General features: G+C 51.5%; 57 protein-coding genes (1 of these 57 running past the window's edge). 21 read left to right on the forward strand and 36 right to left on the reverse strand.

All coding sequences use genetic code 11. The annotated features are described in order from the left end of the window. From EVX52_RS12980 to fkpA, 9 genes are all read right to left on the reverse strand, one after another. On the reverse strand, window positions 1–238 hold a 238-nt coding region (locus EVX52_RS12980; protein WP_238485749.1), incomplete at its 3' end, for a GTP-binding protein. 71 nt (window positions 239–309) lie between these two features. Continuing rightward, window positions 310–2,424, reverse strand: a complete 2,115-nt coding sequence (gene fusA, locus EVX52_RS12990) for an elongation factor G (RefSeq protein ID WP_129953757.1) — start codon at window positions 2,422–2,424, stop codon at window positions 310–312. A gap of 96 nt (window positions 2,425–2,520) precedes the next feature. Further along, window positions 2,521–2,991, reverse strand: coding sequence for a 30S ribosomal protein S7 (gene rpsG / locus EVX52_RS12995; RefSeq protein ID WP_005969574.1), 471 nt, complete (start codon window positions 2,989–2,991; stop codon window positions 2,521–2,523). Window positions 2,992–3,087: 96 nt separating this feature from the next. Continuing rightward, entirely contained in the window at window positions 3,088–3,462 is a 375-nt protein-coding gene (rpsL, locus tag EVX52_RS13000; RefSeq protein WP_013573668.1) for a 30S ribosomal protein S12, read from the reverse strand. A 143-nt stretch (window positions 3,463–3,605) separates the two neighbouring features. Then, on the reverse strand, window positions 3,606–3,893 hold the full coding sequence (gene tusB, locus EVX52_RS13005; RefSeq protein WP_129953758.1) for a sulfurtransferase complex subunit TusB: 288 nt from the start codon (window positions 3,891–3,893) through the stop codon (window positions 3,606–3,608). A gap of 13 nt (window positions 3,894–3,906) precedes the next feature. Beyond that, window positions 3,907–4,266 (reverse strand): sulfurtransferase complex subunit TusC, encoded by a 360-nt coding sequence (gene tusC, locus EVX52_RS13010; RefSeq protein ID WP_129991442.1) that lies wholly within the window; start codon window positions 4,264–4,266, stop codon window positions 3,907–3,909. A 22-nt stretch (window positions 4,267–4,288) separates the two neighbouring features. Continuing rightward, complete coding sequence (tusD, locus tag EVX52_RS13015) at window positions 4,289–4,681, reverse strand: sulfurtransferase complex subunit TusD (RefSeq protein WP_129953760.1); 393 nt, start codon at window positions 4,679–4,681, stop codon at window positions 4,289–4,291. Further along, window positions 4,678–5,400, reverse strand: a complete 723-nt coding sequence (locus EVX52_RS13020) for a transcriptional regulator (RefSeq protein ID WP_165383750.1) — start codon at window positions 5,398–5,400, stop codon at window positions 4,678–4,680. Before EVX52_RS13020 ends, tusD begins: the two co-directional genes overlap by 4 nt. 265 nt (window positions 5,401–5,665) lie before the next feature. Next, the gene (fkpA, locus tag EVX52_RS13025) at window positions 5,666–6,526 is read right to left on the reverse strand and encodes an FKBP-type peptidyl-prolyl cis-trans isomerase (protein ID WP_129953762.1); all 861 of its coding nucleotides are present in this window, start codon (window positions 6,524–6,526) and stop codon (window positions 5,666–5,668) included. A gap of 293 nt (window positions 6,527–6,819) precedes the next feature. Between fkpA and EVX52_RS13030 the strand changes: the two genes are divergently transcribed. Then, window positions 6,820–7,038: a protein SlyX gene (locus EVX52_RS13030; protein ID WP_129954166.1), complete on the forward strand. Its 219-nt coding sequence runs from the start codon at window positions 6,820–6,822 to the stop codon at window positions 7,036–7,038. A 70-nt stretch (window positions 7,039–7,108) separates the two neighbouring features. Here the strand turns inward: EVX52_RS13030 and slyD are convergent, their stop codons facing one another. From slyD to kefG, 4 genes are all read right to left on the reverse strand, one after another. Continuing rightward, a complete protein-coding gene (gene slyD, locus EVX52_RS13035; RefSeq protein WP_129991443.1) occupies window positions 7,109–7,708 on the reverse strand; it encodes a peptidylprolyl isomerase in 600 nt (199 codons plus the stop codon). Window positions 7,709–7,906: 198 nt separating this feature from the next. After that, entirely contained in the window at window positions 7,907–8,110 is a 204-nt protein-coding gene (locus tag EVX52_RS13040; RefSeq protein WP_129953764.1) for a YheV family putative zinc ribbon protein, read from the reverse strand. Between the two features lie 75 nt (window positions 8,111–8,185). Further along, on the reverse strand, window positions 8,186–9,994 hold the full coding sequence (gene kefB / locus EVX52_RS13045) for a glutathione-regulated potassium-efflux system protein KefB (protein ID WP_129991444.1): 1,809 nt from the start codon (window positions 9,992–9,994) through the stop codon (window positions 8,186–8,188). After that, window positions 9,994–10,548, reverse strand: coding sequence for a glutathione-regulated potassium-efflux system ancillary protein KefG (gene kefG, locus EVX52_RS13050; protein ID WP_129953766.1), 555 nt, complete (start codon window positions 10,546–10,548; stop codon window positions 9,994–9,996). The genes kefB and kefG overlap by 1 nt, the downstream gene beginning before the upstream one ends. A gap of 129 nt (window positions 10,549–10,677) precedes the next feature. Between kefG and EVX52_RS13055 the strand changes: the two genes are divergently transcribed. After that, a complete protein-coding gene (locus EVX52_RS13055; protein WP_129953767.1) occupies window positions 10,678–12,597 on the forward strand; it encodes an ABC transporter ATP-binding protein in 1,920 nt (639 codons plus the stop codon). Between the two features lie 54 nt (window positions 12,598–12,651). Here EVX52_RS13055 and EVX52_RS13060 read toward each other — a convergent pair whose 3' ends face one another. Next, the gene (locus tag EVX52_RS13060) at window positions 12,652–13,254 is read right to left on the reverse strand and encodes a LysE family translocator (RefSeq protein WP_129953768.1); all 603 of its coding nucleotides are present in this window, start codon (window positions 13,252–13,254) and stop codon (window positions 12,652–12,654) included. A 100-nt stretch (window positions 13,255–13,354) separates the two neighbouring features. Between EVX52_RS13060 and EVX52_RS13065 the strand changes: the two genes are divergently transcribed. From EVX52_RS13065 to EVX52_RS13075, 3 genes are all read left to right on the forward strand, one after another. After that, a complete protein-coding gene (locus EVX52_RS13065) occupies window positions 13,355–14,350 on the forward strand; it encodes a hydrolase (RefSeq protein ID WP_129991445.1) in 996 nt (331 codons plus the stop codon). Then, window positions 14,347–14,592, forward strand: coding sequence for a YheU family protein (locus tag EVX52_RS13070; protein WP_129953770.1), 246 nt, complete (start codon window positions 14,347–14,349; stop codon window positions 14,590–14,592). The genes EVX52_RS13065 and EVX52_RS13070 overlap by 4 nt, the downstream gene beginning before the upstream one ends. A gap of 151 nt (window positions 14,593–14,743) precedes the next feature. Continuing rightward, a complete protein-coding gene (locus tag EVX52_RS13075) occupies window positions 14,744–15,613 on the forward strand; it encodes a phosphoribulokinase (protein ID WP_129953771.1) in 870 nt (289 codons plus the stop codon). Window positions 15,614–15,616: 3 nt separating this feature from the next. Here EVX52_RS13075 and EVX52_RS13080 read toward each other — a convergent pair whose 3' ends face one another. Then, window positions 15,617–16,024, reverse strand: a complete 408-nt coding sequence (locus EVX52_RS13080) for an OsmC family protein (RefSeq protein WP_013573635.1) — start codon at window positions 16,022–16,024, stop codon at window positions 15,617–15,619. Window positions 16,025–16,386: 362 nt separating this feature from the next. Between EVX52_RS13080 and crp the strand changes: the two genes are divergently transcribed. Then, on the forward strand, window positions 16,387–17,019 hold the full coding sequence (gene crp / locus EVX52_RS13085) for a cAMP-activated global transcriptional regulator CRP (RefSeq protein ID WP_013573634.1): 633 nt from the start codon (window positions 16,387–16,389) through the stop codon (window positions 17,017–17,019). A 61-nt stretch (window positions 17,020–17,080) separates the two neighbouring features. Further along, entirely contained in the window at window positions 17,081–19,156 is a 2,076-nt protein-coding gene (locus EVX52_RS13090) for a YccS/YhfK family putative transporter (protein ID WP_129991446.1), read from the forward strand. Window positions 19,157–19,394: 238 nt separating this feature from the next. On the opposite strand, the gene EVX52_RS13095 is transcribed toward EVX52_RS13090, so the two are convergent. The 7 genes from EVX52_RS13095 to EVX52_RS13125 all read right to left on the reverse strand — a co-directional run bounded on the left by EVX52_RS13095 (window position 19,395) and on the right by EVX52_RS13125 (window position 25,753). Further along, window positions 19,395–20,612, reverse strand: a complete 1,218-nt coding sequence (locus tag EVX52_RS13095; protein ID WP_129953773.1) for an aspartate aminotransferase family protein — start codon at window positions 20,610–20,612, stop codon at window positions 19,395–19,397. 122 nt (window positions 20,613–20,734) lie between these two features. Further along, window positions 20,735–21,310: an aminodeoxychorismate synthase component II gene (locus EVX52_RS13100; protein WP_129953774.1), complete on the reverse strand. Its 576-nt coding sequence runs from the start codon at window positions 21,308–21,310 to the stop codon at window positions 20,735–20,737. Window positions 21,311–21,386: 76 nt separating this feature from the next. Further along, the gene (locus EVX52_RS13105) at window positions 21,387–21,989 is read right to left on the reverse strand and encodes a putative adenosine monophosphate-protein transferase Fic (protein WP_129991447.1); all 603 of its coding nucleotides are present in this window, start codon (window positions 21,987–21,989) and stop codon (window positions 21,387–21,389) included. Then, the gene (locus EVX52_RS13110; protein ID WP_235173559.1) at window positions 21,979–22,152 is read right to left on the reverse strand and encodes a YhfG family protein; all 174 of its coding nucleotides are present in this window, start codon (window positions 22,150–22,152) and stop codon (window positions 21,979–21,981) included. Before EVX52_RS13110 ends, EVX52_RS13105 begins: the two co-directional genes overlap by 11 nt. Window positions 22,153–22,247: 95 nt before the next feature. After that, window positions 22,248–23,453 carry an aldose 1-epimerase family protein gene (locus tag EVX52_RS13115; protein ID WP_129953776.1) on the reverse strand — a complete coding sequence of 402 codons (1,206 nt, stop codon included), beginning with the start codon at window positions 23,451–23,453 and terminating at the stop codon, window positions 22,248–22,250. A 304-nt stretch (window positions 23,454–23,757) separates the two neighbouring features. Beyond that, window positions 23,758–24,324 (reverse strand): peptidylprolyl isomerase A, encoded by a 567-nt coding sequence (ppiA, locus tag EVX52_RS13120; protein WP_129953777.1) that lies wholly within the window; start codon window positions 24,322–24,324, stop codon window positions 23,758–23,760. Window positions 24,325–24,469: 145 nt separating this feature from the next. Next, window positions 24,470–25,753: a cytosine deaminase gene (locus tag EVX52_RS13125; protein ID WP_129991448.1), complete on the reverse strand. Its 1,284-nt coding sequence runs from the start codon at window positions 25,751–25,753 to the stop codon at window positions 24,470–24,472. Between the two features lie 222 nt (window positions 25,754–25,975). On the opposite strand from EVX52_RS13125, the gene nirB reads away from it, so the two are divergent. From nirB to cysG, 3 genes are all read left to right on the forward strand, one after another. Beyond that, window positions 25,976–28,528: a nitrite reductase large subunit NirB gene (gene nirB, locus EVX52_RS13130; protein WP_129991449.1), complete on the forward strand. Its 2,553-nt coding sequence runs from the start codon at window positions 25,976–25,978 to the stop codon at window positions 28,526–28,528. Further along, complete coding sequence (gene nirD / locus EVX52_RS13135) at window positions 28,525–28,875, forward strand: nitrite reductase small subunit NirD (protein ID WP_129953780.1); 351 nt, start codon at window positions 28,525–28,527, stop codon at window positions 28,873–28,875. The genes nirB and nirD overlap by 4 nt, the downstream gene beginning before the upstream one ends. A 75-nt stretch (window positions 28,876–28,950) precedes the next feature. Beyond that, window positions 28,951–30,345 carry a siroheme synthase CysG gene (cysG, locus tag EVX52_RS13140; protein WP_129953781.1) on the forward strand — a complete coding sequence of 465 codons (1,395 nt, stop codon included), beginning with the start codon at window positions 28,951–28,953 and terminating at the stop codon, window positions 30,343–30,345. A gap of 78 nt (window positions 30,346–30,423) precedes the next feature. Here cysG and trpS read toward each other — a convergent pair whose 3' ends face one another. The 11 genes from trpS to pilM all read right to left on the reverse strand — a co-directional run bounded on the left by trpS (window position 30,424) and on the right by pilM (window position 40,465). Continuing rightward, on the reverse strand, window positions 30,424–31,440 hold the full coding sequence (gene trpS / locus EVX52_RS13145) for a tryptophan--tRNA ligase (RefSeq protein WP_129953782.1): 1,017 nt from the start codon (window positions 31,438–31,440) through the stop codon (window positions 30,424–30,426). A gap of 1 nt (window position 31,441) precedes the next feature. Then, window positions 31,442–32,140 carry a phosphoglycolate phosphatase gene (locus EVX52_RS13150; RefSeq protein WP_129953783.1) on the reverse strand — a complete coding sequence of 233 codons (699 nt, stop codon included), beginning with the start codon at window positions 32,138–32,140 and terminating at the stop codon, window positions 31,442–31,444. Then, a complete protein-coding gene (gene rpe / locus EVX52_RS13155) occupies window positions 32,133–32,810 on the reverse strand; it encodes a ribulose-phosphate 3-epimerase (protein WP_129953784.1) in 678 nt (225 codons plus the stop codon). The genes EVX52_RS13150 and rpe overlap by 8 nt, the downstream gene beginning before the upstream one ends. Before the next feature lie 50 nt (window positions 32,811–32,860). Next, the gene (gene dam, locus EVX52_RS13160; RefSeq protein WP_129953785.1) at window positions 32,861–33,676 is read right to left on the reverse strand and encodes an adenine-specific DNA-methyltransferase; all 816 of its coding nucleotides are present in this window, start codon (window positions 33,674–33,676) and stop codon (window positions 32,861–32,863) included. 80 nt (window positions 33,677–33,756) lie between these two features. Then, complete coding sequence (locus tag EVX52_RS13165) at window positions 33,757–34,806, reverse strand: SPOR domain-containing protein (RefSeq protein WP_129991450.1); 1,050 nt, start codon at window positions 34,804–34,806, stop codon at window positions 33,757–33,759. A 127-nt stretch (window positions 34,807–34,933) separates the two neighbouring features. Continuing rightward, the gene (gene aroB, locus EVX52_RS13170; RefSeq protein ID WP_129953787.1) at window positions 34,934–36,016 is read right to left on the reverse strand and encodes a 3-dehydroquinate synthase; all 1,083 of its coding nucleotides are present in this window, start codon (window positions 36,014–36,016) and stop codon (window positions 34,934–34,936) included. Window positions 36,017–36,073: 57 nt separating this feature from the next. After that, window positions 36,074–36,595: a shikimate kinase AroK gene (aroK, locus tag EVX52_RS13175; RefSeq protein WP_014333540.1), complete on the reverse strand. Its 522-nt coding sequence runs from the start codon at window positions 36,593–36,595 to the stop codon at window positions 36,074–36,076. A 348-nt stretch (window positions 36,596–36,943) separates the two neighbouring features. After that, window positions 36,944–38,206 (reverse strand): DNA uptake porin HofQ, encoded by a 1,263-nt coding sequence (gene hofQ / locus EVX52_RS13180; RefSeq protein ID WP_129991451.1) that lies wholly within the window; start codon window positions 38,204–38,206, stop codon window positions 36,944–36,946. Next, window positions 38,206–39,066 carry a DNA utilization family protein gene (locus EVX52_RS13185; protein WP_129991452.1) on the reverse strand — a complete coding sequence of 287 codons (861 nt, stop codon included), beginning with the start codon at window positions 39,064–39,066 and terminating at the stop codon, window positions 38,206–38,208. Before EVX52_RS13185 ends, hofQ begins: the two co-directional genes overlap by 1 nt. Continuing rightward, a complete protein-coding gene (locus tag EVX52_RS13190) occupies window positions 39,063–39,626 on the reverse strand; it encodes a PilN domain-containing protein (RefSeq protein ID WP_129953790.1) in 564 nt (187 codons plus the stop codon). Before EVX52_RS13190 ends, EVX52_RS13185 begins: the two co-directional genes overlap by 4 nt. Beyond that, on the reverse strand, window positions 39,626–40,465 hold the full coding sequence (gene pilM / locus EVX52_RS13195) for a pilus assembly protein PilM (protein ID WP_129953791.1): 840 nt from the start codon (window positions 40,463–40,465) through the stop codon (window positions 39,626–39,628). Before pilM ends, EVX52_RS13190 begins: the two co-directional genes overlap by 1 nt. Window positions 40,466–40,586: 121 nt before the next feature. On the opposite strand from pilM, the gene mrcA reads away from it, so the two are divergent. Further along, window positions 40,587–43,142: a peptidoglycan glycosyltransferase/peptidoglycan DD-transpeptidase MrcA gene (gene mrcA, locus EVX52_RS13200; protein WP_129953792.1), complete on the forward strand. Its 2,556-nt coding sequence runs from the start codon at window positions 40,587–40,589 to the stop codon at window positions 43,140–43,142. A gap of 73 nt (window positions 43,143–43,215) precedes the next feature. Here mrcA and nudE read toward each other — a convergent pair whose 3' ends face one another. Beyond that, window positions 43,216–43,773: an ADP compounds hydrolase NudE gene (gene nudE / locus EVX52_RS13205; RefSeq protein ID WP_129953793.1), complete on the reverse strand. Its 558-nt coding sequence runs from the start codon at window positions 43,771–43,773 to the stop codon at window positions 43,216–43,218. 442 nt (window positions 43,774–44,215) lie between these two features. Between nudE and EVX52_RS13210 the strand changes: the two genes are divergently transcribed. From EVX52_RS13210 to EVX52_RS13240, 7 genes are all read left to right on the forward strand, one after another. Beyond that, window positions 44,216–46,363 (forward strand): intracellular growth attenuator family protein, encoded by a 2,148-nt coding sequence (locus tag EVX52_RS13210; protein ID WP_205952660.1) that lies wholly within the window; start codon window positions 44,216–44,218, stop codon window positions 46,361–46,363. Window positions 46,364–46,477: 114 nt separating this feature from the next. Beyond that, window positions 46,478–47,167 (forward strand): GMP/IMP nucleotidase, encoded by a 690-nt coding sequence (yrfG, locus tag EVX52_RS13215; RefSeq protein WP_129991453.1) that lies wholly within the window; start codon window positions 46,478–46,480, stop codon window positions 47,165–47,167. A gap of 24 nt (window positions 47,168–47,191) precedes the next feature. Next, window positions 47,192–47,596 (forward strand): ribosome-associated heat shock protein Hsp15, encoded by a 405-nt coding sequence (gene hslR / locus EVX52_RS13220; RefSeq protein WP_129953795.1) that lies wholly within the window; start codon window positions 47,192–47,194, stop codon window positions 47,594–47,596. 58 nt (window positions 47,597–47,654) lie between these two features. Continuing rightward, complete coding sequence (gene hslO, locus EVX52_RS13225) at window positions 47,655–48,539, forward strand: Hsp33 family molecular chaperone HslO (RefSeq protein WP_129953796.1); 885 nt, start codon at window positions 47,655–47,657, stop codon at window positions 48,537–48,539. Window positions 48,540–48,766: 227 nt separating this feature from the next. Then, on the forward strand, window positions 48,767–50,389 hold the full coding sequence (pckA, locus tag EVX52_RS13230; RefSeq protein WP_129991454.1) for a phosphoenolpyruvate carboxykinase (ATP): 1,623 nt from the start codon (window positions 48,767–48,769) through the stop codon (window positions 50,387–50,389). Between the two features lie 101 nt (window positions 50,390–50,490). Then, complete coding sequence (locus EVX52_RS13235) at window positions 50,491–50,703, forward strand: plasmid stabilization protein (protein WP_129953798.1); 213 nt, start codon at window positions 50,491–50,493, stop codon at window positions 50,701–50,703. Continuing rightward, window positions 50,700–51,179: a type II toxin-antitoxin system VapC family toxin gene (locus EVX52_RS13240; RefSeq protein ID WP_129953799.1), complete on the forward strand. Its 480-nt coding sequence runs from the start codon at window positions 50,700–50,702 to the stop codon at window positions 51,177–51,179. Before EVX52_RS13235 ends, EVX52_RS13240 begins: the two co-directional genes overlap by 4 nt. Before the next feature lie 260 nt (window positions 51,180–51,439). Here the strand turns inward: EVX52_RS13240 and envZ are convergent, their stop codons facing one another. Both envZ and ompR read right to left on the reverse strand, forming a co-directional pair. After that, window positions 51,440–52,801, reverse strand: a complete 1,362-nt coding sequence (gene envZ, locus EVX52_RS13245) for a two-component system sensor histidine kinase EnvZ (RefSeq protein WP_129991455.1) — start codon at window positions 52,799–52,801, stop codon at window positions 51,440–51,442. Then, window positions 52,798–53,517: a two-component system response regulator OmpR gene (gene ompR / locus EVX52_RS13250; protein ID WP_009635740.1), complete on the reverse strand. Its 720-nt coding sequence runs from the start codon at window positions 53,515–53,517 to the stop codon at window positions 52,798–52,800. The genes envZ and ompR overlap by 4 nt, the downstream gene beginning before the upstream one ends. A gap of 589 nt (window positions 53,518–54,106) precedes the next feature. Between ompR and EVX52_RS13255 the strand changes: the two genes are divergently transcribed. The 3 genes from EVX52_RS13255 to EVX52_RS13265 all read left to right on the forward strand — a co-directional run. Continuing rightward, window positions 54,107–54,664 carry a fimbrial protein gene (locus EVX52_RS13255; RefSeq protein WP_129991456.1) on the forward strand — a complete coding sequence of 186 codons (558 nt, stop codon included), beginning with the start codon at window positions 54,107–54,109 and terminating at the stop codon, window positions 54,662–54,664. Window positions 54,665–54,753: 89 nt separating this feature from the next. Then, window positions 54,754–55,440: a molecular chaperone gene (locus tag EVX52_RS13260; protein WP_129991457.1), complete on the forward strand. Its 687-nt coding sequence runs from the start codon at window positions 54,754–54,756 to the stop codon at window positions 55,438–55,440. A 149-nt stretch (window positions 55,441–55,589) separates the two neighbouring features. After that, a protein-coding gene (locus EVX52_RS13265; protein WP_129991568.1) for a fimbria/pilus outer membrane usher protein crosses the window boundary here: on the forward strand, window positions 55,590–57,671 show its 5' portion. Its footprint extends 378 nt past the window's final position; the window shows 2,082 of its 2,460 coding nt (coding positions 1–2,082); it begins with the start codon at window positions 55,590–55,592; the stop codon falls past the right edge of the window.

The raw sequence follows: 57,671 nt of genomic DNA on the forward strand, positions 1-57,671 counted from the left end.
CGTGCGCGTAGTGACGAGTCGGGGTGTCATATTCAACGTGTGAAGTGTTGATGGTGATACCACGAGCTTTTTCTTCTGGTGCGTTATCGATCTGGTCGAATGCACGTGCAGAACCGCCGTAGGTTTTAGCCAGAACGGTAGTGATTGCTGCAGTCAGGGTAGTTTTACCGTGGTCAACGTGGCCGATAGTACCAACGTTAACGTGCGGTTTGTTACGTTCAAATTTTTCTTTAGACACGGCTATATTCCTTACTCTTGTGCTCTCCCTTCAAAGAGAGAGCACGGGATCATTGTGTTTAAACCAGTGGCTTATTTGCCACGAGCTTCAATAACGGCCTGGGCCACGTTATTCGGCGCATCATCATACTTCAGGAATTCCATGGAGTAAGATGCACGGCCTTTGGTCAGTGAACGCAACTGAGTCGCATAACCGAACATTTCGGAAAGCGGAACTTCAGCATGAATCACAACGCCAGTAGCGTTAGATTCTTGGCCTTTCAGCATACCGCGACGACGGCTAAGGTCACCGATAACGTCACCAGTGTTCTCTTCCGGAGTTTCTACTTCAACCTTCATGATAGGCTCAAGCAGAACTGGTTTCGCTTTCTTAAAGCCATCTTTAAAGGCGATAGAAGCGGCCAGTTTAAACGCCAGCTCAGAGGAGTCAACGTCATGGTAAGAACCGAAGTGCAGACGCACGCCCAGATCTACTACCGGATAACCGGCCAGCGGACCTGATTTCAGCTGTTCCTGGATGCCTTTGTCAATCGCACCGATGAATTCACCAGGAATTACACCGCCTTTGATTTCGTTGACAAACTCATATCCTTTCGGATTCGTGCCAGGTTCTAATGGATACATGTCGATCACAACGTGACCATACTGACCGCGACCACCAGACTGCTTAGCGTGTTTACCTTCAACATCAGTAACTTTAGCGCGAATCGCTTCACGATAAGCAACCTGCGGCTTACCGACGTTAGCTTCAACGTTAAACTCACGACGCATACGGTCAACCAGGATGTCCAGGTGAAGCTCACCCATACCTGCGATGATTGTCTGACCAGACTCTTCATCAGTCCAAACGCGGAATGATGGGTCTTCTTTCGCCAGACGGCCCAGAGCCAGACCCATTTTTTCCTGGTCAGCTTTGGTTTTTGGTTCTACCGCAACGGAGATTACCGGCTCAGGGAATTCCATACGCTCCAGAATGATCACATTATCTGGATCACACAGAGTGTCACCGGTAGTCACGTCTTTCAGACCGATCGCTGCAGCGATATCGCCTGCACGAACTTCTTTAATTTCTTCACGCTTGTTCGCGTGCATCTGAACGATACGACCCAAACGTTCACGCTGTGATTTCACTGGGTTAAATACAGTGTCACCTGAGTTGACAAGACCGGAATAAACACGGAAGAACGTCAGGTTACCCACGAATGGGTCAGTAGCGATTTTGAACGCCAGAGCAGAGAACGGCTCAGCATCGTCAGAATGGCGAACTGCCGGAGTGTCTTTACCGTCATCCAACAAACCGTTGATAGCTTCAACGTCGGTCGGTGCAGGCAGATACTCAACAACAGCATCCAGCATTGCCTGTACGCCTTTGTTTTTAAACGCAGAACCACAGGTAACCAAGATAACTTCATTGTTCAGAACGCGCTTACGCAGAGAAGCTTTGATCTCTTCTTCAGTCAGCTCTTCGCCACCAAAGAATTTCTCCATCAGCTCATCAGAGCCTTCAGCAGCGGACTCAACCAGTTTCTGACGCCATTCTTCAGCCAGTTCTTGCATATCAGCTGGGATCTCTTCGTATTCGAAGGTCACGCCCTGATCGGCTTCGTTCCAGTTGATTGCTTTCATCTTCACCAGGTCAACAACACCGGTGAATTTCTCTTCCGCGCCGATCGCCAGTTGCAGAGGCACCGGAGTTGCGCCCAGACGTTTTTCAATCTGATCAACAACTTTCAGGAAGTTAGCACCCATACGGTCCATTTTGTTAACGAACGCGATACGTGGAACTTTATATTTGTTTGCCTGACGCCATACGGTCTCAGACTGTGGCTGAACACCACCAACAGCACAGTAAACCATTACCGCACCATCAAGAACACGCATAGAACGTTCAACTTCGATGGTGAAGTCAACGTGCCCTGGGGTGTCAATGATGTTGATGTGGTGTGGTTCGAACTGCTTAGCCATACCTGACCAGAAACAGGTAGTCGCAGCGGACGTGATGGTAATACCACGTTCCTGCTCCTGCTCCATCCAGTCCATGGTGGCTGCGCCATCATGAACTTCACCGATTTTGTGGTTTACACCGGTGTAGAACAGAACACGTTCGGTAGTGGTTGTCTTACCGGCGTCGATGTGAGCACTGATACCAATGTTACGGTAGCGCTCAATGGGTGTTTTACGAGCCATTTGATTCCTCTATAACTAGGACGTTCAAGTTCAGTTAACCCAAGCGGGTTGGCTTCTTGAAGCGCCCGCTTGGTTAGCATAACTACTGCGAAGTGATTACCAGCGGTAGTGGGCGAACGCCTTGTTGGCTTCAGCCATACGGTGAACGTCTTCACGTTTCTTAACTGCAGTACCTTTGTTCTCTGCAGCATCAGAAAGTTCGTTCGCCAGGCGGAGAGCCATGGATTTATCACCGCGTTTACGAGCAGCTTCAACGATCCAACGCATTGCCAGAGCATTACGACGAACCGGACGGACTTCAACTGGAACCTGATAAGTTGAACCACCTACGCGGCGGGACTTAACTTCGACAGTCGGACGAACGTTGTCCAGAGCGACTTCGAAAGCTTCCAGGTGGCCTTTACCGCTACGTTGAGCCAGGGTCTCAAGAGCAGTGTAGACGATTGCTTCTGCAGTAGATTTTTTACCATCTACCATCAGAATGTTGACGAATTTTGCCAGCAGTTCGGATCCGAACTTAGGATCTGGCAGGATTTTACGTTGACCAATGACGCGACGACGTGGCATGGAAATACTCCGTTGTTAATTCAGGATTGTCCAAAACTCTAAGAGTTTATTTTGACAGTAAAGTGAAAATGTTTGGCCTTACTTAACGGAGAACCATTAAGACTTCGGCTTTTTAACGCCGTATTTAGAACGAGATTGCTTACGATCCTTAACGCCTGAACAGTCCAGTGCGCCACGGACGGTGTGATAACGCACACCTGGCAAGTCTTTTACACGACCGCCACGGATCAGGATCACGGAGTGTTCCTGCAGGTTATGACCTTCACCGCCGATGTAGGAGGTAACTTCAAAACCGTTAGTCAAACGCACACGGCAGACTTTACGCAGTGCGGAGTTTGGTTTTTTAGGAGTGGTAGTATATACACGAGTACATACGCCACGTTTCTGCGGGCAAGCTTCCAGCGCTGGAACGTTGCTTTTAGCAACCTTCGTAGAGCGTGGTTTGCGTACCAGCTGATTAATTGTTGCCATTAAAAAGCTCCTGGATTTTGGTTCATAAACTACTTTGTAAACGCGTGATAAATCGCCCCATAAAAAGCATTAGCTAATATGGGGACGCAGAATTTTAGGGCTGACCTAAGAGGGTGTCAAGAAATATACAGCACATCGATGTTTCACCATGCTGTTTGCTGGGCATGTTTCTCAGTCAGCGCGACGAAACCAGTATAGTCGATCAACGTGATTTTGTGTGAAATTTGACCAACCAAACCGCGAGCCGCCAAATCTTCGCTTAAAACATAAATAGACTGCACATGATGACTCATCAGGTTGCATGCCTCACTGCCATCAAGTGCGGCCAGTACACCGTCCTGCATCAGCAAAAGCGCATCGTCTTGGGTGATCATATTAATAAGCAATGCAAAATCACAATGTTGCGGGGAATTGGCAAGCGTAAAAAGCATAGGATTTCCTGATTTAAAACGTCATGACCACATCATAATCAGCCAACCGCTGACGAATTTCAGCAACGGGTAACGTCTCAACATTCAGAACCCATTCATGACAAGCAGACAGGCCCCGCGTCTTTAAAGACTCTTCACAAACAAAACACTGATCAACATCGTAAAGAGATAACACGCCGAACGTGGCAATATAATTACGCGCTAAAATTTTTTCCGGTTGCTGCACTGGCATTAACTGGAAAACACCGTCAGACATGAAAAACACACCGATGCTTTCAGTCAGCGCGGAGGTCGCCAGCAAAGCATCCAGCCCTTCCCGCCCTGCGGACGTTCCGTGTGGGCCCTGCGTGAATACAAACGCTATCTTCTTCATTCTTGCTCCCTGTATTCACACATCAGAACTGTACCAGACGATCACAGGTCAGCGAAGCTTCAGCCAGACTGCCCAACCCGGTCAGGGTAAAACCTGGTTGTAAGTTAGTCTGCCCATGCCCCTGATTATGGGCTTCCGTTTCATCTATCACACCGCGACGCAACGCGGCGGCCACGCACACATTCAGCGCCACCTGATAATCTGCGGCCATACGCTGCCAGGCCCGGACCAGATCGAATTCATCGGAGGCCGGCGCGGAAAGCAAATTACCATTAAGCACACCTTCGCGATAAAAAAATACGCTGTCGAGGTGATGGCCGCTGGAGATCAGCGCCAGTGCAAACTGGTACGCGGCGCTGGCTTGCTGAGTGCCGTATGCAGGGCCGGTGACCAGCAGGCAGTAACGCAGTTTCAACGTTCGTTCCCCACCAGCTCACCGCTTTTAAACTGGCGGATATACAGGTAGACCGTATGCTTGGAAATGTTGAGGCGATCAGCAACCTGATTGATGGCATCTTTGATATCAAAAATACCTTTTTCATAAAGATTCAGTACAACCTGACGGTTTTTCGCATTGTTCGACACATTACGATCAGCATTGACTTCTTCAATCGTAAATTCCAGCGTTTGGGCAACCAGATCATCCACGGATGAAGCGAAGTTAACGGACGAGGCAACTTCCTGCGTCTCCGGTGGCATAAACGTCTGAATAATTTGCGAGAAAGGTACGTCAAGATTCATGTTGATGCACAGCAGGCCAATCACACGCTGCTCACGGTTGCGTATGGCAATGGTGACAGATTTCATCAGCACGCCACTTTTCGCACGGGTGAAATAGGCTTTGGACACATTACTGTCAGCACCGGTCATATCATGCAGCATGCGCAGTGCCAGATCAGTAATCGGCGAGCCGATTTTACGACCAGTATGCTCACCATTAGCAATCCGAACCGCTGAACATTTCAGGTCTTCCAGAGAATGCAGAACAATTTCGCAATGCTCACCAATCAGCATTGCCAGCCCATCCACCACAGCCTCGTAGGAAGACAAAATCTCGTGATCAACCTGGCTGAAAGGACGTTGGTCCAGCAAATCCAGTTCGCCGGTTTCGCCAGTTATAAGCGAATTAGACATTGAAGCTACCACCCTCTATATCGCGCCTTCCAACGGGAGTCAGGACGCATTATTCATCAATTCAGGGGCGTTACTGTATCAAAAATACAGAATAAACGGCCTGACGATTATATGGATCTGTGACGTTATGCCGGGGAGACAAAAGCGTCAAGTTATCATCATAGAGTAACCGCAATAAAAAGAAGGGCTGGTTCAAATAAAAGTCACATGCCAAAAAAAAACCGCCGCATTAAGCGACGGTTTTTATGCAGTAACTCAGCACGACTTAGTTTGCTTTTGGTGCAGCTTCTGCTTCAGCAGGTTTTTCTGCAGCTTTTGGATCAGCTTTAGGCGCGGCTTTCACATCCAGCAGTTCAACGTCGAACACCAACGTGGAGTTAGCCGGGATCCCCGGAACGCCAGTTTTGCCGTAAGCCAGTGCCGGTGGGATGACCAGCTTGATTTTGCCGCCTTTCTTGATGTGCTTCAGGCCTTCGGTCCAGCCAGGGATAACACCGTCAAGACGGAAGGACAACGGCTCACCACGAGTGTAAGAGTTATCGAACTCAGTTCCGTCCGTCAGCGTACCTTTGTAGTTAACAACAACGGTATCGCTGTCTTTAGGTGCTGCGCCGGTACCTGGTTTTTCAACCTGATACAGCAGACCTGATTCAGTCTTCTTCACGCCTTTTTCTTTGGCGAAATCAGCACGGAATTTGTCGCCTTTGTCAGCGTTAGCTTTGGCATCCTGCTCCATCTTAGCCTGCGCGGATGCTTTCACACGACCTTCGAAGGTTTGCAGAGTCTGCTCAATTTCCTGATCAGACAGTTTGCTTTTATTTGCAAACGCATCCTGAACGCCAGAGATCAACTGGTCTTTATCCAGTTTGATGCCCAGCTTTTCTTGCTCTTTCAGGGAGTTGTCCATGTAGCGACCCAGAGATGCACCCAGAGCATAGGCAGCCTGCTCGTCATCACTTTTGAATTTGGCCGTGTCTGTTGCTGCCGGAGCAGTTGCAGCAGGGGCGGCGGCTGGCGCAGTTGCAGCAGCGGCCGGTGCTGTGGCTTCAGCAGCCATAACCTGAGTGGCATTCAGGGCGATCGCCATGGTGGTTGCCAGCAGAGTTACTTTAAACAGTGATTTCATCCATTTCTCCAAGACCAGAAGTGTATGACCTCTGGTAATAATTACGAAAGTTCGGCGGTTACTATAACTGTCCGTCTCACGACAAAACAATCTCTATACACGTCATTAGCGTCTTATTCCGACCTTTTTTGCATCAATAAGTTTCGTCACAGGATCGGCATATACGGATAAAGCGTCAGGGAGGTCAGGTAATCCTGTGGCTTTACGGGTAGAATCGCCGGTCTACAATACAGGATGAGGTTCCGGTCAATGCTCAACATGATCAACGTGGGCCACACAGTGAGGTAATGATGATGAACTCAAACACCGTTGAACAACGTCTGGAGATGCTGGAAAACAAGCTGGCTTTCCAGGAGATTACCATTGAAGAGCTGAACATGATTGTCACACAACATCAGCTGGAAATGAGCAGACTGCAAGATCACCTGCGTCTGCTGACCGACAAACTCCGTGCCAGCCAGCCATCAATGATTGCCGATCAGTCGGAAGAAACCCCTCCGCCGCATTATTGATGCTGATTTCAACGTAGCAAAAAGGCGCCCGGGGGCGCCTTTTTCTTTAACTGCTAAACGTGCAACGCGATTAATGACAACCGCAACCGCCGTTTCCGCCGCAACCACCTTTCTTACCGTGATCATGACCGTGGTCGTGATCATGGTCGTGGCCGTGACCACCGCAGCAACCTTCACCATGTTCATGATCATGATCGTGGCCGTGTTCGCCGTGAACGTGGCCGTGAGCCAGTTCTTCTTCGGTTGCTTCACGGATAGCGACAACTTCAACGTGGAAGTTCAGATCCTGACCGGCCAGCATGTGGTTTCCGTCAACCACAACGTGGTCACCGTCAACTTCAGTGATTTCAACAGGCACCGGGCCCTGGTCGGTGTCAGCCAGGAAACGCATACCGACTTCCAGCTCATCAACACCCATGAACACGTCTTTAGGCACGCGCTGAACCAGGTTTTCGTCGTAGTTGCCGTAAGCATCGTTCGCACCAACATGCACGTCAAAAACATCACCAATGGCATGGCCGTCCAGCGCTGTTTCCAGACCGGAGATCAGGGAACCATGGCCGTGCAGGTAATCCAACGGTGCGCTCACCGGAGATTCATCAACCAACACACCGTCTTCTGTACGAACCTGATATGCCACGCTGATGACCAGGTCTTTTGCTACTTTCATGATAACTCCTACCGTTGGAAACTCAATTTGTTGTCTGCGGGCGTTTCGTAACGCACGCAACTTCGCTTAAGGCTAATTCAGTGACGGCCACTTTTCGATGAGATCATCCTGAAAAGCGCGACCGGATAAATTTGGCGAAGAGTGTAGCGGAAATCCGCGTCTCTGTACTAACAGCATAAAAAAACACGAGCCATAACGCTACTTCGGATCGAAAATACCAATCACCTGCTCTTCCGGCCGGAGTTTCTTGCTGACCTGCGCATCCGTCTGACGCTGATGGTGTCCGCACTTCACACACTCCACCACTTCCACCTGATCTTCCTGCCATAAAGCCAGCGTATCCATCGCCTTACATTTCGGACACACCGCGCCAGCGATGAACCGTTTACGGGTTATAGCCATATTACTTCTCCAAAAATTGCCGACATTGCGTCCGGTCAGTTTTCGATCAACAACCGAATTTTTTTCGCTACCGGACTATTCATCATCGTCCCAGCCATCAAGCTGGCGGCGTTCGTTATGCATTTCGCTCTGGAAGATATCTTCCAGTTCGCGCCGGGCTTCTTTCACACGGGAAATTTGTGCCACATCGCCACGGTTTTGCGGCACCAGTTCGCGCAACATACGCATATCGAGACGGCGAAAATGCTGTTGTGCACGGTACGCACTGTGCGGATGCATGCCCAGCGTCACGAGCGCTTTCTTACCTAACTCCAGCGCACTGGAAAACGTCTCGCGGGAAAAATTCACGACGCCCGCCTGCAAAAGCTCATGCGCTTCAACACGTCCGCGGGCACGCGCCAGAATATTCAGATGCGGAAAATGTTGCTGGCATAAATGCACGATCGCCATCGTATCCTCCGGTTCATTGGAGGTAATAACGATTGATTTTGCTTTTTCCGCACCGGATGCCCTGAGGAGTTCCAGTTCGGTCGCATCGCCGTAATACACTTTGTAGCCGTAAGTGCGCATCAGCCCGACGGCGCTGATATCGCGCTCCAGCACCGTAATGCGCATTTTGTTGGCCATCAGCAAACGCCCGATCACCTGTCCGAAACGCCCGAAGCCAACAATAATCACCTGCGGCTCATCATCCTGCACAAAGTGTTTTTCATCGCTCTCTTCGCCGTCGTTATAACGCTTCACCAGAATCCGGTCGACCCACTGCATCAGCAGCGGCGTGGTCATCATGGATAACGTCACCACCACCAGCAACAACGAAAGTTGCGAGGAAGAAATGACTTTTTGCGCACCCGCCGCTGAGAACAGCACGAAAGCAAATTCCCCGCCCTGACTGAGAACGGCAGAGAATTGCAGCCGGACCGAAGTACGTAAACCAAAAATACGGGACAGCCCGTACAACACGCCGGTTTTAACAGCCACCAGAATAATCACACCCGCCAGCACCAGCAAAATGTGGGTGTAAAGCACGCCCAGATTCAATGCCATACCGACAGAAATAAAGAACAGCCCGAGCAGTAAACCCTTAAACGGCTCGATGGCGATTTCCAGTTCGTGCTGATATTCGCTTTCCGCCAGCAAAATCCCGGCGATAAATGTCCCGAGCGCCATCGAAAAGCCCAGCGTATCCATAAACAATGCCGAACCGAGCACTACCAGCAACGCGGCGGCGGTAAACACTTCCCGCACGCCGGAGGCCACAATCAGCCGGAAAATAGGTCGCAGCAGATAGCGTCCGCCGATCAGCATCCCACCAAACGCCAGGACTTTCAGGCCAATCATTTCCCAGTTATTGCTGCCTTCGGAGCTGCCAGCCAGAATCGGAATCAGGGCCAGTGCCGGGATCACCGCAATATCCTGGAACAGCAGCACGGCGAAACCGAGCTGGCCGCCTTCATTACGCGTCATGCCTTTATCACGCATCAGTTGCAATGCCATCGCCGTCGATGACATCGCCAGCCCGATACCGCCAATCACCGCCGCCTGCCAGGAAAACTTCGTGAGATACAACAGGCCGCCGAGCACCAGCGCGGTCAGGATCACCTGCCCGGCACCAACGCCAAAAATTTGCCGCCGCAGCGCCCACAATTTCCCGGGGTTCAGTTCCAGCCCGATGATAAACATCAGGAAAACCACACCCAGTTCAGAGAAGTGCAGGATTTCATCCACGTCACGGATAAAACCTAAGCCCCACGGACCGATGGCAATGCCAGCCAGCAAATAGCCGAGCACCGCGCCGATACCTAAACGTTGCGCCAGCGGCACCGCGACCACCGCAGCGGATAAAAACAGCAGGATTGCCGTAGGTATATTTGAAACATCCATCAGACGATCCCTCCGTGCGGTAACGGGGATCGCAGCCATTCACCGTAGGCTTCAGCGTGGCTTTGCAACACATCAGGTTTCTGACGTCGTGCCCAGTAAATAATGATTGGCGTCATCCAGTGCATATGACACATCGCCGAAGTCAGTTCAAACGGGCGCATAATGTCAGACATCGGATAGCGGTTATAACCGCCTGCACGGTATGCGCCTTCCGGCTCACCGGTGGTGACGACCGAACGCCAGTATTTGCCGTTAAGTGCATTCCCGCCAGCACCGCTGGCAAACCCCCGCGCCAGCACGCGATCCATCCATTCTTTCAATAATGCCGGGCAGCTATAAGTATAAAGAGGGTGCTGGAAGACGATCACTTTGTGTTCGCGCAGCAACTGTTGTTCACGGTGGATATCAATAAAAAAATCAGGATAGTGAGCGTATAAATCATGCACGGTGACATGTTCAAGCTGCTGTGCCTGCTGTAACAAAACGCGGTTGGCGACTGAATCGGGTGATTCCGGGTGGGCGTAAAGCAGCAAAACCTTTGGTGGCTGCGACATCAATACCTCCAAAGCGTCGTCAGGGTGCGGTTTTTCCGTTACCATGCTTCGCAAAGACAAAATGGGACGCGATACGTCTTGTTTAAATCATTATCATGACAATTTAACATACTCTCAACACGGCGCTTTATGATTGTTTTCTCCTCCTTACAAATCCGACGCGGCACTAACGTGCTGCTGGACAACGCGTCTGCGACCATCAATCCCGGCCAGAAAGTCGGGCTGGTGGGCAAAAATGGCTGCGGTAAATCCACCCTGATTTCACTGCTTAAAGGTGAAATGAGCGCCGACGCAGGCAACCTGACTTTTCCGTCCAACTGGGCACTGGCCTGGGTCAATCAGGAAACACCGGCTCTGGACGAGCCTGCAATAGAGTATGTTATCGACGGTGACCGCGAATTCCGTCAGCTGGAAGCACAATTACAGCACGCCAACGACCGCGATGACGGCCACGCCATCGCCACGCTGCACGGTAAACTTGATGCAATTAACGCCTGGACCATTCCGGCGCGTGCGGCGAGCCTGCTCAGCGGGTTGGGATTTACGCAGAATCAGTTACAGCAGCCGGTCAAATCCTTCTCCGGCGGCTGGCGCATGCGTCTCAACCTTGCGCAGGCGCTGATTTGTCGTTCCGATTTACTGCTGCTTGACGAACCGACCAACCACCTGGATTTAGACGCGGTGATCTGGCTTGAAAAGTGGCTGAAAAGCTACACCGGCACGCTGGTGCTGATTTCTCATGACCGTGATTTTCTGGATCCTATTGTCGATAAAATACTGCATATCGAACAGCAGACGCTGAACGAATACACCGGTAACTACTCGTCTTTCGAACGCCAGCGTGCGACCAAACTGTCGCAACAGCAGGCTTTGTTTGAAAGTCAGCAGGAAAAAGTGGCGCATCTGCAAAGTTATATCGATCGTTTCCGGGCGCAGGCGACCAAAGCCAAACAGGCGCAGAGCCGTATTAAAATGCTGGAGCGCATGGAGCTGATAGCCCCGGCGCACGTAGACAATCCTTTTCATTTTAGCTTCCGCTCACCGGAAAGCTTGCCCGATCCGCTGCTGCGGATGGAAAAGGTCAGCGCCGGTTATGGCGACACCACGATTCTGGAGTCGATCAAACTGAATCTGGTGCCGGGTTCACGTATCGGTTTACTCGGCCGTAACGGTGCAGGTAAATCGACGCTTATCAAACTGCTGGCCGGAACCATGCCGCCGCTTCACGGGGACATTGGGCTGGCAAAAGGCGTCAAACTCGGTTATTTCGCTCAGCATCAGCTGGAGTTCCTGCGCGCAGAAGATTCGCCGCTGCAACATCTGGTGCGTCTGGCGAATAAAGAAACCGAACAGCAATTGCGCGATTATCTCGGCGGATTTGGTTTCCACGGCGATAAAGTGACGGATCCTACCGGGCGGTTCTCCGGCGGTGAAAAAGCGCGCCTGGTGCTGGCGCTGATTGTCTGGCAGCGCCCTAACCTGCTGCTGCTTGATGAACCGACCAACCACCTGGATCTCGACATGCGTCAGGCACTGACCGAAGCGCTGATCGACTTTGAGGGTGCGATGGTTGTCGTGTCGCATGACCGCCACTTATTGCGTTCCACTACTGACGATTTGTATCTGGTACACGGCGGCAAAGTGGAACAGTTCGACGGCGATCTGGAAGATTATCAGCAATGGCTGGTGGACATTCAGCGTCAGGAAAGCCAGCAGGATGCACCGGCTAAAGACGGCGGCGTTAACAGTGCGCAATCGCGTAAAGATCAGAAACGTCGCGAAGCCGATTTCCGCAACCAGACTCAGCCACTGCGCAAGCAAATCACCAGGCTGGAAGCACAGATGGAGAAACTGGGTACCGAACTGGCAGCAATTGAAGCCCGTCTGGCCGACTCCGCCATTTATGACATCAGCCGTAAGGCCGATCTCACGGAGTGTCTGCAACAGCAGACCAAAGTGAAAGGTGCGCTGGAAGAGACTGAAATGACCTGGCTCGATGCCCAGGAACAACTGGAAGAAATGTCTAAAACTTTTGATATCGACAGCTGATCGTATGCTCACAAACGGGAAAGGAGCCGTGATGGCTCCTTTTTGGTCTGTAAATTAATGCCAGATTAACAGCACACAGGCGGCGGTCAGAATACCCATCGCAATGTTAAAAGTGTACCACGCACGCTTGCTGCGCAGCAGGCGACCAATCACCGTGCCGAAGCCAAGCCAGATGATGCCCGATACCAGGTTCACCAGGAACATCCCAAGGCTGATACCGGCAATCGAAGGATTATAGGCGGCGCCCGCCAGACTGAAGCTCGCGACCGCACCCAGTCCCATCAGCCAGGCTTTCGGATTAAGAAATTGCAGCAACCAGCCCTGATACAAACGGATCGGTTTTGGCGGCGGCGCACCGGTTTCCAGTTTTTCATAGGCAGACGTTGCAATCTTCCACGCCAGCCACAGCAGATACAGGCTACCGGCGATTTTGAGAAACAGGTGTAACGCAGGATAAATCGTGATGAGACCGCCGACACCAAAGGCCACCAGCAGCAAAATACTTTGCATACCAAGCATAATGCCGACCATCAGCCAAAGTGAACGGAAGAACCCAAAGTTAGCGCCAGACGTGGTGAGTAACATATTGTTCGGGCCGGGGGTAATGGCGGCGACCCATAAAAATCCAAGCATCGATAAAAATAAACCAGGTTCCATTTAATTTGGGTTCTCCGACCCGAAAGATGTGCGATAGCATTGAAGCTAACAGCGTGATATTGATCGCACAAGAGCCTCTTAAGAGAAATTTATTCATCTTATGGTTGAAACCTTTCGCCCCTTACGCGGGGCCAGTAATCCGCACATCCAGACGCTACTCCCGCGACTGATAAGACGGCATGCAACACTTAAACCTCACTGGCAAAGGCTGGATACGCCGGACGGCGATTTTCTGGATTTAGCCTGGAGTGAAGATCCGGCACAGGCGCGACATAAACCTCGCATGATCCTGTTTCACGGCCTGGAAGGCAGCTTTTACAGCCCGTATGCGCACGGCTTATTGCAGGCGTGGAAAGACAAAGGCTGGCTTGGTGTGGTCATGCATTTCCGCGGATGCGGCGGTGAACCTAATAAGCTGCTGCGTATTTATCATTCCGGTGAAACCGAAGATGCCCGCTTTTTCATTCACTGGCTCAATGAGACCTATGGCGAAGTCCCGACCGGCGCGGTAGGTGTGTCACTCGGCGGCAATATGTTGACGTGTTATCTCGGGCAGGAAGGCGAAAATTGTACGTTGAGCGCCGCCGTGGTGGTCTCCGCACCGCTGATGCTGGAACCTTGCGCTTACCGGCTGGAACGCGGTTCATCACGGATTTATCAGCACTATCTGCTCGGTCAGCTCAAAGGCAATGCCTCGCGTAAGCTGGCAAAATACCCTGGGACATTGCCCGTCACGCTGGCGCAACTGAAAGCCATGCGTCGTCTTCGTGAATTTGACGATGCTATTACCTCAAAAGCGCACGGATTTACCGACGCGCTGGATTATTACCGCCGGTGCAGCGGTCTGCCGTTACTGGCACAGGTCAGAACCCCCCTGCTGATTATCCACGCCAAAGACGATCCGTTTATGACACCCGACGTCATCCCGAAAGCAGAAGATTTACCGGATTGCGTGGAATATCAGTTAACGGAACATGGCGGACATGTCGGCTTTGTGTCCGGCAGCTTACGTAACCCCCAAATGTGGCTGGAACAACGCATTCCGGCCTGGATCGCCCCCTATTTAGAAAATAAGACTAAGGAAAAAACAGAGTGATTATTCCCTGGCAGGAACTGGATCCTGAACTGCTCACCAGCGTGGTGGAATCCTTCGTATTGCGCGAAGGCACCGATTACGGCGAGCAGGAAAGATCGCTGGAACAAAAAGTCGATGACGTGAAACGTCAGCTGAAAAGCGGTGATATTGTGCTGGTATGGTCAGAGTTGCATGAAACGCTGAATATTATGCCACGCGGTCAGTTCCGCGCCGGGCAGGAAGAAGTGCCGCAGGACGGGTAGAGCCGCTCGAAAGCAGGTTGTGACAACCTGTCACTTCGCGAATAAATATGGTAACAATAGGCTTAATTATGCGCAGCACGGCACTACATTTTCAACCACAGAAAAGACCGCGTCACGCCAGCCTGTATCCCCTTTCTGGAGAAAAGCATTTATGTCAGCCAAACATCCTGTTATTGCCGTTACCGGTTCGAGCGGTGCAGGCACCACGACCACCAGCGTGGCGTTTCGTAAAATATTTCAACAGCTTGGCTTACGCGCTGCGGAGCTGGAAGGCGACAGTTTTCACCATTTCACCCGTCCTGAAATGGATGCGGCGATCCGTAAGGCACGCGATCTCGGGCGCCACATCAGTTATTTCGGGCCGGAAGCCAATGACTTTGGTTTGCTGGAAAAAAGCTTTATCGAATATGGCAAAACCGGCACCGGCCGTTCACGTAAGTATTTGCATACTTATGACGAAGCGGTTCCCTATAATCAGGTGCCGGGCACGTTTACGCCATGGCAGGCGTTGCCGGAACCAACGGATATCTTATTCTATGAAGGCCTGCACGGCGGTGTAGTGACAGACAAAATTGATGTCGCCGCCCAGGTCGATTTGCTGGTCGGCGTTGTGCCTATCGTTAACCTGGAGTGGATCCAGAAACTGGTGCGCGATACCGGGGAGCGTGGCCATTCACGTGAAGCAGTGATGGATTCCGTCGTGCGTTCGATGGATGATTATATCAGCTACATTACGCCGCAGTTTTCCCGCACCCACATCAACTTCCAGCGTGTGCCGACTATCGACACCTCAAACCCGTTCGCAGCAAAAGCCATTCCGTCACTGGATGAAAGCTTTGTGGTGATCCATTTCCAGGGACTGGACGACATCGATTTCCCCTATCTGCTGGCAATGTTGCAGGGGTCATTTATCTCGCACATCAAAACGCTGGTGGTACCAGGTGGGAAAATGGGGCTGGCAATGGAGCTGATCATGGCGCCACTGGTGCAGCGCCTGATGGAAGGTAAGAAAATCGAGTAAACTTTATTCCGCTGCAATCACTTCAAAGCTGTGGGTGATGGTGGCCGCTTTACCCAACATCAGAGACACTGAACAGTATTTTTCGGCAGAAAGGCTGACCGCACGTTCAACAATCTTATCGGTCAGATCCTTACCGGTGACGATAAAATGCAGATTGATATGCGTGAACAGACGCGGCGCTTCTTCGCGGCGTTGTGAAGTCAGCTTCACTTCACAATCACGCACGTCATTACGGCCTTTCTGTAAAATAGATACCACGTCAATTGCACTGCAGCCGCCTGCGGACATCAGTAACATTTCCATCGGGCTTGGGGCTTTATCGCCCGCGTTACCATCCATTGAAATCTGATGACCCGACGCTGACTCACCTAAAAAGGTCAGCCCTTCAACCCATTTGACACGTGCGTGCATGAACTATTCTCCCGGTGAATAAACTTTTAGAAATCTGCTCTCAGAGTACCCTTTAGACCAAAATCTGGCAACGTAACCCGATCGCCATCATGCTGAAGCGAGACAACAGAAGACAGCATCTCAAACCTGTGCTACAAACAAAGCCGAAACATACTTTCCAGTAAATTGCGGTGACGGTTTTTGCGGTTTAAGAACAGAACCCACGGTGTTAACAGCAATAAACAGGCTGTTGCACTCCGACATCCGCTTGCAGCATTTCTGGGGAGTTATATGCTGAAAGGGCGCTTTGGATTTGAAGTGCCATACAGGGAACTCTGAGCCCTGTGATTTTGGGCAGCGATAACAACAGAGGATAATAGCTAATGGTTCTCGGCAAGCCACAAACAGACCCGACTCTTGAATGGTTCCTGTCTCACTGTCATATACATAAGTATCCTTCTAAAAGTACGCTGATTCACCAGGGTGAAAAAGCCGAAACGCTTTACTACATCGTGAAAGGGTCAGTTGCTGTCCTGATTAAAGATGAAGAAGGCAAGGAAATGATACTGTCCTACCTTAACCAAGGTGACTTCATCGGTGAGCTGGGACTCTTCGAAGAAGGTCAGGAACGTAGTGCCTGGGTACGTGCTAAAACTGCCTGTGAAGTGGCTGAAATTTCGTATAAAAAGTTCCGCCAGCTGATTCAGGTTAACCCGGATATTCTGATGCGTCTCTCCGCGCAGATGGCCAACCGTCTGCAAGTGACGTCAGAGAAAGTCGGCAACCTTGCCTTCCTCGACGTAACCGGTCGTATCGCTCAAACGTTGCTCAACCTGGCTAAACAGCCTGATGCAATGACCCATCCGGACGGGATGCAAATCAAGATTACCCGTCAGGAAATTGGCCAAATCGTCGGTTGTTCACGTGAAACAGTCGGACGAATCCTCAAAATGCTGGAAGATCAGAGCCTGATCTCCGCACACGGGAAAACGATTGTCGTTTACGGCACACGTTAATCCCTCGAAAATTGGCGCGGCAGAATACTGTCGCGCCTTTTTTATGGGCTAAGCTTTACCCATGACGTTATGGCGAAAACTGTTTTACCATCCTGAAGTGAATTACGCGCTGCGCCAGACGCTGGTGTTGTGCCTGCCTGTTGGCATTTGCTGGCTGTTTGGCAACTTGCAAATGGGTCTGCTGTTTTCCCTCTGCCCGGCCTGCTGTAACATCGCCGGTCTGGATACCCCGCACAAACGCTTTTTCAAACGTCTGATCGTCGGCGGTTCACTGTTTGCCGTGAGCAGCATTCTGCTGCAACTGATGCTGGAAAACTGGCACGTTCCGCTGCCGCTGATCATGCTATCGCTGGCGTTATTGCTCGGCGTTACCGGTGAAATCAGCCCGTTACATGCGCGCCTGTTACCCGGCGCGCTGGTAGCCACTATTTTCACACTGAGTATGGTCGGCGTGCGCCCGATGTGGCAGGCACCGGTGCTGTTCGCAGCAGGCACAGCCTGGTACGGGGTGTTTAACTGGGTGTGGTTTCGTATTTCGCAAGAACAGCCTATGCGCGAAACGCTCAGCCAGCTTTATCTGCAACTCGCGGATTATTTCGAGGCCAAGTACAGTCTGCTGACGCAACATACCGATCCCGAGACGGCGTTGCCGCCATTACTTACCCGTCAGCAGCAGGTTATCGACCTGATTGCCCTGCTTTATCAGCAATTACACATGCTGCCACAACACGGACATCATCATCACCATAAGCGACTGTTTCAGCTTTTTCAGGTTGCTCTCGATTTGCAGGAGCACATTACCGTCAGCCTGCATCAGCCGGAGGAAGTACAGAAACTGGTTGAGGAAAGCCATGCAGAAGCGGTAATCCGCCGCAATGCGCAGGTGATTTCCACCCGTCTTCGGGTGATTGCCGGCGATATTCTTTATCACCGTTTATCTGAGCGCTTTACCATGGCCAATGAGCTGGCTGCGCTGGAGAAAATCGCCGCGCGTAACCCGGACAATCCGGTTGGCCAGTTTTGTTATTACCATTTCAGCCGCATTGCGCGCCTGCTGCGGACCCAGCGCCCGTTATACCGGCGCGATCTGATGAGCACCCAGCCACGGCTGCCCTTCTGGACTGCGCTAAAAAGCTATCTTTCTTTCAAATCCGTGGCCCTGCGTAATGCCGCGCGTCTGGGCATTATTTTGGCGATTGGCAGCAGCCTGGGGCTGTTCTTCAATTTGCCCAAACCGTACTGGATTTTGCTGACTATCATGCTGGTCAGCCAGAACGGCTATAACGCCACTCGGGTCAGGATCCAGCACCGTGCGCTCGGTACGCTGGCAGGTTTGCTGATTGCTTCAGGATTGTTAAAACTGGCGCTACCGGAAAGCACCACGCTGCTGTGCATGCTGCTGATCACCTTGTTGTCCTATACGGTTTTACGCAAAAATTACGGGCTGGCGATGGTCGGCATGACGGTGACGGCAGTGTATACCCTGCAACTACTGGCGATGAACGGTGTGCATTTTCTGATACCACGACTGGTCGATACGCTGCTCGGCTGTGCGCTGGCCTTCGGTGGCACCCTCTGGCTATGGCCGCAATGGCAAAGCGGTTTGCTGCGCCAGAACGCGCATCAGGCGCTGGAAACGTATCAGGACGCTATCCGTCTGCTGCTTGAGGAAAACCCCGACACCGCAAAACTGGCGTATACCCGTATGCAGGTCAATCAGGCGCACAATAAGCTGTTCACTTCTTTAAACCAGGCGATGCAGGAGCCCGGCTTTAACTCGCATTATCTGGCAGACATGCGGTTATGGGTGACACACAGCCAGTTTGTGGTCGAACATATCAACGCGATGACAATCCTCGCACGCGAACATTATATGTTGCCGGAAAAACTGGCGACGGAATATTTGCAGACCTGCGAAATCGCACTGCAAAGCTGCCAGCAACGACTGCTCTATGACGGGCCGGGCAGCGAGAATAATCTGTTTAATGCGCCGGAACTTCATCCGGATATGCCGCTGACCGAAATGGAACGCCACCTGCGGCGCGTGATTTCACATCTCAGCGTAATGCATACGATCTCGTCACTGGCGTGGAAGCAACGACCACATCATGGGATCTGGCTGACGCGGCGGGCGTGAAGGGGGAGACCCCTTTCAAATCCCCCTTTTTACTGGCTTGCAGCCAGACTGCTTTTTGAAATGGAGAAACTTTCGGCTTTTCAATTGCCGTGATCGCTTAACTCACCGCGCCGAAACCGACCAAAGAGGGCTAGTCATAGCCCTCTTTGGTCGGTTTCGGCGCAAGAGACCATGTGATAAATGTTAGTGGGAAACCGAAATTTTCTCGATCAAGCGTTTAAAGACGGGGCCGTGGGGATCACCCCCCACAAACTTTCCCCACCGCCTTCTCAAACCTTTCCATCCCTTCGCTGATGTCAGCGAAATCAATCACCAGTGAAGGCGCAAACCGCATCACGTTTGGTCCGGCGACCAGCATCATCAGCCCGGCTTCTGCGGCTGCGGCATGGAATTCTCCGGCACGGTTTTTATACGCATCGGCAAGCTCGGCGCCGATCAGCAGCCCCTGACCACGGAACTCGTTGAAGATGTGATATTTCTGATTGATGGCATCCAGCGCGCTGATGAATTTCTCGCGGCGTTCGTTGATGCCAGCCAGTACGTCAGGTGTATTGATGATATCCAGCGCAGCTTCAGCCACCGCACAGGCCAGCGGGTTGCCGCCGTAGGTGGTGCCGTGTTTGCCCGGCTCCATAACGGAAGCCACTTCTTCAGTTGCCAGCATGGCACTGACCGGGAAACCGCCGCCGAGCGCTTTGGCTGTGGTCAGAATATCGGGCGTCACGCCGTAGTGCATATAGCTGAACAGCTTGCCGCTGCGTCCCATACCGCTTTGTACTTCATCCAGAACCAGCAGCGCCTGATGTTTGTCACAAAGCTCGCGCAGGCCTTGCAGAAACGCCTGGGTAGCGGGGGTAACGCCGCCCTCCCCCTGCACCGGCTCAACCACAATGGCGCAGGTGTGGTCGTCGATCACCGCCTTTACGGCATCCAGATCGTTGAACGGCACATGCACAATGTCAGCGGGTTTCGGGCCGAAGCCGTCGGAGTATTTCGGCTGGCCACCCACGGAAACTGTGAACAACGTGCGACCATGGAAGGCGTTATGGAAAGCGATGATCTTACTTTTGTACGGGCTGTGACGGTGTGAAGCATAGTAACGCGCCAGTTTAAAAGCCGCTTCGTTGGCTTCAGCGCCGGAGTTAGCGAAAAATACACGGTCGGCAAAAGTGGCATCGATCAGCTTCTGCGCCAGTCGCAGGGCGGGTTCATTGGTAAATACGTTACTGACATGCCAGAGGGTTTCGCCCTGCTCATGCAACGCTTTCACCAGTGCCGGATGGCAATGCCCGAGCGCTGTCACAGCAATGCCCCCTGCGAAATCAACATATTCATTCCCTTGCTGATCCCAGACGCGACTGCCTTTACCTTTCACCGGAATGAATTTCGCCGGTGAATAAACCGGTAAAATGACTTTATCGAATGTACCCCGATCTACCGCTGATTTTTCTGACATTACTCGTCTCCCCACTGCCATTAATATGAAAATATAATCACAAAATATGCATAAAAAATCACAGACAGGCAAACGAAAATCGCACCCGAGGCGGAAGTAATTTTTTCAGCAATATTAACTGATTAGATTTTAAGGAAATTATCCAGAAGCTGGTGCCCCTGCTCGCTCAGAATGCTTTCAGGATGAAACTGAACGCCATGCAGGGGCAAGGTTTTGTGCATGATGCCCATAATGTCGTCGCGATCACCACTACGTTCTGTCCATGCCGTGACCTCAAAACAGTCGGGCAGCGTCTGTGGCGCGACCACCAGAGAATGGTAGCGCGTCACGGTCAGCGGATTATTCAGCCCGGTAAAGACGCTTCTGCCGGTATGGCGGACAGGTGAGGTTTTGCCGTGAATGGCCTGCCGCGCACGGACGATTTTCGCGCCGAACGCCTGCGCCATCGCCTGATGCCCGAGGCAAACGCCAAGAATCGGTAAACGGTGGGAGAAATGGACAATGGCGGGCAGGGATATGCCCGCCTGATCAGGCGTACACGGGCCCGGAGAAATCACCAGATGTGAAGGAGAAAGTTGTTCAATGTCGGAGAGGGTAAGCTGATCGTTACGCATTACTTTCACTTCTGCGCCCAGCTCGCAAAAATATTGATAGAGGTTGTAGGTGAAGGAATCGTAATTGTCGATCAGCAGCAGCATAGTATACCCGGTAAAAGTCGGAGAATTTACCGGGCAATTCTACGCATTTTTCAGCGCGGGCTCAGTATTTTGTCGCTTAATGTTCTTCCGGGATTTCACTGACAACGGTATTAAAAATTGCCACCAACCCTGATTCATCACCAAATACCGCTGTTTTATTGGCTGCCAGCCAGCTTTCCCGATCCACTTTAGACCAGTCAATGTCGTAGCCAGCATGAATGACCAGTTGCTCGATAAAAATGCGCAGCGCACGACCATTCCCTGTGCGGAACGGATGCAGCAAATTCAGCCCGGTATAATAATGAGCCAGTCGCTCAGCAAGATTATCCAGCGGTAAGCCGATCAGAAATTTCTCCTCTTCCAGTTCCTGCATCAGCGCATTGCCCTCTTTTTCAATGTATTCGAAATGGCAAAACGGCGTGTCATCCTTATAAATATCAATCTCACGGAACTCGCCTGCCCAGGTATAAATATCCTGGAACAAGGACAGATGCACCGCACACAGATGCGGCAATCCCATCACTGAAGGCCCAAGCGGCATCGCTGACGCGCGCAGGGCAGTAAACGCCAGTTCAGCCTGCAACAGCCGATGCTCTTCACGTATTTCCAGCCGGTTTTTGAGCACATTGATGCCGGGATAATAATAAGGGTCGGCACCGGCCACGAGTTTATCGTTCATAGTGCTTCCTCAGTTCGGTGAGACGTTGTGAAATTTGTTCGTTGTCTAACGTGATAACCTCAACCTGCAAACCATCAAGCGCACTGCTGGCCTGAAAGTTCTGCCGCTGACGTTCGCGAAAAAGTTTTTCCTGCTGCCTGAGTGTCAGTTTCTTCGCCATCATTTCCTCCCTGGGTACAGCTATTCGGGTATATACCCTGGTGGAGTTAAGTATAGACAGAGAAAAAAGGGCGCCAGCCTCAGCGCCCTAAACTCGGATTATTCAACAGCGATAGGGGTCTCGTTCACATCTGTTTTATGATCTGCCTGAAGTGTTTTCACCCGATCCTCAAGCTGTTTCACCGCCTGCGCATCCGGCAGAAGTGAATATTTCAACTCAAAGACCGTGCTCTGGCCGGGTTGCAGTTGTTTCACGCGGCCTTGTTTACGTTCGATAGTCACCGGATAGGCATAGTTAGTGCCCGGTTCGATACCCGTAACGTAACCCTGCTTCAGGGTGTCGGTATTTTTCCACAGCGTCAGCAGCGGCAACTGATGGGTATCGAATTCAATCGATGCGCCCTTGTTCCCCGCTTTGTTCACTACGCCGGCAATCGTTTTACCCTGCGCATCCGCCAGCGGCACCATGTTAAAGACCATCTCATCAAAGCCTTTGGTCGGCCCGGCGTAAGTCTGCCAGTCTGCTAAACCTTTTTTGGCGTAATCATTGAACGGAGAGATTGATTTCAGCGGCGCAATGAAACGGGCACCCTGCTCAAGGATCGGCTGACCGAAATTACTGTGATAAATAATCTGATAGTCGTGCGGATAATCCGACTGGTTAGTCAGGGTGTCGTGAATAGTCCACGAATGGCTACCCGGCACGTAACGCAGTTCAGTCCAGGTTTCCAGCTTGGCTTTCTTAAAGGTATCTTCTTTCAGCAAGCCACGCACTGTGATTTCATGAGGGGCTTTATCGGCGATCTCAACCACCACTTTCGAGGCGGGTGTATTGCCTGCCCGGCCATGCAACGTATAAATCATGCCGTCGGCAGTAACAGGATGTCCGGTCCATTCAAAGCCGCAACGCACCATCATTTCGTTGAAACCTTCCAGCCAGCCCACGCCGTTACGGCTTTCAAGATTGATGTACGCAGGATTGACCACTTCCTGAACCGGAGAATCCCAGCCTAAGCGAATGTTATCGCCGGTCACGTGCAATAAATCCATCCCGCGCGTCGGGCTGAGAGCGATGGTCAGTCCCTTGCTGGTAATGGTAATAACTTTTGACCCTTCCTGTTTGCCACCGTGTAACACTTTTTGTTCGATGCTGAAATCGGTTCCCGCAATGTTCAGCTTTTTGCTATCAGTCTTCCAGTTTCCCAGTTCTGTACCGGCTTCAGCATCCGTCAGCACGATAGTTTGTGCAGCAGCTTGCCACGAAAAAAGCCCCAGAACGATCCCGGTTGCGAGTAATTTTTTCACAATAACCCCTTTTTGCTGAATTGATTTAGCCCAAAAGCAATTCAGCCTACAAACTCCGTCAGGCGAAAAATGTGACAGCCTTCAAGTTGAGCGTTTTTGAGGCTAAATGGCAGATGGTAACGTGCCCGGCCTCGCAAAAATTGTTTAGTTGAGGGAAAATTTGCACATGAAATTGAGATCTGAAACAAGAATGAAGGTTCATAAGCTGATGCGTTTCAGCTTATGCGCGTTAGCAGACAGGCAATAAAAAGCCCCCGGAACCGGAGGCTTAGAAAAACAGTATTCTGGAAGAAAGGCTGAGAAATTAAGGCAGCACTTTCGCAGACAGGATCACAATCGGCGTCGTCGGCACGTTCTGATAAGGCCCGACATTATTGGTTTTGACCTGAGACATTTTGTCTACCACATCCATCCCTTTGATGACTTTACCGAATACGGCATAGCCGAAATCACGCTGACCGTGATCGAGGAAGGCGTTATCTGCCACATTGATGAAGAACTGGCTGGTCGCGCTGTCTTTATCGGCAGTACGCGCCATGGCGATGGTGCCGCGCAGGTTGCGCAGGCCGTTATCCGCTTCGTTCTTGATGGGCTCTTTGGTCGCTTTCTGCTGCATGTCAGCCGTAAAACCGCCCCCCTGAACCATGAAACCTGGGATCACGCGATGAAAAATGGTGTTGTTGTAATAGCCGCTCTGGGCGTAATCAACGAAATTCTTTACAGAAACCGGTGCCTTCGCACTGTCGAGTTCCAGTTCGATATTCCCTGCTGAAGTGGTCAGCATGACGTGGGTTTGAGCGGCCGCAAGAACGGGCGACATTGCAGTCAGGGATAGCAGCGCAGTGAGGGCCACTAAAGTACGTTTAAACATGACAGTTCCTTTCTCCAGAATACAAACAACAGATCTTACTGATTCTAAAGAGCCTTTACGCTCAGCGCCAGACCTTTACTTTTATTTACGCTTGAGAATAAATATTCTAATTATTTCAAAATATTACACCCTGTTTTTAACGGTCTTAACTGTTGAAATCTACAGGGTAATCTTCATGAAGATGGATGACCGTTTTTGCGAGCTGTGTTTGCGCGATCAGTACCCCTTCGCGCACGGAATATTGTACCGGCGTCTGGCGGCGTACGGCATCAAAACCACTTTGCGCCGGCAGGATCACCAGGCTGGCAGCATTGCCGCTTTCAAGACCATAACCTTCCAGATTCATAGTCCGGGCGCTGCAGGTGGTGATGAGCTTCAGCCCGTCATCAATTTGCTGATATCCCATTAACTGGCAGACATGCAGCCCCATATGCAGTACCTGCAACATATTCGCGGTACCAAGCGGATACCACGGGTCAAACACATCATCATGCCCGAAACAGACATTGATCCCCGCCTCCAGCATTTCCTTCACACGCGTTATACCGCGGCGTTTCGGATAAGTATCAAACCGCCCCTGCAGGTGGATATTGACCAGCGGGTTGGCGACAAAGTTGATACCGGACATTTTCAGCAAGCGGAATAAACGCGAGGTATACGCCCCGTTGTAGGAATGCATTGCCGTGGTATGACTGGCGGTGACGCGTGGGCCGATATTTTCCCGCAAGGCCAGCGCGGCCACGGTTTCGACAAAACGCGACTGTTCATCGTCAATTTCATCGCAATGGACGTCGATCAGCTTGTCGTATTTTTTCGCCAGTTCGAAGGTTTTATGCAGTGATTCAACGCCGTATTCGCGGGTGAATTCGAAATGCGGAATAGCGCCTACCACATCCGCGCCACGCTTCAGCGCTTCTTCCAGCAAGGCCTCACCGTTCGGGTACGACATAATGCCTTCCTGCGGAAACGCCACAATTTGCAGCGTGATCCACGGCGCGACTTCGGCTTTCACTTCCAGCATGGCGTTGAGCGCCGTCAGCGTCGGATCCGACACATCCACATGGGTGCGCACATGCTGAATGCCATTGGCAATCTGCCACTTCAGGGTTTGCCATGCGCGCTGTTTAACATCTTCATGCGAGAGCAGCGCTTTGCGTTCAGCCCAGCGCTCAATGCCTTCGAATAACGTGCCGGACTGATTCCATGCTGGCTGACCGGCAGTCTGGGTGGTATCAAGATGGATATGCGGTTCGATAAAAGGGGGGATTGCCAGCCCGCCTTCAGCATCAAGGATATGTTTGCCGTAATCGGCATTGTCCAACTGGGGGACAATCTGGCGGATCACGGTGTCGTCGATGTCTATCTGCCATAGCCCTTCACGGCCAGGCAACCTGACATTTTTAACGGTACGCAAAAGAGTTTTCTTCACGCATTACCTCACCATTTTTAGAAAGACTGTGTTGTGGTTTTTTAAAAGCCAATCCTAGAACAATAGCCTGAAAGTGTTTATAAATCGAAAGGTTACACAAAAACCCAATGAAATCAGTCAAATACCCCCTAAGGAGTATATTGGGATCGGCTTGATTTGCATCAATACCCCCTGTTACGCGCGGGTTATGTTTAGCCTCAGAAAATCAATATTGAGGCAATTATGAGCAAAGTCAGAATCGCGATGATTGGCAACGGCATGGTCGGCCATCGCTTTATCGAAGATTTACTGGATAAAGCAGAACCGGATCAGTTCGATATCACGGTGTTTTGTGAAGAGCCGCGCGTGGCCTATGACCGCGTCCATCTTTCCTCTTATTTTTCCCATCATACTGCGGAAGAGCTGTCACTGGTTCGCGAAGGATTTTACGAAAAGCATCATGTCAATGTGCTGATTGGCGAAAGGGCAATTACGCTCAACCGCAGTGAAAAAGTCATTCACTCCAGCAGCGGTCGCACGGTGTATTACGACAAACTGATTATTGCTACCGGCTCCTACCCGTGGGTGCCGCCGATTACCGGTTCTGATGGTCAGGATTGCTTCGTTTACCGCACCATTGAAGACTTACATGCCATCGAGGCCTGTGCCCGTCGCAGTAAACGCGGTGCGGTGGTCGGGGGCGGTTTGCTCGGCCTCGAAGCAGCCGGGGCACTGAAAAACCTTGGCGTAGAAACGCACGTTGTCGAATTTGCGCCTGGCCTGATGGCGGAACAGCTTGATACACAGGGTGGCAGCCAGCTTCGTCAGAAAATCGAAAGCATGGGCGTACGCGTTCATACCGCCAAAAATACGCGCCAGATTGTTCAGGGCGGCAGTGCTGCCCGTAAAACAATGGAATTTGCCGACGGTACTTTCCTCGAAGTCGATTTCATCGTGTTCTCCACCGGTATCCGACCGCAGGACAAACTGGCACGTCAGTGCGATCTGCAGATCGCACCGCGCGGCGGCATCGTGATTAATGATCAGTGCCAGACCAGTGACCCGGACGTCTATGCCATCGGCGAATGTGCCTCGTGGAATCAGCGGACTTTTGGACTGGTCGCGCCGGGTTACAAAATGGCGCAGGTCACCGCCGACCATTTGCTTGGTCGCGATAACGCTTTCACGGGTGCCGACATGAGCGCCAAACTGAAACTGTTAGGCGTCGATGTGGCCGGTATCGGCGACGCCCATGCCCGTACGCCAGGCGCGCGCAGCTATGTCTATCTGGATGAAACCAAAGCATTGTATAAACGCCTGGTCGTCAGCGAAGATAATAAAACGCTGCTTGGCGCAGTGCTGGTCGGCGACACCAGTGATTACGGCAATCTGCTGCAACGGGTACTGAACAGTATTCCTTTGCCGGAAAATCCGGATGCGCTGATCCTGCCCGCTCATGCAGGCAGTGGCGGCGCAGTGATGGGCACTGATGCCCTGCCGGAAAGCGCACAAATCTGTTCGTGTTTTGACGTCACCAAAGGCGATATCATCAAAGCAGTTCAGGGTGGCTGTCTTACCGTGGCGGCGCTGAAATCAGCAACGAAAGCTGGCACTGGCTGTGGCGGCTGTATTCCGCTGGTGACGCAGATACTGAATGCCGAACTCAGCAAACAAGGCATCGAAGTTAACCATCATCTTTGCGAACACTTCGCGTATTCGCGGCAGGAGCTTTATCACCTGATCCGCGTTGAAGGCATCCGCTCATTCAACGATTTGCTGAATAAATACGGCAAAGGCTACGGCTGTGAAGTCTGTAAACCAACCGTCGGCTCGCTGCTGGCCTCCTGCTGGAATGATTACGTGCTGAAATCGCAGCACACACCGTTGCAGGACACCAACGATGTGTTTCTCGCCAACATGCAAAAAGACGGCACCTATTCCGTTATACCGCGTTCGCCGGGTGGTGAAATCACGCCGCAAGGCTTGCAGGCAATAGGTGAAATCGCGGCTGAGTACAATCTCTACACTAAGATTACCGGTTCACAGCGTATCGGCATGTTCGGCGCGCAAAAAGACGATTTACCGGCCATCTGGCAGAAACTGATCAGTGCCGGATTCGAAACCGGTCAGGCGTACGCCAAAGCCCTGCGCATGGCGAAAACCTGCGTTGGCAGCACCTGGTGCCGTTATGGTGTGGGCGACAGCCTCGGTTTCGGCATCAGCCTGGAAAACCGCTACAAAGGCATCCGTACCCCGCATAAAATGAAATTCGGCGTATCCGGTTGTACCCGTGAATGCTCTGAAGCACAGGGCAAAGATGTCGGGATTATCGCGACGGAAAACGGCTGGAACCTGTATGTCTGCGGCAACGGCGGCATGAAACCACGGCACGGTGATTTACTGGCCGCCGATCTGGATAATGACACCCTGCTGCGTTATCTCGACCGTTTCATGATGTTCTACATCCGCACCGCCGATAAGCTGCAACGCACCTCGGTCTGGATGGATAACCTCGAAGGCGGTATCGGCTACCTGCGCAAAGTCATCATCGATAACAAACTGGGGCTTAACGATCAACTGGAAGCCGAACTGGCACGCCTGCGTGAATCGGCCGTTTGCGAGTGGCAGGAAACCCTGAACGACCCGGCTGCGCAAACCCGCTTCAGCCATTTTATCAACAGCAGCCAGCGTGACCCGAACGTGCAGTTTGTCGGTGAGCGTCAGCAGCATCGTCCGGCGCGTCCCGACGAGCGTATTCCGGTGAGACAAATCGCCGGCGGGGAGGAAGTATTATGAACCAGTGGTTAACACTTTGTTCCGTCGACCAGATCTTACCCGCCTGCGGTGTATGCGCGCTGGCAGGCGATCAGCAGGTTGCGCTATTCCGTCCTTACGCTGATGAGCAGATTTTTGCCCTGTCGAACATTGACCCGTTTGCACAGGCCAGCGTGCTGTCACGGGGGATTATCGCGGAACATCAGGGCGAGTTGTGGGTCGCCAGTCCGCTGAAAAAACAGCATTTTCGTCTGACCGACGGAGTCTGCATGGAAGACGAACAGTATTCAGTTCCGGCTTACGAGGTCCGTGTACAGAACGGCAATGTGGAAATCAATACCGCCAGCCTTCAGTCTGTAGCCGGCTAAACTGCACGCCTTCCACGCCGCCTCCGGGCGGCGTTATTATCTGTTCCGCCACATCAGTTTGATAGAGAAGCGTCCATGGATTATTTGCCCCTCTTTTGTCAGTTAAAAAACAGAGCCTGTTTACTGGTTGGTGCCGGTGATGTTGCTGAACGTAAAGCGCGTCTGCTGCTGGAAGCTGGCGCAGAACTGACGGTGAATGCCCTCACCTTTACACCGCAATTTCAGATGTGGGCAGACGAAGGTAAAGTCCGCCTGTTACGCGGTGAATTCTCACCACTGCTGGTGGATGAAAAATGGCTGGTGGTCGCCGCGACCAATTCCGACCTGGTAAATCAGGAAGTCAGCGAAGCCGCAGATCACCGGCGCGTGTTCTGTAACGTGGTCGATGCACCGGAAAGTGCCAGCGTGATTATGCCGTCAATCATTGACCGGTCTCCGCTGATGATCGCCGTGTCTTCCGGCGGCAATGCGCCGGTGCTGGCGCGTTTACTGCGCGAACGTCTGGAGTCCATTCTGCCGCAGCATCTGGGCAAACTGGCGCAGATTGCGGGCGGATTGCGGGCGCGGGTCAAGACATGCTTCCCTGATGCCTCCGAGCGCCGTCGCTGGTGGGAAAAACTGTTTAACCATCATCGCCTGGCGCAGTCGCTGGCGAATAATGACACTGCGCAATCCCACGAATATCTTGAAGCATTATTCCATGAACCCGTGGATAAACATGGCGAGGTCATTCTGGTCGGTGCCGGACCGGGCGATGCCGGATTACTGACACTCAAAGGCTTGCAGCAAATGCAACTGGCCGATGTGGTGGTTTACGACCGTCTGGTTTCCGACAGTGTGCTGAATCTGGTTCGTCGTGACGCAGAGCGGATTTTCGTGGGCAAGCGCGCGGGACATCATTGTGTACCGCAGGAAAGCATCAATAAAATCCTGCTGGAACAGGCCCAGATGGGCAAACGCGTTGTCCGGCTGAAAGGGGGCGATCCCTTTATCTTTGGTCGTGGTGGCGAAGAACTGGAAGCGCTGAAAGCCGCAGGCATCGCGTTTTCCGTGGTGCCGGGCATCACGGCGGCCTCCGGTTGCTCCGCTTACAGTGGCATTCCGCTGACCCACCGCGACCATGCACAAAGCGTGCGGCTGATCACCGGTCATGCGAAGCAGGACGGCATTGTGGACTGGGCCTGCATGGCGCAAAGCCAGCAAACGCTGGTTTTTTATATGGGGCTCACGCAGGCCGGAGAGATTCAGCGCCGTCTGCTGGAAAACGGTCTGGCTGCAGAAACACCTGTCGCACTGGTAGAAAACGGCACCAGCCAGCAACAGCGGGTGGTGACAGGGATGCTCACAGAGCTCGATAAGCTGGCGAAAGAGGTGCGCAGTCCCAGTCTGATTATTGTCGGCAGTGTGGTGAGCTTACGTCAGAAACTTAACTGGTTTGCCAGCGAAACCGTGGTGGTACAACAGAATTGAGCACACCGCTTTCCTGAGGTCTTAAAGCAAAAAACCACGTCCGCAGACGTGGTTTTGATTTAACAATCGAAGTAGAAATTATGGAAGCGTGACGAAGCCAATCGCTTCATAAGCTTTCTTCAGTGTCACGCTGGCACGGGCACGGGCTTTCTCAGCGCCCTCTTTCATTACCTGTTGCAGATAAGCCTCGTCGCTGCGGAAACGGTTAAAACGTTCCTGCACGTCGGTCAGCATGCCTGAAACCGCTTCGGCAACCGCACCTTTCAGATGACCATACATCTGGCCTTCGAATTCCGCTTCCAGCTCCGGAATGCCTTTGCCGGTCACACCGGAAAGAATATCCAGCAGGTTAGAAACACCCGGCTTGTTTTTAATATCGTAACGGATGACAGGCGGCTCTTCAGAATCCGTCATCGCGCTTTTAATCTTCTTGGTCACCGCTTTTGGATCTTCCAGCAGGCCGATCACGTTTTTACGATTGTCATCCGACTTAGACATCTTCTTGGTCGGTTCCTGCAATGACATAACCCGCGCACCGGATTTCGGAATAAACGGCTCCGGCACAGTAAATACATCGCCATACAACGCGTTGAAACGGCTGGCAATATCTCGGCTGAGTTCCAGGTGCTGTTTCTGATCTTCACCGACCGGTACCTGATGGGTCTGGTACAGCAAAATATCCGCCGCCATCAATACCGGATAATCGAACAGACCAGCGGTAATGCTTTCGCTGTTGGATGTCTCATAGCGCGCAGATTTATCTTTGAACTGCGTCATACGGCCCAGCTCACCGAAATAGGTATAGCAGTTCAGCGCCCAGCTTAGCTGGGTATGTTCAGGAACATGAGACTGCACGAAGACAGTACTTTTCTTCGGATCAATACCGACCGCCAGATACAGCGCCAGCGTATCGAGGGTTGCTTTACGCAACTTCTCCGCATCCTGACGTACGGTGATCGCGTGCAAATCGACGATACAGTAAATGCATTCGTAATCGTCCTGCATTTTGACCCATTGACGCAGCGCACCCATGTAGTTGCCAATGGTCAATTCGCCGGAGGGCTGTGCGCCACTAAATACGATGGGTTTACTCATTTTATGCTTCCTGATCTTTTAAAGATGACAGCCCTAACGTGGGCAAAAGGTCGGCGAAATTATCCAGTACGCGATCGGGTTTGGTCAGCGCGATAGTTTCACCGTAGTTATAGCCATAAGTCATGCCCACACACGGACAGCCAGCGGCTTGTGCAGCGTGAATATCATTGCGGGAATCCCCCACAAAGACCATTTCACTGGCACGCAATCCAAGCAGTGCCAGCGTCATATAGACCGGCGCCGGATGCGGTTTTTTCGCCACGACATCATCACCGCCAATCACGACCGTGAAATAGCTGTCGATGCCTAACGATTGCAGTAAAGGCGCAATGAAAGGCGTCGGTTTGTTGGTCACCAGCCCCATGGGCATGCCTGTGGCTGCCAATGCTGCCAGCGTCTCTTTGACTTGCGGGTATAAGCGGCTGCCACCTGCGGCGGTATCGGCATAATAATGATCAAATTTATCGCGCACCGTCTGCAGGAAAGCTGGCGATAAATCGCCTCCGGCCCAGCGGACGGCACGTTCTACCATGACATCAGCGCCATTGCCAATCCAGGTACTAAGACGCTCAACGCCTGCGGCAGGTAAACTGAAATCACGCAGCGCCATATCCATCGCTTCGGAGAGACCCGGCGCGCTATCGACCAGCGTACCGTCGAGATCAAAACCTAAACCGCGCGCCTCAAGGAGCTCAGACATGCGAGACCTTAGCCAGTTCACTGCGCATATGGTCGATCACCGTACGGTAATCCGGCTGATTAAAGATAGCGGAACCGGCGACAAACATATCTGCACCCGCTGCGGCGATTTCACCGATATTTTCGGCCTTCACTCCGCCATCAACTTCCAGACGAATGTCATAACCGCTGGCGTCAATGATCTTGCGAACCTGACGCAGTTTATCCAGTGTGCCCGGAATAAACGACTGACCTCCGAAGCCTGGATTCACCGACATCAGCAGGATCACGTCGAGTTTATCCATCACGTATTCGAGATAGCTCAGGGAGGTCGCCGGGTTAAACACCAGACCGGCTTTACAGCCATGGCTTTTAATCAGCTGCAGTGAGCGGTCAACATGTTCAGACGCTTCGGGATGGAAGGTAATGTAAGAGGCACCGGCTTCGGCAAAATCCGGGATCAGGCGATCAACCGGTTTAACCATCAGATGAACATCAATAGGTGCGGTAATGCCGTAGTTACGCAACGATTTAAGAATGGCTGGCCCCATCGTCAGATTGGGAACGTAGTGGTTATCCATCACATCAAAATGGACAACATCTCCGCCCGCTTCCAGGGCTTTGGCTGTATCTTCACCCAGACGGGCAAAATCAGCAGACAGAATGGACGGTGCAATCAAAAACTGTTTCATCCGCTTCTCCAAACGATAGGTTTACCCGATGATCACCGGCTGACCGGCCATCAGCGATATAGCGCTAAAAGTTCATTCACCATGCTGCGCTGGGCAACTTTACTGCTGATAGTACGGCGCGCTGACACACGGTGCAGCTGTTTCGCCTGAGCGTACCATTCCAGCGTCAGAGGTGTTTCGTGGTTGGAAATCAGCACCGGCACATCGTTCTCATTAGAAAGCTGATACGCCAGACGAGCCAGGTTGCGCTGATCATCCATGCTAAAACTGTTGGTGTGGTACGCCGTAAAATTTGCTGTCGCAGAAAGCGGGGCATAAGGCGGATCACAATAAACCACCGAGCCAGACTGTGCTTTCAGCAAGGTGTCCTGGTAATGCTCACAAACAAATACCGCATGCTTCGCTTTTTCAGCAAACCAGTAGAGTTCTTCTTCAGGGAAATACGGCTTTTTATAACGCCCGAAAGGCACATTAAACGCGCCACTGAGATTATAACGACACAGGCCGTTGTAACAATGGCGGTTAAGATAGAGGAAAAGTACCGAACGACGATAAATATCGCTGCTGGCATTAAACTCAGCCCTCAGGACGTAAAAACGATCTGATTCGTTAAACTCTGGCGTGAACAGCACACGTGCATCACGCACGAATTCTTCAGTGCGTGTCTTCACAATGTTGTAAAGATTGATCAGGTCGTTGTTGATATCCGCCAGAATATAAGCGTCATACTCGGTATTCAAAAATACCGAGCCCGCGCCAACAAAAGGCTCAATCAGACAATCTCCCACCGGAAGATGACGTTTGATGTCATCAATCAGCGGGTATTTGCCGCCAGCCCACTTCAAAAACGCGCGGTTCTTCTTCATGCCGTCAGTTAGCTACTTATACAATTCACAGCCGCGGATTGTATCCTGTTTTTAGACAGCAAATCGCGTTGAGATCAGTTTCATTTTTTCAGGTCTTGCTGTACCTGATGTACAGGTTTGACCCACGGTTTTTTAGCCTGAACTTCCGCAGGCAGACTGGAAATAGCACGTTTGGCCTCTGCAGAAGAAGCATAGTTACCACTTACCAGTACAAACCACGGCTTCCCTTCGCGGGCGGTCTGATAAACCAAATAATTTTTCAGGCCCTGCTGTTTTGCAAACGCATTCAGTGTATTGGACTGAGAAGCACCGCTCAGTTGCAGGGTAAAGTGCGTACCTGGTGCAGACTTAATGCCCGACATGCTACCAGAAGCTGCGGCCGGTGCAGATGCAACCGGAGCAGATGACGCAGTGGACTTCGTTACCGGCGTTTTCGCTGTATGCGATGCCGTAGCGGCTGTTTTATGCTCAGCAGGCTTCGAAGTATGAGCAGGTTGCGCATTTCGCGAAGCTTGCGCAGGGCGTGTATGAGTGGCTGACGGCTGAGAACCTGCCGGGGCCTGAGTACGTGCAGAACCATTAACGGTTGCGGGTGCGGTCGGCAAAGAAGTCAGTGACTGAGCTGCGGGTGCCATGCTGCCTTGTGCCACACCATCGACCTGATTTTGCTGAGAAGAGAGCGCATCACTCATATCACCCGGCAAATCGACACGTTCTTTCGCCTGACCATTATCCGGAACAGGCTGAGCTTCGGTTGGTGTCGGGGAAACTGGCGGTAAACCGATACTCTTCGGTTGCTGGCCATCGGCTGGCTGCTGACCGTCTATAGCTTGCGCTGTATTGGCCTGAGCCTGAGCAGAAGGCTGAGCAGGTGCCGCCGCATCATTACCCGCGAGACTAATGTCTTTCGGACCATTGTTCTGCTGAGCAGGCTGGCTGGAGGAAGATGACTTCATGGCAGAGCCGATACCGACAATCAGCAATACCAGCACCACAATACCGATGCCGATCATCACGTACTGACGGGATACCGCAACTTTTGGAATGGAAGGAGACGGTTTGCGCGCGCGCGGTGGGCGGCGATCGCTGGTGTCTGGTTTGAGATCGTCTTCCGGTGTTAAATCATCCATCTAAAACCTCCAACCCGGCAAAAGCCTCAAGAGGCTTTACGCGGAGCAACTATCCTGACTAAAAATATAAAGCTTTGCTGGCAAACGTAAAATCGATCGTTATGTGGCCACCATGATGACCACTGTCTTAACGGCAATCTTCAATCGAAGCCAGCACCATTTCATGCGATACGCCGGAGCGTACTTCCGACTGACCTATTGCTTTCGGCAAAACCAGACGCAGCTCGCCAGCCAGTACTTTCTTATCACGCATCATGTGCGGCAGATAGGACTGCGCCTCCATAACTTCAGGGCCGGTCACAGGTAAACCCGCACGGGTCAGCAAAGTTTTTACCCGGGCTATGTCACCCAGACTGAACTGCCCAAGGCGATGGGCCGTATAACAGGCCATCACCATACCGGCTGCCACAGCTTCGCCATGCAACCAGTTACCGTAACCCATTTCGGCTTCAATAGCATGGCCGTAAGTATGGCCCAGATTCAGCAAGGCGCGCATGCCGTTTTCACGTTCATCGGCGGCCACAACCTCGGCTTTCAGCTCGCAGCAACGGCGGATGCAATATGCCAGCGCATTCATATCCAGCGCCAGTAAAGCTTCCATGTTGTCTTCAAGCCAGACAAAGAAATCAGCATCCAGAATAATGCCGTATTTGATAACTTCTGCGAGACCCGAAGACATTTCACGGGCAGGCAGCGTTCGCAGACAGTCGAGATCAACCACTACCGACGCAGGCTGATAAAACGCGCCGATCATGTTTTTTCCGAGTGGATGGTTTACCGCCGTTTTACCGCCAACGGAGGAGTCAACCTGAGAAAGCAGCGTGGTTGGCACCTGAACAAAGCGCACACCGCGCTGATAACTGGCTGCAGCGAAGCCGGTTAAATCACCGACGACGCCACCACCAAGGGCGATCAGAGTCGTATCACGTCCGTGCGGCTTTTTGAGCAACGCGGAGAACACATCATTGAGAACAGTCAGGGATTTGTATTGTTCACCATCAGGCAAAATAACCTGATCAACACGAACGCCTGCCTGCTCCAGCACTGAACGAATAGCGTCCAGATAGAGAGGGGCCAGGGTTTCGTTGGTCACTATCATGACCTGATCGCCTGCCTTTACCGGCATAAAAGAAGCCGGATCGTGGAACAATCCGGCAGCAATCGTAATGGGGTAGCTACGCTCCCCTAACGTTACGGTAATCCTCTCCATGTCGTGCTCTGTGACCTTCTTTAACTGACACCCTCAGGCAATGATGAACACCAATAATCAGTTACTTTCCAGCATATTGATAATCTGGTTGGCAACGACTTTGGCACTTTGATCATCGGTACGAATAGTGACGTCGGCAATCTCTTCATACAAAGGATTGCGTTCTCTCGCCAGTGCTTCAAGCACTTCACGTGGCGGAGCACTCACTTGTAATAATGGACGTTTTTTGTCGCGTTGTGTACGCGCCAGTTGTTTTTCGATAGTAGTTTCAAGATAGACGACAACGCCACGCGCTGACAAACGGTTACGGGTTTCACGTGATTTCACGGAACCGCCACCAGTCGCCAGAACAATGCCTTGTTTTTCGGTCAGTTCGTTGATCACTTTTTCTTCGCGGTCGCGGAATCCGTCTTCGCCTTCCAAATCAAATACCCAGCCCACATCAGCTCCGGTACGTCGCTCAATTTCGTGATCGGAGTCAAAAAACTCCATATTGAGTTGCTGAGCTAACTGTCGACCAATAGTGCTTTTGCCGGCACCCATAGGCCCAACCAGAAAGATATTGCGTTTCTCTGCCATGTTTTTCGGTATTACTAAGACAATTCGTTGATGATAACCCGCCCCGCCAATCAAATTAGCGGCGGGACCTAAACTGAAACCTCATGAGCGATATAGTGCGAGATCAGAAAAAAATTATCTCAACACTCTTGGTAGTTTGGCAACCGAATAAATCACTTTGCACGCCGCAGGAGGGAAACCGTACGTTTTTATCGGCGTGTCTGTCGTAATAAAAAGATCACGGTGCTCAATTCGGTAACCCTTGTAAGCTAAATCGACGGCAGCGTCAAACTCAGAAGCCTCTTGCGACACAAAAAGTTGCATACGCTCAACGTTATTGTGCAATTTACAGAGCGTCAGAATGCCCTTTTAACGGGTAAGGATTAAGGTCGGGGTGATGAAAATCACCAACTCACGCCGCTGTTCATGGGTGTACTGGTGTTTAAACAAGGAACCGACCCCGGGAAGGTCGCCGAGGACAGGCACTTTTGTGTCCGTTTTTTGGTTTTTACGCTGAAATATCCCGCCAAGCACGATAGTTTCTCCGTCTTTTACCGTAACCTGAGTTTTGATTTCCTGCTTATCAATCGCCAGCGCCTCACCTTCGGACTGCTTAATGCTCCGGCCCGGCATGTTCTGGCTAATCTGCAATGCCAGCTGGATACGACCGTCACGCTGAATTTTCGGCGTAACCTCCATTCCCAGCACCGCTTCTTTGAATTCAATCGACGTGCTGCCACTCGCCCCGCTGGAAACCTGATACGGGATTTCCGTACCCTGTTTAATGCTGGCAGTCTGCATGTGCGCCGTCAGCAACCGCGGGCTGGCGATAATATCGACCTTGTCTTCCTGCTCAAGCGCCGTCAGTTCAAGCTCAAGGATCCGCCCGCTGATATGTGCAAGATTAAAACCCGCAGTAAATATCGGATTTTCGACCGGCATGCCCATACTAAAATTATTCATACGCACGGCTTTTGTAATGGGTTCCTCACCGGTAAACCCCCAGCGCACACCCAGTTCGCGCAGGCTTTCACTGTTCATTGTGACTATATGTGCTGCCAGTTGAACCTGCTGAAGAGGTAAATCCATTTCCTTTATCCAGGGTGCCACAACATCCAGCGCAGCCTGCGTGTCACGTAATAAGAGTGTATTGGTGCGGGGATCTGCAGAGGCATTACCTTTTGAAGATAACAGCGAGCCTTTCTGCGCGTTCAGGCTAAGCGCCGTCTCTTTCGCATCTGCGTATTGCAGAGGAACGGTAAGGCTGATCAGCGGGCTGTGGAGCGCCTGCTGGTCGGCTGCCTCTTTCAACCGCTGTTGTACAACCTGCGGATCTTGTTCAGGCGACACAATTAAAACGTTGCCCTGCAACTGGCTGGTGAGATGGTTCATTTGCAGAATAATGTCGAGCGCCTGCTGCCACGGCACTTCCTTGAGTTTCACACTCATCTGCCCTTCAAGACCCGGTGCAGTGATCAGATTCAGTTGCCGGAAATCTGCCAGCGCCTGTAATACCAAACCGACCGGAGAGGACTGAAACTCCAGCGAAATCAACGGTGGTACATCAGCTTTCACCGGGCTGAGGTATAAACACAGCAAACACGGTACAATCCGCTTAGTCACGTATTTCATTATTTCCCTTTCCCTGGAGAATCCTTGCCTTTACCCAGCCTGATAATCTGACGCAGTGCACCGCAACGCGCATCACTGAGGCTGAGTTCAACCTGCGAACTGCTGAGTGCTTCAACCGTCCATTGCGGCACTCCAAATTGCGTACCCGTTTCGACTTTACTCCAGCGCCCTTGCGGTGAAAGCAGCCAGCCATAACGCTCCCCGCCGGCATCTGAAATCCCGCTAAGGCGCCATTCAGATACCGTAGAAAAATCAGCACAGGACGGCGTCTGTGGCACACTAAACGGATCACGTACGACATTCGGCGCGACGGCAGCGGTAAAAAATCCTGCCGCTGACGTGGTTTGAGTCAGTAACACTGAGGCTTTCATCCCGGCATCACCGGTGGTGTGTAAATTCAGCTCGCTGAATGCAGGCTGCCCGGGACGTTGCATCAGCGCATAAAGAAAATCCATCAGTCCGGCAAAAGTCACCTGCAATTGCAATTCACCCTGTGGTTCTTGTTTCGGTTGCAAAACTGGCTTCCAGCGAATCAGTACGGCCTGAGCGTCTTTCAGCGGCCGGGAAAACGCTTGCTCAAGCGGCAGGATTTCGTGTTGCAATGTCGCATTGCCGGCCAGTTCCTGCTCCAGGCTTTCCAACGGAACCCTGAGCATCAACGCCCTCTGAGCCTGGGAAAGGGTCTGCCGTGCGGTGTAAATCTCCCGTTTCAGTGTGTCGTGTTGCTGCCATAACCCGCGCAATACAAGCTGATACAGCGTCAAAGCCAGAATGAGCAGACATGCAGTCAGCATGCACACCCGCTGCCAGCCGGGTTTTTCCATCAGCGGATCAATATGCTCTGCCAGTAAACCGGTCATTGCACTACTCCCGGCGCAGGCAGGGCTTTTTCAGGGCGAAACTGCGTTTTCATCACGAAACTCAAGTTATTGTTGGGTTGCTGCTGTACATCAGAAAGACTGACTTTACTGAGCAACTCTCCTGCGGACAGCATTTCGCTCAATGCCACAATGTCGTGATATATCCGCCCTTCGCCTTTTAACGTCATCATTCCCTGATGCTCCGTCAGCTCCGTCAGCCAGAGTTCTTCGGGCATCTCTGACGCGAGTAACACCAACAATTGCAGATAATCCCGGCTCCGTTGCACACGCTGGTGGCTTAAAAGACGCGATTCAGCCAGAACCTTTACCTGTTCCGATGCTGCCTCCACACGACGCTGACGGAGCGTAATCTTTTGAATATCTGAATGTAACGCTGACAGTTTCACCTGTAACAGCGCCCGTTCCTGCACCAGGAAAGTGGCCAGAAGCAAAGCACCGGCCACCACAGAGACAGGAACAGAAATAAAAATTTTCAGCCAGAAACGCATCAGCTTTTGACGGCGCAACTTTCGCCACGGTAATAAATTGACCTGTAGCATCAGTTATCTGCCTGCCGGATAGCCAGCCCGACGGCAGGCGCGAATGCACCGGGATTTGCCGGCAAAGGCGCGGACAATTGCACGATCGCGCTTAATGGCGACCAGCATTGCATTACCGCAGAGGACGATTCACCGCTGTAATAGTCCTCCGCATGGCATAACGCAGCCGCGCGATACTGTGTGCGAATCTTCTGAGAGACCGTGTTTTCAGCGCCGGCCTCTGCATAATCCAGCATGCCAAACTGGAACGGCAAACTGTGCGGCGAAGCCCAGAGAAAGAGATCATCAAGGGGATGGATCAGCAATGCATCACCCGGAACGCCTGCAGCACAGGCCGCCATCTGAAGGGCGCAGGGAGTCAGCTCAATAGTGTCCGGGAACAACCGGGCCTGCGCCATGCAATGCATCCACTGTTCGATTTCCTGCTGCCTTGCCGCCGTAACCACCAACTGATTATCGCCCTGCGGGTCAGCCCGGTAGTCCATCACCAGATGCTCCATAGCCAGAGGAAACTGTTTTGCCGCGTTAGCGAAGATAAACGCACTGCGCTGCGGCTCACCCAAACGGGCATCGGGCGCGGCCATGCGTTGTTGCATAATACGTTGCGCAGGAAGGCTGATTCGTAATGAAAAAGACGTCGGCAGCGTTTTTCGCCAGCACGATAAAATGGCGATCAGCGGCGCGCTCTCATGTAATATCCCCTCCCGCAATGTGAAAGGAGGCAAAGGATGTTGCCACCAGTGACGTAATTGCCAGCCATGACGCCGCCGCTGAACGGCGATCGCACGGGCAAAACCGGCTTGAATATCCAGACCTACCTGCCATGCTTGTAGTCGCATTTTCGCCCAATCTCCATATCGTCAGGTAAATAAAAGAACGTATCCATGTTGCTGGCTTGCCTTTATACTACCGCGCGGTTGTTTATAAACTGCCCAATTGACACTTAATGGGAAATCTCAGGTGAAGTTCGTAAAGTATTTATTGATTCTTGCAGTGTGTTGCATTTTGCTGGGAGCCGCCTCGATCTTCGGTTTGTATAAATATATCGAGCCTCAGTTACCCGACGTCGCCACGCTTAAAGACGTGCGCTTGCAAACACCGATGCAGGTTTTCAGTGCCGAGGGTGATTTAATTGCCCAGTATGGTGAAAAGCGCCGTATCCCACTGAAACTCGACCAGATCCCACCGGAACTGGTGCATGCGTTTATCGCGACTGAAGACAGTCGTTTCTATGAACATCACGGTGTGGATCCGATCGGTATTTTCCGTGCGGCTTCGGTTGCGATGATGTCCGGCCACGCCTCACAGGGCGCGAGCACCATTACCCAGCAGTTGGCTCGTAACTTTTTCCTGAGCCCTGAACGCACGCTGACCCGTAAAATTAAGGAAGCATTTCTGGCTATCCGCATTGAGCAGATGATGTCCAAAGATGAGATCCTCGAGCTGTATCTGAATAAAATTTATCTCGGTTATCGTGCTTATGGCGTCGGTGCCGCTGCACAGGTTTACTTCGGTAAAGATGTCAGCCAGCTAACGCTCAGTGAAATGGCAGTGATTGCCGGGCTGCCCAAAGCACCGTCAACCTTCAACCCGCTGTATTCGCATGACCGTTCTCTGGCCCGTCGCAATACCGTACTGGCACGTATGCTGGATGAGAAATACATCACGCAGGCCCAGTATGATCAGGCGCGTGCTGAGCCGTTGGTCGCCAATTATCATGCTCCGCATATCGAGTTTTCGGCGCCGTATCTGACCGAAATGGTGCGTCAGGAAATGGTGAAACGTTATGGCGACAACGCTTATAACGATGGCTACATGGTTTACACCACCATTACCAAAAAAACCCAGCTTGCTGCCCAGGAAGCCCTGCGTACCAACGTGCTTAATTACGATATGCGCCACGGTTATCGCGGTCCGTCAAATCAGCTATGGAAAGTAGGTGAACCGGCGTGGGATCAGAACAAGATTGTCCAGTCGCTGAAAACGCTGCCGGTATATGGTCCGCTGTTCCCGGCCGTTATCACCGCAACGGATGATGCTCAGGCCACGGCGACGATGTCGAACCGCGCGGTTATCAGCCTGCCGTTCAGCGGCATGCGCTGGGCGCGACCTTATCGTAATGACAATGCTCAGGGCCCGACCCCGAAAAAAGTCACTGATGTGGTGCGTCCGGGCCAGCAAGTTTGGGTACGTAAAGTGGGTGATGACTGGTGGCTGGCGCAGGTGCCTGATGTCAACTCAGCCATTGTTTCGCTCAATCCAAACGACGGTGCCATTGAAGCGCTGGTTGGCGGGTTTGACTTCAACCAGAGCAAGTTTAACCGCGCCAACCAGGCGGTTCGCCAGCTCGGTTCGAACATCAAGCCTTTCCTGTACACAGCAGCAATGGACAAAGGTCTGACCCTGGCGACCATCCTGAATGACATGCCAATTACCCGCTGGGATGCCGGTGCCGGTACTGACTGGCGTCCGAAGAACTCACCGCCAACGTATTACGGTCCGATTCGTCTGCGTCAGGGGCTGGGTGAATCCAAGAACGTGGTCATGGTACGTGCTATGCGTGCGATGGGAGTGGATTACGCAGCTGAATATTTGCAGCGTTTTGGCTTCCCGGCTGCGAACATTGTTCATTCCGAATCACTGGCGTTAGGTTCTGCTTCATTCACCCCGTTGCAGGTTGTGCGCGGTTACGCCACCTTGACCAACGGCGGTTATCTGGTTGACCCGTATTTCATCACCAAAATTGTGGATGAATCCGGTCAGGTGCAGTTTGAAGCCAAGCCTAAAATCGCCTGTCGTACCTGTAATATTCCCGTTATTTATGGTGATACGCAGAAATCTGCCGTACTGTCGGATGACAATGTAGAAAACGTTGCCACATCCACCACCAATAATAATACCAGTGTGCCAACGCCACAGCTTGAGCAGGTTCCACCGAACTCGCCGCAGGTTGATGCCGCACAGCAATACGCGCCACATGTGATCAGCACACCGCTGTCATTCCTGATCAGTGATGCGTTGAACTCCAACATCTTCGGCGAGCCCGGCTGGATGGGAACAGGCTGGCGCGCAGGACGTGACCTGAAACGTCACGATATTGGTGGCAAAACCGGTACAACCAACAGCTCGAAAGATGCCTGGTTCTCCGGATATGGCCCTGACGTGGTGACCTCAGTCTGGATTGGCTTTGACGATCACCGTCGTGATTTGGGTCGCTCAACGGCTTCCGGTGTGATTGCGGATCAAATCTCCGGTGCCGAAGGCGGCGCGAAAAGTGCTCAGCCGGCCTGGGATGATTACATGAAAGCCGTGCTGGAGGGCGTGCCGGAACAGCCGCAGACCCCGCCTCCTGGTATTGTGACGGTGACTATCGATAAGAGTACCGGTAAGCTTTCTGACGGCGGTGGCAACAGTCGCCCTGAATACTTTATCGACGGGACTCAGCCGACAGAACATGCTGTGCATGAAGTCGGGACAACCATCATGGATAACGGTCAGGAACACGAACTGTTCTGATGCCTGAGCTGTAAAGCAAAAAGCCGGTCTGCGAAATGCATGACCGGCTTTTTTAATAGTGTTTACCGCGGGATCAGCGGGCGTTACGCATCAAAAAATCATGCGCCAGGAATAATGCACTCACGTTGCGGGCTTCGCAAAAATCCGGATGCTGCAGCAGTTCCATCATACGTGACACTGGCCAGCGAGTTTGTGGCAAAGGTTCCGGTTCATCACCTTCCAGACTTTTCATATACAAATCTTTGGCAATGACGATATTCATGCGGCTTGAGAAGTAAGAAGGCGCCATGGTCAGTTTTGCCAGCACATCAAAGTGCCGCGCGCCATGCCCCACTTCTTCCATCAGTTCACGGTTCGCCGCCTCAAGTACGCTTTCACCCGGGTCGATCAGTCCTTTGGGGAAACCCAGCTCGTAGCTTTCAATGCCTACGGCATACTCCTGAATTAACAGCAGTTCATCATCAATGATCGGCACAATCATCACTGCTTCACGATCGGAAGGACGCATGCGTTCATACACGCGTTCGACGCCGTTGCTGAATGTCAGATCAACAGATTCGATGGTGAATAATCGCGAACGGGCTACGGTTTCCACCTTCGTAATTTTCGGTTTTTGCAGGTGTTGTGTCATCTTATCCCCAACTTATTATTCACCTGACCAGAGGTGTTCTAATGGGTTCGTTTGTCTGTTCAAAGGCCACTAACGGTAGTCATTGTGCGTTAATGAACGCCAGCATCGCAATCTTTACTGAAAAACTGTCTTTGTCCCGTGTATTTTTCGGACAAAATATCATTAAAAAATCACCGTCATTCGCGCAAAAAAAACACGTTACCTCATGGCTGTCACATTTTTGCTTTAACAAAAACACTCTCACTTCAAAATAGGATTATACCGATACCCGCCGATTCCCAAATGCAGGTATTCTCTAGCATGGTATTTTTATGCGCACGATTCAGGCAAACAATAATAAAATTCCTATCAAAAAGGCGTTCATGCGCAAAATGTGCATTTCGTTTATGTATAATACTTTCACAGAGTTGACGTAAGTCACCCACGTCTGAACGGGGATCGGATGAGCACAGTAGTCGTGACACTGGTGTTGTTGTGTATCGCAATTATTGCTACAGCGTCTTATTTTTGGCTTGTATTGCGTCGCCGCCAACGCGACGAGTCCGTCGTGCGTTTCTCCACACCGAGTCAGCGCAAACTCTCTCAGAAAGAACGCGATGCAGTTGAACGCTATCTGCGGCAAAATGAAGGCCTCGGCCAGACGCCAATTACCCACCGCAATAATCTGATTATCCTGCGCGATAAACTGACGCTGACCACTAAAAGCGAAAATGTTTATAGCCTGACCCGCGCAATCACCCGCTATGGTGTAGCGAGTGAAGATCCTAACAAATGGCGTTACTTCCTCGATTCTACTGAAATTCACCTGCCGCCATTCTGGGAGCAATACATTGCCCAGGAAAATCAGGTCGAGCTGATCAAAACGCAGAGCCTGCCGCTGGTCATTTCACTCAACGGCCATACCCTGACCGACCACGTTTACGAAGGCCCCGCGCCGGTTTCAGCGGTGATACCTTCGCAGCCGCAAAATGCGTCTATCCGGCACGAAGAAAGCGAGCATATAGAACTGGTCAAAGTGCGCCGCGAAACGCGTGAAGAGCATGCGCTGACCCGGTCGAACGGCGTAAAAGAAGCGGTGGCCGTTTCCGCCATTCTGCTGCTGCTTTTTATCACGCTGCAAAGTCCGGTGATATTTCTACCCTGGTTGCTGACGCTTTCGGCAGGGTTAGCTGTCTGGGTTATCTGGCGCTTAGTGTCCGAACGTTTAGGTAAAAATCGCAAGGAAATCCATTGCCTGCGTGGCTTACCTAAACGCTGGGGTTTGTTTGGTGAATCCAAACAAGGGGATATCAGTAATATTTCACTCGGTGTGGTAGACCTGATTTATCCGCCTCACTGGCAGCCCTATATTGGCCGTGATCTCGGACAGCCTACGGATGTAGAAGTCTATATGAACAGCCACGTCGTGCGTCAGGGGAGTTATCTGACACTCCACGAGGAAGTGAAAAAATTTCCCCTCCAGCAGTGGGGAAGAAATCTGGTGCTCGCCACCAGCGCCTTCCTCCTGCTGCTGGCGTTACTGGTTTATGTGCCGCTTGGCCTGCCGCTCAAACTCAGCGTTGCCTGGTTGCAGGGAGCACAAAGTTCGCAGGTTAACAGCGTACAGGAACTCGAAAAGGCGGCTCTGCGCGTCGGCGATACCTTGAAAGTTCAGGGTTCCGGGATGTGTTATGTACCACCGTCGGGCAGCCGTTCCGCAACGGGTTTTATGCCTTTTGATTGTTCAGCGATTTACTGGAATACCGCGACGCCTCTTCCGGTTCCGCAGTCAGAAATTATTGATGCCGCTACGGCGCTGCAAACAACGGTGAACAACCAGCTGCATCCCGGTCAGAACCAGACGCCTGAGCAAAACATTAATCCGCAGCTGGCCACCGCCATCGAAAAATCCGGGATGATCCTGCTTGATGATTTCGCAGATATCGTGCTGAAAACCGAAACGCTGTGCGGAAACAGCAATGATTGTGTTCGGCTGAAAAACGCGCTGGTGAATCTGGGCAATTCGAGCAACTGGAACTCACTGGTGAAGCGGGCACAGGCGGGCACATTGCAGGGGATTAACGTTCTGCTACGTCCGGTCAGTGCGCAATCGCTGAGCGAACTGGTGAATAACGCAACATCTTCTTTCTTTGTTCAGGAGACCCGTCGTGCTGCTGACAGGCTTAACAGTCCGCCACCGGGTGGGTTCCTGATAAGCAATGATGAAGGACGTCAGCTGATTGAGATGCCAGCTCCTCCGGTGAGTGTATTCGCTAACCCGCCGCAGGAACAGTGGAAGCAGTTGCAACAGTTATCAACACTCTTGCTGCATACCCCTTTCAGTGCGCAGGGCGTGATCACCAGTATCAGTATCGATGCTAACGGAACCCGTCACATTTCGCTGCACAGCGAGCCGGATATCTCAACGCTCTGGCGTTATCTGGGCACCAGCTTATTACTGTTATTGTTGATCAGTGTTCTGGTGGTTAATAGCCTGCTGTTTATCCGCCGCTTCATCAAAGATAAGCGCCGGATAGACGATATTCAGCAATACTATAATGCCTGCTTTCATCCCACGCTGATGCCCATACCCGCGCAAAAACTGGGTTGAAAAGCACCGGGCGTCCCTGCGTCCCCCGGTCAGATTATGCTACCCTGACGCCCTTCCCTGCTTTCATATATTTGTCCCTGCGGCTTCTCACAGCCGCAAGAACATGGAGTTTTCATGTCCCCTGATTTTGACTGGCAATGCATCGATACCGTTTTACTGGATATGGACGGTACATTGTTGGATCTGGCTTTTGACAGCCAGTTCTGGTTGCAGGATGTCCCGCTGGCCCTCAGCCAGCAGCGTGCGATCCCGCTTGAAAACGCACGCCAGTTAATTCATAACGAATACCTTGCCGTTCAGCACACCATGAACTGGTATTGCTTCGATTACTGGAGCGAAAAGCTAAGCCTGGATATCTACCAGATGACGACAAACATCGGCAAAAATGCGCGGCTTCGCGACGATACCCTGCCTTTTTTAGCTCATCTGCGTGAAAGCGGACGGCAAACAATTCTGCTCACTAATGCACATCCGCACAGCCTTTCCGTTAAAATTGAACATACCGGATTAGATCAGCACCTTGATTTACTCCTTTCCACCCACACATTTGGTTATCCGAAGGAAGATCAGCGGTTGTGGTCTGCCGTTCAGCAGCAAACGGGCTTTAATCCCGACAGAACCCTATTTGTCGATGACGGTGAACCTATCCTCAATGCGGCAAAAACCTTCGGCATCCGCTATTGTCTGGGTATAGAAAACCCAGATTCGACCATGGCAAATAAGTCATTTGAAGGACATCCTTCCATCAATGACTACCGCAGCCTGTTGCCTGCAATTCACCCTGTAACAGGCCCGGCGAAGTAATACCGGTATGCTCAGGGGAGGGTTATGAAAGGTAAAACGCAAGACGACGATAATGCAGTGCGCCTCGATAAATGGTTGTGGGCGGCTCGTTTTTATAAGACCCGTGCGCTGGCACGCGAGATGATTGATGGCGGCAAAGTGCATTACAACGGTCAGCGGGGGAAACCCAGCAAGCTGATGGAACTGAATGCCGAAATTACCTTGCGCCAGGGAAATGATACAAAAACGATCATCGTTTTGGGGCTCACCACTCAGCGCCGCAGTGCGGAAGAAGCACAGAAACTGTATCAGGAAACCGGTGCGAGCATTGCCAGCCGGGAAAAAATTTCCGAGGCGCGCAAAATGAATGCGATGCCGCATCCGGACAGACGTCCGGACAAAAAGGAACGCCGCAACCTGATCAAATTTAAATATGGCGATACTGAATAAATCTTCAATCTTTCGATGAAAGAGGAAGGATTTACGTTCGCTAAACAGAGAGAAAACTATGTCTAATCACGACCAACTGCATCGCTACCTGTTCAGTCATCACGCCGTTCGCGGTGAACTGGTCTCACTCAAAGAAACCTTCCAGCAGGTTATTGCCGGTCACGAGTATCCGGCCGAAGTGCGTACTCTGCTGGGTGAAATGTTGGTGGCGACCAGCCTGCTGACTGCCACCCTGAAATTTGACGGCGATATTACCGTGCAGTTGCAGGGCGATGGCCCGCTGAAACTGGCCGTGATCAACGGTAACAACAAGCAGGAATTGCGCGGTGTGGCACGTCTGCAGGGTGACATCATCGAAGGCAGCACACTGAAAGAGATGATTGGCAACGGCTACATGGTGATCACTATTTCTCCGACCGTTGGCGAACGCTATCAGGGCGTCGTGGGGCTGGAAGGCGAAAACCTGGCAGAATGTCTGGAAAACTATTTCATGCAGTCTGAACAGCTACCCACCCGCATCTTCATCCGTACCGGTGAAGTGGAAGGCCAGCCTGCTGCAGGTGCCATGTTGTTACAGGTTCTGCCAGCGCAAGATACAGACCCGGAAGAGTTCAGCCATCTGGCACAACTGACCACCACCATCAAAGCGGAAGAACTGCTGACTCTGCCGGCAAATGAAGTGCTTTATCGTCTGTATCATCAGGAAGAGGTCACGCTGTATGAGCCACAGGATGTGTGTTTCCGTTGCACCTGCTCCCGCGAGCGTTGTGCCGCCGCGCTGCTGACGCTGCCGGATGAAGATATTCACGAAATGCTGGAAGCTGATGGCAAAATCGAGATGCACTGCGATTATTGTGGCGCAGACTATGAATTTGATGGGATGGATATGGCGACGCTGAAAGCCAGCGGTGATGTCCATTCCGGAGATGATCACATTCATTGATCGTTGATACGCTCAGCCTGAGGGACTTTTCACTGAAAGGTCCCTTTTTTATTGCTTTTTCATAACCTCGCTTGCACACCTTTCGGGTTTTTCATCACAATTCTGGAAAAACATTCACATCTGCCGTTATTCTTTGAGACCTGTCGCGGCACAAAAGCGATATATACCTACAATAACAACTGATTTATCCCTATTGACGGGATCCAAGTTCAGCAAGGAGCAGGGAAATGCCAACCACTATCGGTATCACCGCCGAAACACTCTCCCAGTATGGGATCCACCAGAATAGCGAAATTGTCTATAACCCTGATTACGAAACTCTTTTTGCAGAAGAGACAGCCCCGGGCCTGGAAGGTTATGAACGCGGGCAGGTGACAGAGCTTGGCGCCGTGAATGTCGATACCGGCATTTTCACCGGCCGCTCGCCGAAAGATAAATACATCGTCCGTGATGACACCACACGCGATACGCTCTGGTGGGCTGATCAGGGCAAAGGAAAAAATGACAACAAACCGCTGTCGCAGGAAATCTGGACATCATTGAAGACGCTGGTCGGCAAACAGTTATCCGGGAAACGTTTGTTTATTGTCGATGCATTCTGCGGTGCTAATGCTGACTCCCGCCTGAAAGTACGCTTTATCACGGAAGTCGCCTGGCAGGCGCATTTCGTCAAGAACATGTTTATCCGCCCGGAAGCGGGTGAACTGGAAAATTTCGAACCTGATTTCATCGTGATGAACGGCGCCAAATGCACCAATCCGGACTGGCAGACACAGGGCCTGAATTCTGAAAACTTCATCGCCTTCAACCTGACCGAGCGCATCCAGCTGATCGGCGGCTCGTGGTACGGCGGCGAAATGAAGAAAGGCATGTTCGCGGTCATGAACTATCTGCTGCCGTTGCAGGGTATCGCGTCAATGCATTGCTCGGCAAACGTGGGCGAAAAAGGTGATGTAGCGGTATTCTTTGGCCTCTCCGGGACAGGTAAAACCACCTTATCCACCGATCCCAAGCGTAAGCTTATAGGCGATGATGAACACGGCTGGGACGATGACGGCGTGTTTAACTTTGAAGGTGGCTGTTATGCCAAAACCATCAGACTCAGCCAGGAAGCCGAGCCGGAAATTTTCGGTGCGATAAAACGCGATGCCTTGCTGGAAAACGTGATGGTCAGCGAAGACGGAAAAATCGATTTCAACGACAGCAGCAAAACCGAAAATACCCGCGTCTCTTATCCGATTTATCATATTCAGAATATCGTAAAACCGGTATCGAAAGCCGGCCATGCCCGCAAAGTGATTTTTCTGACGGCCGATGCTTTTGGCGTACTGCCGCCGGTTTCGCGTCTGACACCTGCGCAAACGCAATACCACTTTCTGTCAGGTTTCACCGCCAAACTGGCCGGTACAGAGCGTGGTGTGAATGAGCCTACCCCCACCTTTTCTGCCTGCTTCGGTGCAGCATTTCTGATGTTGCACCCGACGCAATACTCTGAAGTACTGGTGAAGCGTATGGAAGCCGCAGGGGCTCAGGCTTATCTGGTTAATACCGGCTGGAACGGCACCGGCAAACGTATTTCGCTGAAAAATACCCGCTCTATTATCGATGCGATCCTCAACGATACCCTTGATGAAGCGGAAACCTTCACGTTGCCGCTGTTTAATCTGGCAGTGCCGGTGGTTCTGCCAGGCGTTGACACGCACATTCTGGATCCGCGCAATACTTACGCCAGTCGTGAGCAATGGCAGGAGAAAGCCGAGCACCTGGCACAGTTGTTTATTAATAATTTCGATAAATACACCGATACTCCGGCCGGAGCTGCGCTGGTCAGTGCAGGGCCGAAACGTTAAGTTTCAGACACTTTTAACAGGCGCGGGCTCCCGCGCCTTTTTTATTGCAACCGGCACAGCCGCATTTCAGAATAACAGTATTGCTGACAGAGGAGCCTGTTATGGCGACAATTACCGTTCGTAACCTGGATGATGAAGTGAAGGAATTACTGCGCATCGCTGCAGCCAGAAAAGGCCATTCGATGGAAGAAGAAGCACGTTTAATACTGAAACAGGCGCTGACCACTGCGGTGCCTGGTTTTGGTCTTGGCAGTCAGCTTCGACAACGTTTCTCTTCCCTGAGCGTGGAACACCTGGAACGACCACCGAAATGATTATCCTCAATACCGCCGTCATCCTTGAGATGATTAGCCCCGGACCGCAAAAGAACGTGCTGCAATGGCTGGATGCGCAGGACGCAACACAACTGTACCTGACCAGCCTGAACGTCGCGGCGCTTTTCACCTGGGCGGATAATCTGCCGGAGAACCAGCCGAAGGCCGCACTTTCCGATGCCTTACTGGAGATGTTAAACCAGGATTTCGCCGGGCGTCTGCTGTCATTTGATGCTGCCAGCGCACTGTATTACCCGGAGGTGCTGACATTATCAAAGGCGGCCAATATCGTGATGTCGGAGCGTGATATGCAGCTTGCGGCGATTTGCCTGCACCATCAGGCGAGGCTGGCCACGGATCACACGGAAGTGTTTGCCCATACGGGCGTGGTGTTAGTTAATCCGTGGGATACAGCGGAGACGCCGAGATGGCGGGAAGAAGCGGCAGAATATTATGTGATGAGCAGGAAGAGTTGAGGGGTGGATTGCCGGCACTGGCCTTTCACTGCGCGCTTCGCCCGCTGACTTTGCTTCCGGTGCTGCAGCGACAACCGTAAAACGCCCTCCCTGCCTCCCCTTCGCAGGGGGAGGAGCACAACTGCCTTTGAATTTAAGATCGTGCGGGCGGTTCAGAAACGTGCTGAATGACAGGTTGCAGACTTGAGGCTGCAATCCCGAATTAAGAAACCGAAACTTTCACCTGTCTGAATAAAAGGGACTATTAAGGCCCCCCTTAATCAAACCGGTTTCTGCTGAACCGCCACCGCTTTCAGCATCTCCACCGGCAACGGCAAATATGCGCGAATCCGCAATCCTCCCCGGTCACTTTTCCCGATATCCAGCGTGCCCGAATGGGCATCAATAATGCGCTGAACAATCGCCAGACCGAGTCCGGTTCCGCTGGTGGTACGCGCACTTTCACCACGCACGAAGGGCTGGAACAAATGCTTAAGCTGGTCAGGTTCAATACCCGGACCATCGTCCTCCACCTGGAACCAGGCCCGCTGCAGTTCGCGGCCACTGCTGACTTTAATCCAGCCGTCGCCATATCGGGCGGCGTTGACCACCATATTGACCACCGCACGTTTGATCGACAGCGGATGCACATTAACCAGCAATTCACCGTCGGCCAGATCAGAATCTATTTCACGCTCATACCCGCTTTCCGTCGCGATCACTTCACCCAAAATACTGTTGAGATCGGTGATTTCTGTCGGCATCTCCTGGCCGGTGCGCAAATAATCGATGAACTGCTCGATGATGGCATTGCACTCTTCTATGTCTTTATTGATCGACTCAGCGAGATAGCTATCATCATCACCCATCATTTCTGTCGCCAGACGAATACGCGTCAGCGGGGTACGCAAATCGTGGCTGACACCCGCCATCAGTAAAGTACGGTCATCAGCCAGCAATTTGACACCGGCTGCCATCTGATTGAAGGCTCGCGTAACAGAACGCACCTCAGACGCACCGTATTCACGCAGCGGTGGCGGAATAATACCTTTACCGACCTGCAACGCCGCATGTTCCAGCTCGACCAGGGGTCGGTTCTGAATACGGATAAACAGCCAGGCACCACCAATCGCCAACAACATAATCGCCAGCGTATAGCGGAATAACGGAGAGAAATCGCCCTGATGGATTTCGGTTAGCGGGACACGCACCCAGATGTCAGGCGACAACCAGGTTTTCAACCACACCACTGGGGTATTTTTATTGACCTCGACGCGCACGTCGGTAGGGCCACCGAGCTGCTGTGCCATCTGCTGACTGAGGAATTCGTAATGCTGCGCCCAGCGCAAACCACTCTCCTCTGCCGCAGAGTTGGTATAAAGAGAAATGCCCAGTTCGCGGTAGATTTCGCGACGAAATGCCGGTGGCACAGCCAGCAACGTCCCATCCTCCAGCTGCAACCGGTCGGTCATCAGCATACGCACTTCGTATGCCAGTACCTTATTGAACTGTTGAAGGCTGGGCAGAATGGCGAAATTCAGCACCACCAGATAGGTCGTCACCAGGCTGACGAACAGCAAGGTGACGATTAATAACAGGGTTCGGGCAAACGAGCTACGCGGTGAAAAGCGTATTCGCTTCATGCCTTACTGCCGTCCGGTACAAATACATAGCCCAGGCCCCAGACTGTCTGGATATAGCGCGGATGCGCCGGATCTTCTTCTACCATGCGGCGCAGACGGGAAATCTGCACATCGATAGAACGTTCCATCGCACTGTATTCACGGCCACGCGCCAGATTCATCAGCTTGTCACGGGACAGCGGCTCACGCGGATGGCTTACCAGCGCTTTCAACACGGCAAACTCGCCACTGGTCAGCGGCATAGGTTCATCTTCGCGGAACATTTCGCGGGTACCGAGGTTCAGTTTGAATTTACCAAATGAGATGACCGCTTCTTCCTGAGAAGGTGCGCCTGGCAGTTCATTGGCCTGACGGCGCAGGACAGCACGGATACGGGCCAGCAATTCACGCGGGTTAAATGGCTTAGGAATATAGTCGTCGGCACCAATTTCCAGCCCCACGATACGGTCTACTTCTTCACCTTTTGCCGTAACCATAATGATCGGCATCGGGTTGCTCTGGCTACGCAGGCGACGGCAGATCGACAAACCATCTTCACCGGGCAGCATCAGATCCAGAACCATCAGGTGGAATGATTCACGGGTCAGTAAACGGTCCATTTGTTCAGCATTGGCAACGCTACGCACCTGGAAGCCCTGTTCAGTCAGATAACGCTCAAGAAGTGCGCGCAGACGCATATCGTCATCGACCACCAGAATCTTGTGATTTTCTTGCATTTAAATCTCCCAAAGGCGTGAATGCCTGAAGCTTGTATTGTTAGAAAAGTCAGCTAAAACAGACAGCGTTTAATGGTATATATTCTAGTCGAAATTGTAACAATGATTATGGATTTCCTAATTTATCAACAATATCAGAGGAATCTTCCGCACGCGAAGGATGGTTTGTTACCGTTTGTCCCCCTCATCCCCGTTACCGCTCCTGCGCTGGGTTGTTCACTACCTGACCATTTATGGCAAAAAGCCCCCTTACGGATGACTTCAGTAAAGAAATTTGCGGAAATTTCATAGAATCTAATCATTCGTTTAATTAATAATAAAGAACTTATAAATAACACTCCCTTTTAAAAGCCGATCAATTAATGATCAATTGATCAAGGAAATAAATCAATCAAACATTAATGATCATTAATAACTATATATCCGCAGGGAAAATAAAAGTGCTTTAAATTCATAAGCCGCCATCCTCTATTCAATGGATAAAACTGTTGATAGAATCCGACGAGAAAAGGTGAGTCATAGGTTTTATTAAAATCTATTCAACTTATCTTTTGTTAACCTTCACTTTTTATTTCAGAATGGATGCAAAATGAAAACTAAGCTCAAACTCTTAGCGGGTGGGATATTTATGGCTATGGCAGTCAATAGCTATGCGACTGATGGCGCTATTAACTTTCACGGCGAAATAATCACTCAGGCGTGTATCATAAATGGCTATCAGGATATTGATGTTCCACTAGGGACTTATTCAGCTGCCCAATTTGTGAGTGTCGGCGATCCTTCACCAAAAATACCTTTCACTATTCCATTAACGAATTGCCCCTATGCAGAAGATGGCAGTGAGGAAACAGATCATTTCCGTATCTGGCTGGAAGCACCTACTGTACCCGATCACCCGAATCTGATTCAGATTGCGGATGAATTCAAAGATGGCACCTCTGCGACAGGGGTCGGCATCCGTATCGTAGATGCAAAAACACCAAGCACACCTTTAGAAATCAACACACTACCGACATTGACTTATAACATTGAAGGCGACGTCATGAATGTGAATCTGATGGCCTATTATGAGTCTTTTGCTGCTGCTACGGCGATCACTGCTGGTCTGGCCGATGCTGTTGTTAATGTCACGTTAGATTACCGTTAATTTCTACCCCCCCCCGTTCAGGCAGGCATATCAGCCTGCCTGTTTTATGTTATGACAATTAATTGTTGTTAATTGCAGGATGCGATGACATGCCTAAAATAATTAGATTATCAATAAACATTCTCCTTATTTATTTGCTTGGCTGTCAGCTGTGTTACGCTGGCGGTATCATTGTTGGCAGAACACGAATCATTTATGAGGCGGATAAAAAAGAGGCATCACTCCCTCTGACAAATAATTCAGAAAATATACCTTTCCTGATTCAGTCATGGATTGACACAGGGGATGGGAAAAGTCGAGGGCCTTTTGTTGTCACGCCGCCATTGTTCAGACTAAATGCAAAACAAGAAAATGCTCTTCGTATTTCGTATACGGGCAGTGAATTACCATCCGATAAAGAATCCATATTCTATATAAATGTTCGGGCAATTCCCTCTTCTCCCAAAAATAATACAAATGAACTTAAGTTGGTGTTTAAAAGCCGCATCAAACTTTTTTACCGACCACAAAATCTGTCGGGTCGTAGCGCTGAAGCTTACAAATCACTGACGTTTTTCCGGGACCATAACGAGCTCCGAATTACCAACCCGTCTCCTTATTACGTCGTTTTTAGTTCACTTAAGCTGGGAAATACGCCGTTGAAAGATACTGACATGATTGCGCCCGGAGCTCAGATAACGGTGAAACTGCCCCCCGATATTTCTGGAAATATCATCCGCTGGGGAGCCATCAATGACTTTGGCGGCAGTTCTGCTTTTGAAGAACGCACTCTGTAATTCCCCATTTTTTGGCAACCAACATTACGTTTTCCATAAGAGATTCTATGACGATATCGTTTGATGACAATCATCGTGCAATACGCCAGCAGGCACACGCCGTCTCTTCTTGCCGGCGGCGTATTCTTTTTAAACTGTGCATTGTGAGTATGCTGGTGCACATTGCGCTGACTTGTCAGGCACATGCAGAAACATCTGGTGAAGTCTATTTTGACCCGAGATTAATGGAGCACTCCGGTCCTGAAACCGGACCCGTGGATTTGTCGATCTTCACCCTCAGTGATAAAGCCCAAATAGCCGGGACTTATGACACCACGATTTACGTTAATCAGAAAAAAATCCTGCAGCAGCAGATACGTTACGATCAGGCAGCCGATGGTTCGCTTGTTCCGCAAATCACCCCGGATTTACTGCGTGCGTTAAACGTGAATGTTGATGCTTTTCCTGTATTAGTCGCGCATGAACATAATGCCCCTTTGCAGCATCTCTCCGTCTATATTCCTGCTGCGGATGCAAAACTTGATTTCAACCTGATGAAACTCGATATCAGTATTCCTCAGGCCGCGATGAACAACCGGGCGAAGGATTTTGTTGATCCTGCCAGATGGGATGACGGCGTTCCGGTCTTGTTTTCCAACTACACTTTTTCGGGCGCAAAGCGCGAGAACAGGAATGGCGGTGGTGATTCCAGCCAATATTTGAATCTTCAGAATGGATTTAATGCAGGCCCCTGGCGTTTTCGTAACTACACCACTTACAGCAGTAACGAGGGAGAGAACTCATGGGATGTCATCTCCACAAACGTTGAGCGGGATATCAAATTTCTTAAATCTAAAATGATTATCGGAGAAAGCTCCACACCTGGAGATATTTTCCCCAGCCAGCAATTTACCGGTATTCAATTGTCCTCAGACGACAACATGCTGCCCAACAGCATGAAAGGATTTGCGCCCACGATCAGGGGGATCGCTAACTCCAATGCTGAAGTTACCATTAGACAAAATGGCTACATCATTTATCAAAGTTATGTCGCGCCAGGTGCTTTTGAAATAACAGATTTGTATCCCACGGCCTATAGCGGAGATTTAGAAGTTACAGTTAAAGAAGCCGACGGGACTGAGCGACGTTTCAATCAGCCTTTTGCTGCCGTACCGGTTATGCAGCGTCCGGGGCGGTTAAAATACAGCGCGACTCTGGCCAGGTACCGTGCGGCAGATAAAAATGACCGCGAACCTGAGTTCGCACAGGCCACCGCAATTTATGGGGTGACTAACGATATCACTTTATACACCGGCACCCTGCTTTCAACCGATTATTTGGCCGGAATTGCTGGCACAGGTTTTAGCCTTCATTCATTAGGTTCAGTCTCTTTAGACATGACTTATGCCCAAACGACTTTGGATAACGATCAACGTCATACCGGGCAATCTTATCGAATACAGTATTCCAAAAATATCGAAGCCACGGAAACCAACGTGACATTGGCTGGGTATCGTTATTCAACGGCAGGTTTCTATGACTTCGATGAAGCGAATGAACACCAGGACGACAACGAATCCTCTTCTCTGGACGGTCATAAGCGCAGCAAATTTCAGGTGAGTGTTAACCAGGGATTATGGGAAGGCACGAGCATGTATCTTTCGGCTTACCAGCAGGATTACTGGCAGAGAAGTGACACAGAGAAAAATCTCGCACTGGGGCTTAACTTCAGCCTCTACGGAATCAATTATAACCTGACGTACATCTACAGCCGTCTGGAAGATGAAGACAGTGATCAGCAGTTCGCGCTGAATGTCCGTATTCCGTTAAGTCGCTGGCTGCCAAACAGCTGGGCATCCTATAACGCGACGCAGCAAAAAGGCGGTGATACCCGTCAGCAGGTCGGATTAAGCGGAACAGCATTAGATGACAATCGGCTAAGCTACAACTTGCAGCAAAGCCACACGGATCACGGAGGCGGCAACAGCAGCAGTCTTTATTCTTCATACCGTGCGGCTTTCGGTACACTCAATGCAGGTTATAACTATGACGATGTTACCCGGCAAACCAGCTATGGCATGTCGGGTGGCCTTGTAGCCCATTCGCACGGTATTACCTTATCTCAGCCTCTCAGTAATTCTTTCGCCCTGATAGATGCAAACGGGGCCAGTGGTGCGCGGATACAAAACATCCCGGGGTTGAAAACAGACTGGCGTGGTTATGCGATCGTCCCTTATCTGACGCCTTATAGC

This window comes from Rahnella sp. CFA14(1/10), assembly GCF_004195095.1.
GTDB classification, from domain to species: domain Bacteria; phylum Pseudomonadota; class Gammaproteobacteria; order Enterobacterales; family Enterobacteriaceae; genus Rahnella; species Rahnella perminowiae.

Coding starts and splice junctions, on each gene's coding strand:
- fusA (WP_129953757.1), bottom strand. CDS start 2,424: ATGGCTCGTAAAACACCCATTGAGCGCTACCGTAACATTGGTATCAGT.
- rpsG (WP_005969574.1), bottom strand. CDS start 2,991: ATGCCACGTCGTCGCGTCATTGGTCAACGTAAAATCCTGCCAGATCCT.
- rpsL (WP_013573668.1), bottom strand. CDS start 3,462: ATGGCAACAATTAATCAGCTGGTACGCAAACCACGCTCTACGAAGGTT.
- tusB (WP_129953758.1), bottom strand. CDS start 3,893: ATGCTTTTTACGCTTGCCAATTCCCCGCAACATTGTGATTTTGCATTG.
- tusC (WP_129991442.1), bottom strand. CDS start 4,266: ATGAAGAAGATAGCGTTTGTATTCACGCAGGGCCCACACGGAACGTCC.
- EVX52_RS13020 (WP_165383750.1), bottom strand. CDS start 5,400: ATGTCTAATTCGCTTATAACTGGCGAAACCGGCGAACTGGATTTGCTG.
- fkpA (WP_129953762.1), bottom strand. CDS start 6,526: ATGAAATCACTGTTTAAAGTAACTCTGCTGGCAACCACCATGGCGATC.
- EVX52_RS13030 (WP_129954166.1), top strand. CDS start 6,820: ATGAACTCAAACACCGTTGAACAACGTCTGGAGATGCTGGAAAACAAG.
- slyD (WP_129991443.1), bottom strand. CDS start 7,708: ATGAAAGTAGCAAAAGACCTGGTCATCAGCGTGGCATATCAGGTTCGT.
- EVX52_RS13040 (WP_129953764.1), bottom strand. CDS start 8,110: ATGGCTATAACCCGTAAACGGTTCATCGCTGGCGCGGTGTGTCCGAAA.
- kefB (WP_129991444.1), bottom strand. CDS start 9,994: ATGGATGTTTCAAATATACCTACGGCAATCCTGCTGTTTTTATCCGCT.
- kefG (WP_129953766.1), bottom strand. CDS start 10,548: ATGTCGCAGCCACCAAAGGTTTTGCTGCTTTACGCCCACCCGGAATCA.
- EVX52_RS13055 (WP_129953767.1), top strand. CDS start 10,678: ATGATTGTTTTCTCCTCCTTACAAATCCGACGCGGCACTAACGTGCTG.
- EVX52_RS13060 (WP_129953768.1), bottom strand. CDS start 13,254: ATGGAACCTGGTTTATTTTTATCGATGCTTGGATTTTTATGGGTCGCC.
- EVX52_RS13065 (WP_129991445.1), top strand. CDS start 13,355: ATGGTTGAAACCTTTCGCCCCTTACGCGGGGCCAGTAATCCGCACATC.
- EVX52_RS13075 (WP_129953771.1), top strand. CDS start 14,744: ATGTCAGCCAAACATCCTGTTATTGCCGTTACCGGTTCGAGCGGTGCA.
- EVX52_RS13080 (WP_013573635.1), bottom strand. CDS start 16,024: ATGCACGCACGTGTCAAATGGGTTGAAGGGCTGACCTTTTTAGGTGAG.
- crp (WP_013573634.1), top strand. CDS start 16,387: ATGGTTCTCGGCAAGCCACAAACAGACCCGACTCTTGAATGGTTCCTG.
- EVX52_RS13090 (WP_129991446.1), top strand. CDS start 17,081: ATGACGTTATGGCGAAAACTGTTTTACCATCCTGAAGTGAATTACGCG.
- EVX52_RS13095 (WP_129953773.1), bottom strand. CDS start 20,612: ATGTCAGAAAAATCAGCGGTAGATCGGGGTACATTCGATAAAGTCATT.
- EVX52_RS13100 (WP_129953774.1), bottom strand. CDS start 21,310: ATGCTGCTGCTGATCGACAATTACGATTCCTTCACCTACAACCTCTAT.
- EVX52_RS13105 (WP_129991447.1), bottom strand. CDS start 21,989: ATGAACGATAAACTCGTGGCCGGTGCCGACCCTTATTATTATCCCGGC.
- EVX52_RS13110 (WP_235173559.1), bottom strand. CDS start 22,152: ATGATGGCGAAGAAACTGACACTCAGGCAGCAGGAAAAACTTTTTCGC.
- ppiA (WP_129953777.1), bottom strand. CDS start 24,324: ATGTTTAAACGTACTTTAGTGGCCCTCACTGCGCTGCTATCCCTGACT.
- nirB (WP_129991449.1), top strand. CDS start 25,976: ATGAGCAAAGTCAGAATCGCGATGATTGGCAACGGCATGGTCGGCCAT.
- nirD (WP_129953780.1), top strand. CDS start 28,525: ATGAACCAGTGGTTAACACTTTGTTCCGTCGACCAGATCTTACCCGCC.
- cysG (WP_129953781.1), top strand. CDS start 28,951: ATGGATTATTTGCCCCTCTTTTGTCAGTTAAAAAACAGAGCCTGTTTA.
- trpS (WP_129953782.1), bottom strand. CDS start 31,440: ATGAGTAAACCCATCGTATTTAGTGGCGCACAGCCCTCCGGCGAATTG.
- EVX52_RS13150 (WP_129953783.1), bottom strand. CDS start 32,140: ATGTCTGAGCTCCTTGAGGCGCGCGGTTTAGGTTTTGATCTCGACGGT.
- rpe (WP_129953784.1), bottom strand. CDS start 32,810: ATGAAACAGTTTTTGATTGCACCGTCCATTCTGTCTGCTGATTTTGCC.
- dam (WP_129953785.1), bottom strand. CDS start 33,676: ATGAAGAAGAACCGCGCGTTTTTGAAGTGGGCTGGCGGCAAATACCCG.
- EVX52_RS13165 (WP_129991450.1), bottom strand. CDS start 34,806: ATGGATGATTTAACACCGGAAGACGATCTCAAACCAGACACCAGCGAT.
- aroB (WP_129953787.1), bottom strand. CDS start 36,016: ATGGAGAGGATTACCGTAACGTTAGGGGAGCGTAGCTACCCCATTACG.
- aroK (WP_014333540.1), bottom strand. CDS start 36,595: ATGGCAGAGAAACGCAATATCTTTCTGGTTGGGCCTATGGGTGCCGGC.
- hofQ (WP_129991451.1), bottom strand. CDS start 38,206: ATGAAATACGTGACTAAGCGGATTGTACCGTGTTTGCTGTGTTTATAC.
- EVX52_RS13185 (WP_129991452.1), bottom strand. CDS start 39,066: ATGACCGGTTTACTGGCAGAGCATATTGATCCGCTGATGGAAAAACCC.
- EVX52_RS13190 (WP_129953790.1), bottom strand. CDS start 39,626: ATGCTACAGGTCAATTTATTACCGTGGCGAAAGTTGCGCCGTCAAAAG.
- pilM (WP_129953791.1), bottom strand. CDS start 40,465: ATGCGACTACAAGCATGGCAGGTAGGTCTGGATATTCAAGCCGGTTTT.
- nudE (WP_129953793.1), bottom strand. CDS start 43,773: ATGACACAACACCTGCAAAAACCGAAAATTACGAAGGTGGAAACCGTA.
- EVX52_RS13210 (WP_205952660.1), top strand. CDS start 44,216: ATGAGCACAGTAGTCGTGACACTGGTGTTGTTGTGTATCGCAATTATT.
- yrfG (WP_129991453.1), top strand. CDS start 46,478: ATGTCCCCTGATTTTGACTGGCAATGCATCGATACCGTTTTACTGGAT.
- hslR (WP_129953795.1), top strand. CDS start 47,192: ATGAAAGGTAAAACGCAAGACGACGATAATGCAGTGCGCCTCGATAAA.
- hslO (WP_129953796.1), top strand. CDS start 47,655: ATGTCTAATCACGACCAACTGCATCGCTACCTGTTCAGTCATCACGCC.
- pckA (WP_129991454.1), top strand. CDS start 48,767: ATGCCAACCACTATCGGTATCACCGCCGAAACACTCTCCCAGTATGGG.
- EVX52_RS13235 (WP_129953798.1), top strand. CDS start 50,491: ATGGCGACAATTACCGTTCGTAACCTGGATGATGAAGTGAAGGAATTA.
- EVX52_RS13240 (WP_129953799.1), top strand. CDS start 50,700: ATGATTATCCTCAATACCGCCGTCATCCTTGAGATGATTAGCCCCGGA.
- envZ (WP_129991455.1), bottom strand. CDS start 52,801: ATGAAGCGAATACGCTTTTCACCGCGTAGCTCGTTTGCCCGAACCCTG.
- ompR (WP_009635740.1), bottom strand. CDS start 53,517: ATGCAAGAAAATCACAAGATTCTGGTGGTCGATGACGATATGCGTCTG.
- EVX52_RS13255 (WP_129991456.1), top strand. CDS start 54,107: ATGAAAACTAAGCTCAAACTCTTAGCGGGTGGGATATTTATGGCTATG.
- EVX52_RS13260 (WP_129991457.1), top strand. CDS start 54,754: ATGCCTAAAATAATTAGATTATCAATAAACATTCTCCTTATTTATTTG.